The sequence below is a fragment of the Streptomyces sp. NPDC002265 genome, from assembly GCF_040296125.1.
Lineage (GTDB): Bacteria > Actinomycetota > Actinomycetes > Streptomycetales > Streptomycetaceae > Streptomyces.
Genome location: NZ_JBEOWS010000020.1, coordinates 1 through 53,139, shown reverse-complemented (window position 1 = coordinate 53,139; position 53,139 = coordinate 1). Strand labels below are relative to the sequence as shown.

Here is a 53,139-nt window from a genome sequence, read left to right as displayed (position 1 = left end):
GCCTTCGCCTTGTCTACCGATTCCTGCAAGGCGGCCATCAAGCCGAGTGAACCGTTCAGTGCACGCGGTGTGCCGGGCCGTTACCGGTCCGGCACGGTCAGGCCGTACGGTCGCGGACGAGGGCGGCGAGGCGCGCGAGACCCTCCTCGATCCGTTCGGGGGTGAGCACGCTGAAGGAGAGGCGGATCTGGTGCGTGCCTCCCCCGTCGGGATAGAAGTAGCGCATCGGGGTCCACAGCACCCCGAACCGGCTTGCCGAGTACTCCAGCATCTCGGCGTCGGCCTCGAAGGGCAGGGTGACCACCGCGAACATGCCGCCGCCCGGGATGTTCCAGGTCGTCCGGGGAGCCGAGCCGTCCGCCGGGGCGGGGAAGTGCCTGTCCAGGCCGTCCAGGACCGCGGCGAGGTTGCGGCGGTAGATCTCCGTCTCGCGCTGGGTGGCGCGGGTCATGCTGCAGTCGTTCGCCAGCAGCTTCCCGCCGATGACGGCCTGGGAGATGGTGGACGTGTTCAGCGTCAGCATGCTCTTGAGCTTGGCGAGCTGGTCGGCCAGCAGCGGTCCCTCGCCGGGGCCGGCGCCCTCGACCGCCTGGTCGGCGACCACGTAGCCCACGCGGGCGCCCGGGAAGGCCGTCTTGGCGAAGGAGCCCACGTACACGACGCGTTGTGCGGTGTCGAGGGACTTCAGCGAGGGCAGGCGTCGGCCGTCGGCGTTGAACAGGGAGTACGGGTTGTCCTCGATGACGAGGATGTCCTCCCGTTCCGCCACCTCCAGGAGCCGCCGGCGATCGGCGAGGCTCATGCTGAGCCCGCTGGGGTTGGCGAAGTCCGGCACCACGTAGCAGGCGCGCGGCCGCAGTCCCCGCTGCCGGGCCCGGCCTATCTGAACCACCAGGTCCTCGACGTCGATGCCGCCGGTGCCCTCCGCGACGGGGAGCACCGGCATGTCCATCAGACGGGCCGCCCCGAGGAAGCCCACATAGGTCGGTGCCGGAGCCAGGATCACGTCCTCGCCGCCCGTGCGCAGGGCGCGCAGCAGCAGGATCATCGCCTCCTGGCAGCCGGTGGTGACCACGACGGACTCGGGGACCGCGCTCACCCCCTCGTCGACGGCGAGGTGGCGCACCAGGAGGTCCGTGAGCAGTCCCTTGGTGTGCCCGTACTGGAAGAGCACCGTCCGTACCTGGTCGGGGTCGAGGCCGCGCTCGACTTCGAGGTACTTGCGGAACCGCTCCAGGTAGTCGTGGATCTGCAACGGGTCGTAGAACTCCTCGTAGGGCCGTCCGGCCGAGAAGGACACGGCCTGCGGGAACCGCCCGGCGGTTTCGTTGAGGAGTGTCATGGAACTCATCACCGGGTCGGACAGGGAGCCGTGCAGATCATCCAGTTGCAGCGTTGCGCCACCGGCGCTGCCTGTGATCATGGATACGCCTTTCCGTGTGGTGCGGGTCAGATGTGCGAGGTCCGCCGGGGGACGGTCTCCAGGGCGTACGAGGCGGCGAGGCGCCGGATGTCCCGCTCGACCTCCGCCGTGCTCGCGCCGGAGAACGCGAACTTGCCTGCGGTGGGGAAGACGGAGATGTCGCCGTTGAGCGGCTGGCCGATGCCGGGGATGTCGGAGAGCACCACCGAGTCGGGGCAGGTGTCGAGGCCCCGGATCCGCCTGACCACGCAGGGTTCGCTCTCCGGCAGTGCGGAGTAGAGCCAGCCGGAGGCGCCGACGCCCTCGTGGTCGAGGATGCTGCCGACGGCCCCGACCTCGGAGGGCAGGCCCATGCAGGCGAGGACGGACTCGCGGACCAGGTCCACGCCGTAGACCGCGCGGATGGAGTCGCTGATGTAGGCGCCGCCGAAGCGGTTGCCGACCTCGAGGAAGACAAGCTCGTCGTCGGTGGTGAGGAACAGTTCCAGATGGAAGGTGCTGGTGTGCAGCCGCAGCGACTTCAGCACGAGTGCGGTGAAGTCGGTGATCCGTGCGAGCGTGGAGGCGTCGTCGAAGGTGACGCCCGACAGATGCTGTCCGTCGTTCTGGAAGTTGAGGCAGTCGCCGATGTACCGGGAGGCGCTGATGAAACGGATCTCGCCGTCCCGTACCACGCCGTCGACATGGCACACCTGGCCGTCGACGAACTCCTCCACCTCGTGGTCGTCGGGGATGCCGTGGGCCCGGGCGTGGGCGAGGAACTCCGCTCCGTCCTGGAACACCGAGATGCCGAAACTGCCCGCCTGGCGCTGGGGCTTGAGGACGAGCCGGCCCGGCACCGCGTCCGCGATCTTCTCCAGGTCGGCGTACGGCGTGCTCGCGTCCACCGCCCAGAACGCGGGCACGCGGATGCCGCCGCCGCGCATGGCCTCCTTCATGCGGACCTTGTCACGGCAGAGCAGCGCCGTCTCGGTGTCGACCCCGGGCACCCCGAAGTGGTCGCGCAGCCGCGCCGCGGGCAGCGTGACGTGTTCGTACATGGCGACGACGGCGGTCGGCGGGCCCAGTTCCGCGGCGAACTCGTCGACCAGGCGGATCATCTGGTCGAGGACCTGGTCGTAGGTGTCGAACTCCAGGGTGTGGGGCACGTCGAGGACGCCGATGCGGGCGAACCGCTGCCGCGCGGCGTGCGACATGCGCTCGGCGACATGCCGGTGCACCAGCAGGGACACCTGGTGTCCGCCGAACTCGATCGAGTCGATGTGCTGTTCGGCGAAGCCGATATGGACTACGTGGCTGCGCGTGGTGTCCACGGCGCTCGCCTCCTTAGCGGGATCCGGGTGTCACGAATGGGAGCTGATCAGGTCGGTGCGGCCGCGGTCGAGGGCGGTACGGACCGTCCGCACCACCCGCTCCGCGGTGAGGCCGTAGTGCTCGACGAGGTGTTCCTGGTTGCCGACCGTGTCGACGAACCGGTCCGGCATGCCGAGTCGCAGCACCGTCCTGGGCACCGACTCCGCCAGTGCCTCGGCCACCGCGCCGCCGAGACCGCCGCCGCGCCAGTGCTCCTCCAGCGTCACCACGAGCGAGGCCGGCCGGGCCGCGGCCACCAGCGTCCGGGTGTCGAGCGGCCGCAGGGTGTGCATGTTCAGCACGGTCGCCTCGACGCCCTGTCCGGCCAGCAGGTCCGCGGCGGCGAGGCAGGCGAGCACGGGGTAGGGACCGCAGCTCGCGAGCACCACGTCGCCGCCCTGCCGCAGCGTCTGCGCCGTCCCGATGACCGGTGGCGGGGCCGCGGGCAGCTCCGGCGTCGGCTTGCGGCCGAGCCGGACGTAGAGCGGTCCCGGCAGGTCCAGGCTCTGCTCGACGAACGCCTCCGTGGCGGCGGCGTCGGCGGGCACCACCACGGTCATTCCGGGCAGGACCCGCATCACGGCGAGATCCTCCAGGGCCTGGTGCGTCGGGCCGAGGTGGCCCGCGGCGAGACCGCCGTGGGTGGCCATGATGCGGACCGGCAGCCGGTTGTAGGCGATGTCGATCTTGATCGCTTCCAGGGCCCGGGACGTGGCGAAGGCGGCCATCGTGTTGACGAACGGGATCCGCCCGCACGCCGCCATCCCGGCGGCGATGCCCATCAGGTTGTGCTCGGCGATACCGAGGTTGAGGTACTGCTCGCCGGCCGCCTCAGCGTACTCGGCGCCGAACAGGCCGGTGTCGGAGTCCAGGCACATCAGCTCGGGGTGCCGCCGCAGCAGCGGCAGCAGACGGTCCCGGTACGCCTCCCGGGTCGCGCGGCTCATCGGGCCACCTCGCCGTCCCGCAGGGCGCGCACCGCCCGCGCGTGGTTGCGCGGTGACAGGGTCACGTAGTGGCTGGCGCTGCGGCCGGCCAGGAACGGCAGGCCGTGGCCCTTGACCGTGCGGGCGATCAGCACGCTCGGCCTGCCCGGTTCCCACGGCGCGGCGCCCAGTTGCTCCGCCAGCAGGTCCGGGTCGTGGCCGTCCACCTCACGGACCGCCCAGCCGAAACTGCGCCAGCGGTCGGCCAGCGGCTCCATCGGCGCGATGCCGTCGGTGGGGCCGGTCAGCTGGAGTCCGTTGCGGTCCACCACCGCGACCAGCCGGTCGAGGCGCTGCGACGCGGCCGCGATGGCCGCCTCCCACACCGAGCCCTCCTGGAGTTCGCCGTCGCCGAGCAGCACGAAGGTGCGTGCGTCCCGCCCGGCGTACCGGGCGGCCAGCGCGAACCCGCAGCCCAGCGCGAGTCCGTGGCCGAGCGATCCGGTCGGCAGCTCCACACCGGGCACCGCACGCACCGGATGGCCCATCAGTCTGCTGCCGGGGCGGCCGTATCCGGCGAGTTCCCCGACCGGGAAGAAGCCCCGTTCGGCCAGCGTCGCGTAGAGACCGACGGCGGCGTGGCCCTTGCTGAGCAGGAAGCGGTCGCGATCCGGGTCGTCCGGCCGCAGCGGGTCCACGTTCAGCACCGAGAAGTACAGCGCGGCGAGCACGTCGGCGCAGGAGAAGGCACCGCCGAGGTGGCCGCCCTCGGGCCCCGCGCACATGTCGACGACATGGGCGCGGATCCGGGCGGCGACCGTGTCCAGGGCGTCCCGTTCCAGGACGGGGGTGACGGTCATGAGGCCGCCTTCGCCAGGGTGGCCACCATGTCCCTGTCCGCCCACACCTTCTCGAAGGCGTCCGCGTACATGCCGAGCAGTTCGCCCGCCCCCGGGTGGAGGTGACGCTTCTGGATGGTCAGGGAGTCGGCGATGACCGCGCGGGTCACCGGGTAGCCGGCGCCCGCGACCGTGCCGCGGGCGCCGGTCACGGACCACGGGTAGCCCGAACCGAAGCCGACGCGGTCCACGAACACCTTCTGGTCGGGCAGCGGCATGAGCTGGTACTGCGACATCGGCACGCCCTCGGCGCGCAGCAGCCGCCGCAGGGCCCCGCGCAGCGCCTCCGGCCGCACCCCGTCCAGGCCGAACGCGGCCGGGTCGAACCGGAACCGCAGGATGTGCCAGGCGTGGGTGGTGTCCGGCAGCGCGGTCGGCACCTGGAGGCCGGGCAGCTGCGCGAGCCGTGCGAGGAACTCGGTGACGTTGTGCTGCCGGGCGCGCTCGTAGCCGTCGTACCGGGCGAGCTGCGCGTTGGTGAACGCGGCCTGGAGGGCGTTCATCTTGTAGTTCCAGCCCAGGCCGTAGGACACGTAGTCGCGCTCGCGGCCGGCCTCGATCACCTCGCCGAACTGCCTGCCGCAGCGCATCGCCTCGGCCAGTTCGGCGTCGCGGGTCACCAGCAGGCCGCCCTCGCCGCAGGTCGGTATGTTCTTGCTGACCTGGAGGCTGAAGGCACCCGCGTCGCCGATCCCGCCGACCGGGCGGCCACGGTGGGTGGCCCCGGGCGCCTGGGCGGCGTCCTCGATCACCGCGAGGCCGTACTTGCGGGCGATCGCGGTGATCCGGTCCATGTCGGCGGGCGCGCCGTGCAGGTGCACGGGGATGATCGCCTTGGTCCGGGGGGTGATCCGGCGCTCCACGTCGTCCGGGTCGATGTTGAAGGTGACCGGGTCGATGTCGGCGAAGACCGGGACGGCCATCTGGTGCACCGGTGCGAGGCCGGTCGCGATGAAGCTGAGGGCGGGCACGATCACCTCGTCCCCCGGTCCGACGTCGAGCGCGGCCAGGGCCAGGGCCAGGGCCGCGGTGCCGTTGGACACCGCGACGCAGTGCTCGAAACCGAACCGGCGGGCCCAGTTCTGTTCCAGGTCGGACACCGGATTGACGCCGTCGGTGTCGGACACCAGCCGTGCGCCGTCGAGCGCGTCGAGGACGGCCTTGCGGTCCTCCTCCTCGACCAACGGCCACTGCACTCGGCGCCGGTCCCTCGGCACGGCCGCCGTGCCGCCGAACGCTGCCAGCTTGCTCATCACTCTCCACTCCACAGGGCCACAGTGGTCGGTATGTGCGCGGTCACAGCCGGGCCGCCGCCGCGCCGACGGCGGCGACCGCGCGCACGTACGCGCCGCGCAGGGTCGTCGCGTGGTGCGCGATGTCGGACGCGGCCGCGCCCGGGTCCTCCAGTCCGTGCGCACCGGTGAACCGCAGTCCGGTCCACGCGTGTGCGACGGCCTCGACCGCGCGTCCGGCTCCGGCGAGCGCCGGGTCGTCCCATTCGCGGCCGCAGCGGCGCAGCAGCTCACCGTGGAGCGAGGCCTGCGCCTGCATGGCCCAGCCGAACGGGTAGAGCTCGCGCAGCACGTCGGCGTCCCCGGCCCGGCACCGCTCCAGCAGTTCCGCGGCGAACGCGTCGTATCCGGCGAGCCCGGTCCGGGCGGGGCCGGCCGTGGTGAAGCCGTCGACGTCGATGCGCAGGTAACCGCCGAGCAGTTCGGGCGTCAGTGGCGCCGCCGGGGCGTCGAGGCGGACGTCGAGGCAGCGCCGGCCGATCCGCGAGTCGCTGAAGAACGCGTCCTGGACGTCGGTCGGGTTGGCCGAACCCCAGCTCAGCAGGAACTTCTCGATCGGGACGGCGCCGCGGAACGCGGGCGGCATCGCGTCGGAGACGTGGACCACCCCGCGGGTCTCGTCGAGGCCGTAGATCACCACCAGATGGGCGGCGTGCACGTCTCCGTACGCGGGCCGGAACGGCAGGTGGTAGTTGTCCACGGCCGCGATGACCAGACGGTCGTCGGCCAGCGCCTCCCGCACCTCCCGCCAGACGTCGTTCTCGTCGGCGGGCTGCCACCAGCGCGCGTGCAGTTCGTGGTGGGGTGCCAGCGCGGCACCGAGGTCGGTGCCGCCGGATGCGTCGGCGGGGCACGGGTAGTAGAACTCCTCGGACCTGACGTCGCCCGGCAGGTGCAGGAACCGCCACCCCGCGCCGAGCACGGCCAGCGGGTCGGCCCCCTCCCGGAGCAGGACCGAACCGAACGTGGACTGCAGGCAGCTGACGAGGTCGCGGTACCACCACTCGGGTTCGGGTCCGGTGATCATGTAGGTACGTGTCGTCGTGTCGACGGTCATGTCAGGTCTCCGTCCGCTGGAGGGTGACGGCGAAGACATGCACCGCGACATTGCGGGGCAGCAGGATGCCGGTGAGGCCGGCCCGCCGGGTGACCGGCACGCGCTGCGCCCACATCACCGCCGGAACACCGCGTTGCACATGGTGCGGGTAGTGCATGACGAGGCTCTCGAACGCCTTGACCTCGCCGAACCACGCGGGTGCCGCCCAGAAGTCGGAGACCCGCAGCGGTTCCGTGTCGACGGAGCCGTCGGCGAAGCTCAGCTCCACGGTGTCCTCGCAGCGCCGTTCGGACGCCGCCAGGACGTGGATCCAGTCGTAGCGGCCCTCGGGGACCCGGATGAACTGTCCGGAGCAGCGGATGTTGTCCGGTCCGTCGCAGACCGGAGGGAACTCGAAGGGGACGCCGTCCACGTGGACGAGGCTCCCGCCCGCGGGCAGGTATTCGGCCGCGAAAGAGTTTCTCCATACATTGAACGCGCCCGCCCTGGTCTCCGTCGCCGCGGAGATGGCCGTGTTGTTGCGATGACCGGAAACGTCGACCGGTTCGTAAACTGCTGTTCTGACACTCACTGAAACACCGCCTTACATTCCGTACGTAGCCCGGTCGTTCACAGTTTTCGTCCGCACCGTAACCACCCTGAATACCCGGATCGCCGTCATGTGCACTCGCCGGGTAAGCATGGTGACTATTCCGCTCCGAGCGGTCACGGCCGGAGCGCGACGGCGCGCAGCTTCTCGTAGTACGGCTGGTGGTGGTCGCGGTGGGCGCGCAGCACCGGGTCCGCCATGACCGCCTCGGCCTTTCCGCCGCCGCTCCGGGTGAAGCCGGCGGTCTCGCTGGTCGACCTGTGCCATCTGCCGGTCGACCGCCACTCCGAGCGCATGCCCGGCTGCCAGCTCAGCGCGTCCGGCAGGAACGGGATGCCGACGGCCGCGCAGTACGCCCGTACGGTGTCGGACGGCCGGTCCAGCAGGTCGTCGGAGTCGATCACGACCGGCGTGGTGCCGGTGGCGGCCTGCACGGCGGCGAAGATCTCGTACAGCCGGGCGAAGCCGATCTCGTCGCGGCCGAGGTCCGGGTTGAGCGCATGGTGCGAGGCGATGGCCTCGGCCGGGTCGCGGATGATGAAGGTGTGTGTCGCGACCGAGAGGAAGTCCTCGTCGGCCAGGAGCTCCGGGTAGTGGAAGTCCGTGGTGTCCTTGAAGAACACCGGCCCCTGCGTCGCGATGGCACGCAGCGCCGCGAGCACGTCCTGCTCGTCGCGCGCGACCCGGTCGCCGACCTCCACCTCACCGAAGTCGACCACTCGGGAGAACGGTTCGTGCACGACGGCGCGGTCGCCCCGCTCCGTCATCATCCGTGCGAACGCGGTGGAGCGGCAGCGCGGCGCACTCCACAGGGCGAGCACCGGGATCCGCTCCGATTCGTGTCCCACAATTCCCCCTCTTCTCTGACGGCGGTGAACTATTGCGGAAGGTATTCGAATCCGTTCAAGAGTGGCACGGCGACCGCCGCCGACAGGTAATCAGAATTCGCAGCCCCGGCGGGAGGAGCCAACACGGCGAGCACCCGTGAATAAACTTCCCGCGGACGTCCGCGAGCTCGCTCCGCCCATAGTTTCCTTTCTGTACGGAAGGCCGGTCATGCCGTCCTACCAACCACTGGTTCTCATACGGAGGTCACGTGTCAGCGACACCGGAGCGCCCAGGTGACCGCAGGATGGCGGTGCTCGCCAGCAGGGTCGGCGCGGACGAGAAAAGGCTGTTCGACGCGTTCGACCGGCGAGGTGTCCCCTTCGACCATGTCGACACGCGCCGGCAGTGGTTCCTGGCCGGCCGGCCCGAGCGGCCCTGGAGTCTCGCGCTGAACCGGGAGATCGGCCAGGTCCGCGCCGCGTACGCGGCACGCTGCCTCGCCGCCGCGGGGGTCGACGTGGTCAACAGCGCGCACGCGACCGAGGTGTGCGGCGACAAATGGCTCACCACCACGGCCCTGGAGGCCGCCGGGATACCGACCCCCCGCACCGCTCTCGCCCTCACCGCGCAGGCCGCGCTGGCCGCCCTGGACTCCATCGGCTACCCGGCGGTGATCAAACCGCTGGTCGGCTCATGGGGCCGGCTGGTGGTCCGGCTGCCCGACCGCGCCGGTGCGGAAGGGGTGCTGGAGTACGCCGCCGCGCTGCCCGGCCCGCAGTCGCACCTCGTGTACGTGCAGGAGCTGATCGAGAAACCCGACCGGGACATCAGGGTGATCGTGGTCGGCGGTCAGGTGCTGGGCGCCGTCTACCGGACCGGCGAGACCCTGCGCACCAATGTGGCCCTCGGCGGGCAGACCCGGCCGTGCGAGGTGACCCCGGAGATCGACAAGCTCTCCCTGGCCGCGGCCGCCGCCGTCGGCGCCGACATCGCCGGTGTCGATCTGATCGAGGACCGCGACGGCCGGCTGCTGGTCCTGGAGGTCAATCACCGGGTCGAGTTCTCCGGCTTCCAGTCCGCGCTCGCCGACCGGGTCGACGTCGCGGACCACATCGTCGACCACCTACTGGAACGAGCGCAACGATGAACTGGGCGTTCACTTCTTCCGGCACCGTCACCGAGACGTACGCCGCCGGACTGCTGCGCGAGATGCTGGAGATCCCCTCCTCCTCCTACCAGGAACACCAGCTGGCCGACTACCTGGCCGAGGCGATGACCGACCTCGGCTTCCGGGCGCACATCGACGGCGTCGGCAACGTGATCGGCGTGATCGAACGCGGTCCCGGTCCGACCCTGATGCTCCTCGGGCACATGGACACCGTCTCGGGCCAGTTCCCGGTCCGCTCCGAGGACGGCAGGCTCTACGGCCGCGGCGCGGTGGACGCCAAGGGACCGCTCGCGGCGATGATCTGTGCCGCGGCCGGCGCGGTGGACTTCCCCGGCCGGATCGTGGTGGTCGGCGTCGTCGAGGAGGAGACCCCGCGCTCGCGTGGCGCGATGGCGATCCGCGCCACCCACGCCCGGCCGGACGCGCTGATCATCGGCGAACCCAGCGGCTGGTCGAGCGTGGTGCTCGGCTACAAGGGCAAGCTGGACCTGCGCTACACCGTCAAGTGTCCCGCAACCCACCCGAGCAACCCGGTGCCCAAGGCGTCCGAACTGGCCGTCGCCTGCTGGGACGCGCTGGTCGAACTGCTCGGGCCGGACGCGAGCCACGGTGTGTTCGACCGGCCCGGTGCGACCCTGTGCCGGCTCAACGGCGACCTGACCAGCGCGACGGCGGACCTCAGCATCCGCATCCCCCCGGGATTCGACGTCGACGAGCTGGTGAACGGGCTGCGTGACCGGCTCCCGGCCGGCCACCTCGACGTGCTGAACTCGGTGGCGGCCTGCCGGGTCGGCCGGGCCGACCCGGTGGTGCGCGCGCTGGTGTCCGGCATCCGGCAACTGCACGCCAGGCCGCGCCTCGTGGTGAAGACGGCCACCTCGGACATGAACACCCTCGCCGAGGTCTGGGACATCCCGATGGCGACCTACGGGCCGGGCGACAGCAGCCTCGACCACGCCGACGACGAGCACATCGTGCTCTCCGACTACCTGCGCGGCATCGACGTACTGGCCACTGCCATCTCCGAGTTGGCCCACCTGCCCGTGCGCTCGGACGCCCGTACCGGCGACGCGCCGCAGCCCGTGAGGAGCATCAGGTGACCGACATGACCCGGCGCCTCGCCGCGCTGCCCGCACCGCGCCGCGAGCGGTTCCTCGCCCGGCTGCGGGAACACGCTCAGGCCGTGGCGAGGCGCGGCCCCACGGCACGCGGCACCACCGGACCTGCGCCGCTGACGCCCGCCCAGCAGACCCTGCGGTTCCTCGACCGGGCGGCGCCGGACAGCCCCGACTCCGGTACGCCGCTGTGCCTGCGGCTGCGGGGCGCACTGGACCCGGACGCGCTGCGCTCGGCGCTGGCCGCGGTCGTGGCCAGGCACGAGGCGCTGCGGACCGCGGTCGTGCCGCGCGAGGGCACCGTGCTGCAGGTCGTCGCCACCGAGGTCCCGGTCGAACTGCCGGTGGTCGAGGTGGCGGGCGGCGACCACGAGCAGCGGCTGGCCGCCGCGCGGGCCCTGATCGCGGGCCGGGCCGCCGAACCGCTCGACCCGGCCCGCACGCCGATGTGGCGCGCGCTGCTGGTCGAGGTGGCGCCGGACGACCACCTGTTCCTGTTCCACGTACCCGCCGTCGTCTGCGACGCCCGCTCGCGCGAGGTGCTGCTGCGTGACCTCGCCGAGTTCTACCGGTCCTCGCACGACGGCGACGCACCCCGGCTGCCCGCCCTCGCGGTGCAGTACCCGGACCACGCGGTGTGGCAGCGCGACCGGCTCGGCGGCGCCGAGCTGGACGAACTCGCCGCGTACTGGCGGGAGAAGCTGGCCGGGGCCGAGGTGCTGGAGTTCCCGACCGACCGGCCGCGGGGCGAGACACGGACCTTCGCGGGCGACACGGTCTGTGCCACCGTCGGGCACGAGGCCCTGGAGCGGGCGGGGGAACTGGCCCGGCAGGAGGGCGTGAGCCCGTCCGACGTCCTCGTCGCCGCCTTCTTCACGCTGCTGCACCGCTACTCGGGCCTGGACGACCTGGTGATCGGCTCACCCGACGCGAACCGGCGGCACGACGCCGTGAACTCGGTGGTCGGCCTCTTCGCCGACCTGCGGGTGCTGCGCGCGGACGTCTCCGGCGACCCGACCTTCCGCGAGCTGGTCCGGCGGGTCGGGCGGGTCGCGGCCGAGGCGTCCGAGCGGGGCGGTCTGCCCTTCGACCAGCTGATCGACGCGGTGGATCCGGTCCTCGACCCCTCGCGCTCACCGCTCTTCCAGATCGTGTTCGGGGTCGAGAGCCCCGGTGCGCAGAGCCCGGGCACCACGACCGGCCTGCCCGGTGTCACCCTCTCGCACGAGGACGTCCCGACCGGCACCTCCCGGTTCGACATGAGCTGGAACCTGGTGGAGCCGGCGGCTCCCGGAGCCGACGCCCCCCTCGCCGTCGAGTTCGACACCGACCTGTTCGACGCCGGGAGCATCGCCCGGTTCGCCCGGCACTACGACGGGCTGCTGCACACCCTGACCGCCGCACCGGACGCCCCGCTGTCCACCGCCGAGGTACTGAGCGCGGCGGACCTGGAGTTCCTGGACGGGGCCGGCCAGGGCCCGGTGCGGCCGGTCCGCGAGTCGACGGTCGTGGCGGAGTTCGAGGCACGCGTCGCGGAGGCCCCCGACAGCGTGGCGGTCGTCGTCTCCGGCGTCGAGACCGGCTACGCCGAGCTCAACGCCCGGGCGAACCGGCTCGCCGCCCTGATGCGCGGACGCGGCGTCGGACCGGGCGACCGGGTCGGCCTGTGTCTGCGCAGGAACGTGGACGTGCCGACCGCGATCCTCGCGGTGCTCAAGACCGGCGCGGCCTATGTGCCGCTCGACCCGGCGCATCCCTCGGGGCGGGTCGCGGAGATCGCCGCCGACGCGGACGTACGGACGGTGATCGCGCACGCCGGGACCGGCCGGGCCCTGAGCGAGGTCGACGCGCCCGTCGTGACGCTGGACGACGTCCGCGAGGAACTGGCGGCGCTGCCCGGCCACAACCCCCCGCTCGCGGCGCGGCCCGACGACGTCGCGTACGTCATCTACACCTCCGGCAGCACCGGCAAGCCGAAGGGGGTGCTGCTGGAGCACCGGGGTGTGGTCAACTTCATCGACTCCACACGAGAGTTGTTCGACCTGACCGCGGCCGACCGGGTGCTCGGGTTCGCCTCGACGACCTTCGACGTCTCGGTGTTCGAGACGTTCTCGGCGCTGCTGACCGGCGCCCGGCTGTGCGTGGCGACCGACGACGAACGGCTGTCCGTCGAGCGGCTCCAGTCGCTGATGGAACAGGCCGGCGTCACCGTCATCGACCTGCCCCCTACCGTGATGCCGCTGCTGGCACCCGAGCGGTTCACCGAACTGCGGATCGCGTTCGTCGGCGGCGAGGCGTTCAGCGGCGAGCTGGTGAACCGGTGGAATCCGGGCAGGCGGCTGTTCAACGGCTACGGGCCGACCGAGTGCACGGTGACGATGATCGTGGAGGAGTGTCCGGGCAGCTGGGACGCCTCACCGCCGATCGGCCTGCCCATGGCCAACCATGTGGCGCACGTGCTCGACCGCGACCTGCGCCGGGTGCCCGTCGGGGTGCCGGGTGAACTGGTCATAGGCGGCGCCGGGCTGGCGCGCGGCTATCTCGACCGGGACGGTCTGACCGCGGAGAAGTTCATCGCCGACCCGTTCGGCACCGCGCCCGGCGGACGGCTGTACCGGACCGGGGACCTGGTGAAACGGCTGGCGGACGGACGGCTCGTCTTCCTCGGCCGGATCGACCAGCAGGTCAAGATCCGCGGACTGCGGATCGAACTGGGCGAGGTGGAGTCGGCGTTGACCGGCTTCGACGGCATCGGGCCGGTCAGCGTTCGCGCGTGGACCGACGACAACGGGGACAAGCACCTGGTCGGCCATCTGACCGGAGTCACCGAGCAGCAGGTGCCCGCGGTGCGTGCGCATCTGGGCACGCTCCTGCCGTCGTACATGATCCCGTCGTACTTCGTGGTCCTCGACGAGCTTCCGCTCACCAGCAGCGGCAAGGTCGACTGGCGCAGGCTGCCCGCACCGGACCTGAGCCGTACGGGCGAGGAGGCCGGCGACGAGACGCTCACCGCGACGGAACGCGCGCTGCTGCGCGATGTGCTCGCTCCTCTGCTGCACGACGACCGGATCGGTGTGCGCGACGACTTCTTCCTGGCCGGCGGCAACAGCCTCCAGGCCGTGCAGCTGATGTCGGCGATCAACCGCAGGTTCGGGGTGGAGATCGCACTCGGCGACTTCTTCGCCTCGCCCACCGTCGCCCATCTGGCCGCCACCGTCGACACCGTCCGCGCCGCACGCGGCGACGAGGCGGGCGATCCGCTCGGCGCGCTGGAGGGCCCGTCCGGGCGGAGGACCGCGCCGGACGGTGACCGGGCGCCGGTGGTGATGCGTGCGTCGGGTCCGGCCCAGGCGGTCCTGCTGCATCCCTCGGGCGGTGAGCTGTTCTGCTACATGCCGCTGGCCAGGGCGCTGCGCGAGGACGTCGGGGTGAGCGGTTTCGCCGCCGATCCGCGCGACGCCCTCGTCGCTCCGCAGGACGCGCTGGCGGCGACCGCCACCAGGATCGCGCACGCGCTGCTCGAAGCCGGACCGCCCTCGTCGTACTGCCTGGCCGGCTGGTCCTACGGCGGTGTGCTCGCCTTCGAGGTCGCCCGGCAGATCGAGCACAAGACCGGGCAGCAGCCGCCGTTGGTCCTGCTGGACGCCGCCTACGACGAGGACCGTGTCCCCCTCGACGAGGCGACGGTACGGCAGCGGTTCGTGCACGACGTCGCCAGGCTGACGGGACGCGACGGTCCCCGGGTGCGCGCGGTCCTCGACGACCCGGCCGTCGGTGCGGCCGACGTCAAGGAGTCACTGACCCGCCTCGGCGTCGAAACGGGGCTCACCGGGCAGGAGTTGGCCTCCCGCTTCGAGACCTTCCGGTCCTGCGCCCTGTCCATGCAGGCGTACCGCCCGCCGGGGCCGTACGGCGGACCGGTCACCCTGCTCACCGCCACGCCCCACCTCGCCATGGAGGAGCAGTGGCGGACGGTGTGCACGGGCCCGTTCCGGGCCGAGAACGTACCCGGCGACCACTACACCCTGTTCACGGAACCGGCGTTGAGCCGGGTCGTCGCGGCGATCGAAGAGTCGCTCGCCTCTTGAGGAGACGTCCATGCGGTTCGGATTCACCGAGGATCAACAACGGTTCCGGGCACAGGTGCGCGCGGCCCTGCGCTCCGCCGAGGTGCGTGCCGCGGCGGCGGAGGCCACCGGCGCCGACGGTGTCGAGCCGGACGCCCGTCCGCTCTACCGGCTGCTCGGCGGGCTGGGCCTGCTGGCCGTGCACTGGCCCGTCGAGTTCGGCGGACAGGGCCGCCCGCTGACCGACGCGGCGATCGTCGCCGAGGAGCTGGTGCGCGCGGGAGTGCCGGACACCTTCCACGTCAACACCATCCAGATCGTCGGCCAGTTCCTGCTGATGGCGGGCAGCCACGAGCAGAAGCGCCGGTATCTGCCCGCGCTGGCGCGCGGCGAGAGTTTCGCCTCGGTGCTCTACACCGAGCCGGACGCGGCCTCGGACCTCGGTGCGCTGCGGGCCGTGGCCGAACCCGACGGCGACGGCTACCGGATCACCGGCACGAAGGTGTTCAGTCTCAAGACGCGCTTCGTCGACCTGGGACTGTGCGCGGCCCGTACGACGCCCGGTGCCGGGAAGTACCAGGGAATCAGCCTGTTCCTGGTCGACATGGGCGCCCCCGGTGTGACGGTGTCGGTGATACCCGGCGTCGGCGACGAGCACTTCCACCGGGTGGACCTCGACTCGGTCCCGGTACCGGGCGAGGACCTCATCGGTCCGCGTGACGAGGGATGGCCGCTGCTCAACGAGGCACTGGCCATCGAACGCACCGGTCTCGACTACCACCTCAAGGCGGAGCACTGGCTCCGGGCCGCGCTGGACGCGCTGGCCGACGGCGACCCGGGCTCCGCGCACGACGACCGGCTGGAGCAGCTCGGCCGCTGGTACGGCGCGCTGACGGCCGACCACGTCCTGGCCTGGGAGGTCCTCACCGGCCTCGCGGCGGACCGGATCGACCAGGTCTCGACGGCCGTCGCCAAGTACCACAGCAGCGAACTCGCCCAGAGCATCGCGGTGTGGGCCACCGGCATCCCCAGCCCCGGGCAGCGGGCGAACCGCAGCAGGGCCGCTCTGACTCTGGACTCCGCCTACCGGGAGGCGCCGGGGCTGACCCTGTCGGCAGGTACCTCCGAGGTGATGCTCCAGATCACGGCCGCCGCGTTCGACTCCATCGAACAGGAGGAGCACTGACATGGACCTCACCCCCGATCCGCTCGTCGTCCGGCTGCGCCAGGCCCTGCGTACGGGACTGGCCGGCGTCCCCGCCCGGATGGAGCTGCACGGCGCACCGGTGACCGACGGGGCTCTCGGGCCCACCGGGCCGGTGCTCGACGAACTGGGCGTGTCCGACTTCGAACGGCCGGCCGCCGCGGGCGGCCTCGGCCTCGGCCTGACGGCCGGGGTACTGGTCAGCGAGGAGCTCGGCCGCGCGGCCCGCGGGAACTCCTACCGGGCCGACGCGACGGCGGCCGACCTGGGCGGCCCGGCCGGTGCGGCCCTGGCTGGCTGGGAGGCGCTGCCGGCCGGCAGCGGGGTCACCGCCGTCCCGCGAGCCGGTGGCTGGGAGCTGACCGGCACGGTCACGGTCGACGACGTGAGCGCGGGGACACTTCTGGTGGCGGCCAGGACGGGCGGCGAGCCGGTGGTCGTCGCGGTGGAGCGCACGGCGCCCGGCTGCACCGTCGAGAGCGGGTGCTGGCCGCCGGTCGTCCGGTTCGACGCCACACCGGTCGGCACGGCGGACGTGCTCGGGCCGCTGGACGGCTCGCCCGCCGGCCCGCTCGGCCGGGCGCGTCTGCGGCAGGCCGCCTACCTGCTGGGCATCGCCGACGGCGCGCATCGGACCGCGGTGGAATACACCGGCTTCCGGCGGCAGTTCGGCACCCGGCTGCGTGATCTGCCCGCGGTCTCGTTCCCGTTGGCGCGGGCCCTGGTGACGCTGCGCGCGACCAGGGCGGCGGTGTACCGGGGGGCCTGGTCGGTCGACTCGGAGCCGGACGCCGTGGGCACCGCGCCCCTCGCGGCGCTGGCGATGGCCGCCGAGACCGCGCGCGACGTGGTGCGGCTGAGCATGCAGAGCTGCGGGGTCCGCGCGATGACGGCGGAGCTGGACCTGCACCGGTACTTCCGGCTGGCCGCGGCCGAGTCCGTCCGGTACGGCGATCCCGCCGCGCTGTGGCGGACGGTCGGCGCCGGCCTCGTACGGACGGCGCGGCGCGCTGCGGCCGGCCCGGAACTTCCGGTCGCGGCGGCCGTCCGGCCCTGGGGGATCAACGGCCGCAGGGGATGAGCGGGCGTCGGGGACGAGCCTGCCGCAGGGGATGAGCGGGCGTCGGGGATGAGCCTGCCGCAGGGGATGAGCGGGCCGCAGGGGATGAGCGGGCCGTAGGGGATCAGCTGGCGCGCAGGCTCCCCGCCGACAGCATTCTCTCGTCGCCGAGGGGCCGGCCGGCCGAGTGTGTCAGGCCGGTCCGGTAGGCCAGGGACACGAGCTCGGCGCGGTCGCGGACGCCGAGCTTGGTGCGCACGCGGTAGAGGTGGGTACGGACCGTGGCCTCGCCGATGATCAGCTCGCGGGCCACCTCCTCGGTGGACATGCCGAGCGCGACCATTCTGGTCACTTCCCGCTCCCGCGGGGTCAGCTCGGTCATCTCCGGGCAGGTCGCGGCCTCCTGGGGCTCCGGCTGCGCGCGGAACCAGGTGACCAGGCGCTCCGCGATGCTGGGCGCGAGCATGGTCTGCCCGGCGGCTGCCGCCTGGATGGCCGTGATCAGCTCCTGCGGGCTCGCCTCCTTGCCGAGCAGACAGCTCGCGCCGGCGTGCAGCACGTCGCTCACCGTCTTGTCGGCGTCGGAGGCGGTGAACACGACGACGCTGGGCGGCTCGTCCTCCTTGCCGAGTCTGCGGATCAGCTCCAGACCGGAGATGGTCTGGAGGTCCAGATCCGTGACCACGACATCGGGCCGCATGGTGCGGACGAGGACGATGGCTTGCATGCCGTTGTGGGTGGTGCCGATCACTTCTATGTCCGGCACCGCGTCGAGGAGGGTCTTGAGACCGTCCGCGATCACGGGCAGCTGATCACAGATGAGCACCCGAATAGTCATGATTTCCCCCTGATGAGGATTAGGTAGAAGCCTCGCTGTCACGAACGGGATCGCGGCGCCCCGTTATCGCGAGGCTCGCCCCGGAGCAGTGACTCTTCCGGGTGGCTGGACCGGGGGCCGCAACCGGTGGCTGCGGCCCGCCCGGTCAGCCGTTGCCGTTGTTGTCCGTCCCGGACAGGGGCAGGTCCGCCGAGGAGACGAGGGCGAAGGCGACGGTGCGCTGCTGGGCCGGCGCCGGCGCGGCGGTGTCGGAGGAGGTCGCGAAACCCCCCACGAGCGCTCCGAGAGCGATGACGGAGGCGGCGGCGACAGGGGCGAAGCGCATGGGAGAACTCCTTTGGAGAGGAAGGCCGTTTCGACTCCACTGATGTTCGCGATCTGCCTTCCCGGCGCGTTCCCCTCCGGACACCCGCCCGATCCCCCTGCCCGCGAGCCGGGGGATCCGCGGGGTTCAGCGTGCGTTCTCCGGGACTTTCATGAGGGAGAAGAGGTTGTCCGCCGCGGAGCGGTGCTGCTGCGCCAGCCGCGCGTCCCCCTGGGCCTCGGCGGTACGGCCGAGGCCCCACAGCGCGCAGGCCTCCTCGTAGCGCAGCTCCATCCGGCAGGCGATCTCGTGGGCCAGCAACTGCTGCGCCTGCGCGGTCTCCAGGTCCCCCTGCGCGTAGCGCACCCGCCCCACCGAGAGGTGCACGGTGGCCCGGTGGATGTCGTCCGTGCTGCTGGTGGCCTTGGCGAGGGCGTGGTCGGCGCTGTCCGCCGCCTCGTCCAGCTCCCCCATCCGCGCCAGCACGTCGGCCCTGCGGGCGAGCACCAGCGGCAGCACCGAGGGCATGCTCATGCGCTGACATCGCTCCAGCGCCGCGTCGGCCCAGGCGAGCGCCTCCTCGAAGCGGCCGAGGCGCTCGATCGCCTGGGAGAGATTGCTCAGCGCGTCCACGGAGAGCTGGATCTCCTTGATCGAGTCGAAGATGGCCACCGCCCGCTCCGCCGACGCCGCCGCCTCGTCGAACAGCCCGAGCCGCACCTGGACCAGGCTGAGCGTGCTCAGCGAGGAGCCGTCCAGCCGGGTGAAGCCGAGCTCCTGGGCCCGTACGTTGGCCTCCTGGCACAGGTGCAGCGCGCGTTCCAGCTCCCCCATGCTGTTGCAGGCCTGTCCCAGCCGGGCCCGGCACTCCGCCTCGCTGTGCACGTCGTCCATCTGCCGGGACAGGTCCACGGCCTCCTCCAGCCGGACGACGGCCTCGCTCAACTGCCCCAGCCGCCACTTGCCCATGGCCAGATTCATCAGGTTCAGCCGGGTCAGCGAGCGGTCCCCGAGCTGCCGCGACGCGCTGACCCCCGTCTCCAGTGCCGCGTTCGCGCTGGCGTCGTAGGCGCGGATGCTGGAGTGGAAGCCCAGCTCGCGCGGCAGCCGCGCGGCATGCCACAGCAGCCCCTCGTGGTACGCGGCGTCCACCGCCGCCAGCAGGCTCTCGCGGTGCTGGTCGAGCCACTGGAGCGCCTTGTCCTTGTGATCGAACTGGGCGTGCCCGTGGCCCTGTTCGCCGGCGTCCTTGAAGGTCCGCCGCCCGGGGAACAGGGTGTCGCAGGCGTGTTCCGCCGCGATCAGGTAGTGGTCCATCAGCCGCCGTACCGCCTGCGCGTCCTCCGGCGCCTTCTGGCTCTGCGCGACCCGCTGGACGAAACTGCGCACCAGGTCGTGCAGCGCGTACACACCCGGCTCCCTGGCCTCCAGCAGCCGTACGTCCACCAGTTCTTCGAGCACGTCCTCGGCCGTCAGCACATCGGTGTCCAGCAGTGCGGCGGCCTCCTCGGCGTCCAGATAGCGTCCGGGGTGGCGCCCCAGCAGCCGGAAGGCCGTGCGCTGTTCGTGCGGCATGGACTGGTACGACAGCAGCAGGGCACCCGCAACTCCCCGCCCCTCGCTGGTGAGTTCGTCCAGGCGCCGGTCGTGGTCCCGCAGGCGCTCGACGAGCCGCTGGACCGTCCACTGCGGGCGGTTCGCCAGCCGGGCCGCGGCGATGCGGACCGCCAACGGCAGCCCGCCGCACAGGCGCAGCAGTTCACGGGCGGCGACCGGCTCTCTCTCGACGCGTTCGGCACCGAGGGTGTTGCGCAGGATCTGGTGGCTCTCCGGCTCCGGAAGGGCGCCCAGGGAGATCCATTCGGCTCCGTCCAGTCCGGTCAGCCGCGGGCGGCTGGTGATCAGGACCAGGCTGTCGGACGAGGCGGGGATCAGCTCCCGCACCTGCTCCGACGCGGCGGCGTTGTCCAGCACCAGAAGCATGCGACGGCCCCGCATGTACGACTGCCACCGCGCGGCGCGTCCCGCCGGCACCGTGGGCAGCTCCTCGCTGGGGACACCGGCGGCGGCGAGCAGGTCCCCCTGTGCCTGGAACGCGCTGAGCGGCGTCTGCCCCGGTGTGAAGCCGTGCAGGTCGATGAAGAGACTGCCGTCCGGATACTGCTCGGCCAGCTGGTGGGCGGCGCGGATGGCCAGTGCCGTCTTGCCGCCGCCGCCCATGCCGTCCAGGGCCAGGACCGTCGGCGCCCCCTCCTGGGCCTTCCCGGCCGCGTCGCAGACCCACTCCAGCTCCGCGCTGCGGCCGGAGAAGTCCGGCACGTCGAACGGCAGCGCGTGCGGAACCTCCGCCGTCCGACGCGGGGCACGGGACACCACCGCGCGTTCCGGGCGGGCGAGGGACGGGTCCTGGCGCAGGATGCGCTCGTGCAGTCCGGTCAGCTCCGCGCCGGGGTCGATGCCCAGTTCGTCCGCAAGGTGTTCCCGGGTACGGGCGAACTCGTCCAGTGCGGCCGCCTGTTGGCCGGAGTGGTAGAGGGCGAGCATCAGCCGGGCGCGCAGCGTCTCGCGCAGCGGATGCTCGTCGACGAGGACCCGCAGCTCACCCGTGATCTCGGCGGCCTCGCCCGCGTCGATGGACAGGTCGTAGAGCTGCTCGGCGGCGGTCAGCCGCTGCTCCTCCAGAGCCGTCGAGGCGGCGTCGACCACCCGGCCGCCGGAACCGGACAGCACCGGCCCGCGCCACAGGGCCAGCGCCTCCCGCAGCCGGGCCGCGGCCCGATCGGGCTCCGCCGCCTCCAGCGCCACCCTGGCCTGCCGCAACAGCCCCTGGTAGCACAGCAGATCGAGTTGATCCGGTTCGACGTCCGCGCGATATCCGGGTCCGTCGGTGACGATGATGTCGGGGCCGTGGGGGATGCGGCTGCGCAGTTTGGCGACCGTCTTGCGCACCTGGTGCTCGGCGCTGTCCGGCGGTTCGTCGTTCCACGCGGCCGCCACCAGACGGGAGACGGGCACGACGCGCCCCGCCTCCAGGAGCAGCATCACGAGAACGCGCCGTTGCAGCGCCCCGTTGACCGAAATGAGTTCGCGGCCGCAACGGACTTCCAGAGATCCCAGAACGGCGAATTCCGGTCTGGGACCTGTGTCGCCTTCAATGTGATCCGATGTCGCGGCCCGCACCTTATCCTCCCCCGTCAGCGATGAGATGGGACACACGCCCCCAGAGGGTAGATCATCGCGCTGAGCACACGCACCAGGCATGTCGGCTCCGCGACCCCGTCCCTCCGTGCCTTCGCCTCGTGCAGAAGGAAAACACAACTACCCTGCGCACGTCACCGGGCAACCGGCCGGATATCGGCCACGAGATCCTGCCGTGCCTTGGCGACGCGTTCGCGGGTGACTTCCGGTGTACTGCCCTCCACGACCACATAGGCGCGCCGGGTGCGCGGATCGCCGACCGGCACTGTCCGGTCGCCGGCCGTGTAGGGGAAGCGGGCTCCGCGGACCCAGGGGGTCACGGCGATGTCCTCCGTGCCGGTGTACGTCTCCAGCCGCCCCTCGGGCAGCAGGAAGAAGCCGGTCTCCGCGTACTGGAAGGCTCTCGGCACGACCGGGGGGCTGCCCAGCAGACCCGTGAAGACCGCCGCCTCCAGGTCGAATCCCCGCGCGATCTCGACGAGCAGGGGGATGCGGTCGCCGCCCAGGTGCGCGCGGCAGGACACGATCCGCGGCCCGTAGGGCAGCAGCGCCACCTCCGTGTGGGCCGGGCCGAAGCGGTATCCGCTCGCCGTCAGCCTCTCCTCGACCACCTCCGAGATGAACTTCTGTTCGTCGTCGGTCAGGGGCGCCGGGTGGAGCCAGCCGGTCACGAGGAAGTCCGGTGGGCCCGTGGTGCGTTGGGCCGTCATTCCCACGACGTGATGGATCCCGTCGACGGTCAGCGTCTCGACGCCGACCCGGGGAGCCCCGGCGGGGACCTGTCCTTCCCCGTCGCCGGACCGGAGCCGTTCGTACACCGCCGGGGGGTTCATGGACAGCCCCAGCCGCCATGCCTCCCGGACCACCGGCAGGACGGAACTGCCGTGTCCGCAGTGCAGCACGGCGTCGATGCGGTTGCGCCGCGCGGTCCGCGCGATGGTCTCGCGCAGCGCGGTCTCGTCGGAGAAGTCGGTGAGCAGCAGTTCCTCGGAGGCCTCTTCGAGGCGCGGCGCGAAGTCGGCCTCCAACTGCGACGGATCCCATACCGACCAGATACGGAACCCCCGCTCGGCTCCCTTTCTCACGAGTTGGTGACTGGGCATCACCATGAGCAGTCTGGACTGCGAGCTCCTAGGGGCGTATGCGCACATACACGTCACTGTGCAGTGCGGTCTTCCCTCCCCGGTCCCCTTCTCTTCCCCCCGGTGGGCGGCCTCCGCCGTCAGCGGCGGCCCGGCGCCCCGGCCGCGGGTAAGCGGGATGCGCAGCCGCGCGGCCCGGAGGTCGACGCCGTGCGTACCGCCGGCTGATCCCTGCGCGGACGCGCGGAGGGCGGGGCTGTCCGTAGCTTCGTCGTACCCACCGGTGCGGCCGGCGCAATTCGCCCCGATATCACCGGTGATGACACACCGGCCGATATACAGAACCTGGCGGTGAGATGTCCGAAAAACAGTGGAGCAGTGTAGTCGTGAATCACTACCATGCTGGCGAACCCAGCCGTCTAGTCAGGGACATGCCGTTGTACACCTCGTGAGACCTCCCAAGCGCTAATTCGTCGCGCGTCACGCATTTGTGCCGCGCTGCTTTTTGCTGCGAGCTTCTCACTGAAATCAGGTGTACTTCTGTGCTCGAAAACTGGGTAGTCGAACCTGTCCGCCTGCCGCTCATTCGCCGTCGCTGCCATGTGTGCGCGTCCGACAGTTTCCGCACGAGCGGCAAATTCCGCGTCAACGCGAACCATAAACTCATAGACGTCTGGCTCCTCGCGCTGTGCACCGGATGCGGGGAGACCACGAAGCTCACGGTCATGGAGCGGATGAACGTGCGCTCCGTACGACCCGAGCTGCTGGACCGGCTGCACGACAACGACCCCTCCCTGGCGGCGGAACTGCTCCAGGACCCGGTCGTGCGGCGCCGCAACCACGTCTCCCTCGACTGGGACGACGCCTGGCGCCTGGACACCGGCGGATCGGATCACCTGGACCGCGAGGTGATCGACGTCTCGGTCCGCTTCGCGGCGCGGATACCCGTCCGGCCGGTGCGGCTGATCGCCGAGGGCTGCGGTCTGTCACGGGCCGAGGTCGAGAGACTGATCACGGACGGCAGACTCGTCTCGGCGGTCCGGCTGAGCGGCAGGCTCTCCGGCGACTTCACCTTCACGCTCAAGCGCTGAGACCTTGCCGGAACCAGGGTCTGTGCGGCGGGATCCGCCGGACGGACCCTGGGGGCCGGTGAACGAACTCTTGTCGTGCCGGGCCCCGTTGAGGGAGCCCGGCGGTCAGGACCGGGCGCAGTCCTGACCGTTGAGGGTGAAGCCGTACGGCGCCGAGTTGGTGCCCTGCCAGGTGCCGAGGAAGCCGAAGGCGAGGGTGCCGTTCGCGGCGACGGACTTGTTGTAGTCGGCCGCGGTCGCGGTGACGCGGGAGCCGCTCTGGGCGACGCTCGCGTCCCACATCTGGCCGACCCGCTGGCCGTCGCGGAAGGACCAGGCGACCTGCCAGGTGTCGAGGGCCCGCACGGTGGTGACGGTGACCCTGGCCTGGAAGCCGTCGCTCCATTCGCTGTCGAGGTCGTACTTGACGTGGCAGACGGGCGCGCCGGTCTGCGCGGAGGCCGACGGGTGATCCGCGGCGGCCGCGGTGGTGGAGGCGGTGCCCTGGGGTTCGGGGTCGGGGTCGTCGTGGCTGGGTGTGGCCGACGCGCTGTCGGCGGTGGGCCGCGGGGCCTCGTGGGTGACCGGCGCGGACCGGGTGGCGGTGCCGGACGGCACGGGAGGGTGAAGGTCGGCCACCGGCTGGCGGTCGTCGCCGACGGCGGCGGTGTCGGCGCCGTCGTCACCGAAGGGCATCATCGACACGGCGAGGGCGAGCATCGAGACCAGGACCGCGGTGACGAGGAGTCCGTTGCGCACGGCGCGCGCCTTGTGGGTGCCGCCCTGGGTCTGGTCGCCGTCCGCGTCCTTGTCCTCGGGCGGGGGCGTGCCGAGCCGCACCTCGACGGCGCGGCGGCGGCGCTCCAGGTAGGCGAGGCCGCCCCAGCCGATCACGCCGCCGGCGAGGGCGGCGGGCAGTCCGCCGCCCTGGAGTCGCAGACAGGCCGCGGCCTCGGCGCACTCCACGCAGGTCGCGAGATGCCGGGACAGGTCCTCGGGGGTGTCGGCGACGGGCGAGCGGGTGACCGCGTCCAGCAGCCGGCGATAGCTGCGGCACTCCCCGTCGAGCGGTGTGTCGAGGTGGTTGCGGTGGCAGCGGTCCCGGAACAGGCCGCGCACCTGGTCGAGTTCCTCGCCGGCGGCGGCCGGGTCGAGGCCGAGCCTGCGGGCCACCGCCCGCAGCGGCATCGCCTCGACCTCGGCGAGCCACAGCAGTGCCGCGTCCGGTTCCTGCATGTCGCGCAGGCCGCGCAGCGCGATGGGTCGGTGCAGGGGCGGGCCGGTGTAGCGGGCGGCCTTGTCCGAGTTGAGCCACAGGCGCAGGTCGGGGTCGAGCCGGTGTCCCTGGCCCGCGGCCTCCCAGGCGGCCGCCGTGGTGCGTACGGCGGTCAGCAGCAGGGGGATCCTGGGCAGCCCGGAGGGGCGCCGGCCGGCGCCGCGCCGACCGTTCGTCTCGGCCTCGCGGGCCTCGCGTATGCCGAGTGCGAAGGCGTCCCTGGCCAGTTGCTGGGCGGCCGCGGAACCGGCCGTGCACAGATCGGCGTAGGAAAGCACCGCGTCCCAGCATTCCGAGAACAGTGCGGCCTCGGCGGCGTCCCGAGGGGTCGGCAGGTCGGGCATGGTTCTCCTGCATCCAGGATCGAGGTCAACTCGCCGTATCCGGCGAAGGAGTTGGGGGGTACCTCGCGGCAGGGCCCGACCCTTTCACGTCTCTGTCACAACTGACAAGCGCCGTTTTCAGATGTCATGGCGTGACGGTCGCGCGGGCGGCAGGCCTGACACGAAAGCCCCCTCGGCTCCGCCCTACTGTACGGACTGCGACGGCACTTGTACTCACCGCGTGCATCACGCGTCACACCGCCGCGGTCCCGTCCGCCCCGTCCGCCTGGTTCGCGGCCCCGCTCACACCTCGTTCACGGTCCCGCTCACGCCTTGTCCAGGGTCTCCTTCGCCGTGTCGTTCGCCGGGAGGCTGTCCATGAAGGAGCTCACGGAGAAGACGGCGTTGCCGGGGCCGGGCGGGCCGTATCCGGGCGGGGAGGAGAGGCCGAAGTCGTCCATCGTGGCCCGGTAGGCCTCCAGGAGCCGGATGTGGTACTCCAGCGGGGCGCCCTGCGGGTTGGCCTTGCCGAGCGGGGTCGTGGGCTCGGGGCACCAGGTGGTGAAGCGGGGCGTGATGCCGTGCGACATGAAGAAGCGCAGGCCCTCGGTGGTGGAGGCGATGGCCTCGTCGACGGTCTTGAACCCGAACGGCTCGGCCATCTCCACACCGGCCACGAAGTTGGGGATCACGTTGCGGGCGCCGAAGATCTCGGCCGAGTCCAGGATCCGCTTGTGCCACTCGTCCCGGCCGACGTACCGCTCCTTGCCCGGGCAGTACATCTTGAACAGGTACTCGTCCCACACCTCGTAGTTGGGGTGGTAGATCTGCACGCCGTAGTCCTTGAACCGCTGGACGTCGTCCTTGGGCAGGGCCTGGGCGACGACCTTGCCGATCCAGCGGCCGGGGAAGCGCTCCTCGATGGCCTTGGCGTAGTGGCCGTAGAAGTCGGCCTCGTCGCGGCCGGAGACCGTCTTGGTGATCGCTCCGCCGGTCAGCGTGTAGGCGGTGGAGGTCTTCGCGGTGTCGTACCGGTCGATGATCTCCAGCGCCTCCAGCACCTCCTCCACGTCCTTGACGCCCGTGTACGGCCGCCCGGCGGCCTTGTGCTGGCGCCAGTTGTGGTTGATGTCGCAGTACTGGCACTCCTCCTTGGCGCCGAAGTACTGGCAGACCCGGAAGACGGTCAGGTAGATCAGGTAACCCCACTGGATGGTGGGGGCCACCTCCATGACGGACTTCCCGTTGGAGAGCGTGTGCCGGTAGTACTCGGGCATGGGCGGCACGCCGACGTCGGCGATCCGCCGGCCGTCGAGGTAGAGCCCGAGCAGGCCCTCCGCGTCGGCGGCGACACGGTAGGGCGAGGACGGGTTCACACGCACCGAGACGACCGTCCGGCGCAGGTCGTAGGGCCCTCCGGTGAGGATGATCTCCTCCGGCGGGCGCCTGAGCGCGGCCTCGCCGAGCTCGGGCAGGGTGCCGTGGTCGAAGGAGAAGATGAAGTACGACTTCGGCTTGACCTCACCGGCCTCGTTGTCGCTCAGGGCCGACGGGTCGAAGGCCACGCCGCCCCGGAGCAGGTCCTCCTTGAAGACCGCCTCCCGCGGCACATGCGGAAAGCGCTCCATCAGATCCTCGACCAGCGCGGTACGGCTGCCCATCCCGACTTCTCCTCCGCCTCGGGTGTACGACTCCTCACGGTATGCCCATGGTCCCGCGCGGGTGCGGGCGGGGCCTCCGCGTGGCGCAGGACGCGGACAAAACGCCCGGACCGGGATCCGTACGGCCGTCCGCCGGGACGAGGTAGGTTCGACGGGGATTCCCCGAACTCGATCTTCCCGGAGGGACGACCGCATGGCCGAGCTGGTGAGCAACTGGGCGGGCAATGTCACGTACGCCGCCAAGGAGGTGCACCGGCCGCGCTCGGCGGACGAGCTGCGCTCGGTCGTGGCGGGGAACGCGCGGGTACGGGCGCTGGGCAGCGGCCACTCGTTCAACGAGATCGCGGAGCCCGGCGGCGAGGGGGTGCTGGTCTCGCTCGACGCGCTGCCGGCCGAGATCGACGTCGACACGGACGCCCGTACGGTACGGGTCGGCGGCGGCGTCCGGTACGCGGAGCTCGCCCGGCAGGTGGACCGGCACGGGCTCGCGCTGCCCAACATGGCGTCCCTGCCGCACATCTCCGTGGCCGGGTCGGTGGCGACCGGCACCCACGGGTCGGGGGTCGGCAACGGGTCGCTCGCGGCGCCCGTGCGGGAGGTGGAGATCGTCACCGCCGACGGGTCGACGCTCGTCCTCGGGCGCGGGGACGACCGGTTCGGCGGCGCGGTCACCTCGCTCGGCGCGCTCGGTGCGGTCACCGCGCTCACCCTCGACCTGGAGCCCGCCTTCACCGTCGAGCAGCAGGTGTTCATCGAACTCCCGCTCGCGGGGCTGGACTTCGAGTCGGTGATGGCGGCCGCGTACAGCGTGAGCCTGTTCACCGACTGGCGCGCGCCCGGCTTCCGGCAGGTGTGGCTCAAGCGGCGCACCGACCAGCCGCCCGCCGGCCGTCCGCCGGCCACGCCCGCCACCGAGGCGCTGCACCCGGTGCCGGGGATGCCCGCGGTCAACTGCACCCAGCAGCTCGGGGTGCCGGGGCCCTGGCACGAGCGGCTGCCGCACTTCCGGGCGGAGTTCACGCCCAGCAGCGGTGCCGAGCTCCAGTCGGAGTACCTGATCGAGCGGTCCCGCGCCCTGGCTGCGCTGCACGCGATCGACGCGGTCCGGGCGGACGTCGCGCCCGTGCTCCAGATCTGCGAGGTGCGCACCGTGGCCGCGGACGAGCAGTGGCTGAGCCCGTCGTACGGGCGGGACACCGTGGCCCTGCACTTCACCTGGACCGACGACACGGACGCCGTCCTGCCGGTGGTGCGGCGGGTGGAGGAGGCGCTGGACGCCTTCGACCCGCGGCCGCACTGGGGCAAGGTGTTCACCGTGCCGTTCGAGCGGCTGCGCGGGCGCTACCCGCGGCTGGACGACTTCCGCGCGCTGGTCCAAGAGGTGGACCCGACCGGGAAGTTCACCAACGCGTTCGTCCGGGACCTGCTGGGCGGCTGACTTTGTACACCCCCTTTCCTAACCCCTTGTCGAAAGCCCCGGCCGCCCCATAGCCTGACGCCGCGCCGGTGCCGACGTGGCGCCGGCCGGGACCGGAAGGAACGAGGGCTTTCGGTGAAGCGCACCTCACGCGACATCCGCACCGCCAACCGCTACGAGGTGCTGCGCCAGATCATCGCCGCGTCGCCCACCTCCCGGCAGGAACTGGCGGTGACCACCGGCCTCAGTCTCGCCACGGTCGCCACGCTGGTCGGCGAGCTGCTCGACCTGCGCATGATCACGGAGGTCGGCTTCGAGGACTCGGCCGGCGGGCGCCCCCGCGGCCTGGTGGCCGTCGACTCCTCCGGCGGCGCGCTGATCGGTGTCGACATCGCGGAGACGTACGTCCATGTGGAGCTGTTCGACCTCGCGCTGAACGTGCTGGCCCGCGCGGAGGAGGACGTACGCCCCGGCGAGAGCCTGCCCGAGCAGGTGGTCGCCCATGTGGCGGCCGCCGTCGGCTCGGTGGTCGCGCAGGCCGGGGTCGAGGCGGCCCGGGTCCTCGGGGTCGGGGTGAGCGTGCCGGGACAGGTGGACCGCGACAGCGGGCTCTCGGAGTACGCGCCGAACTGGGACTGGCACGACGTGCCGCTGCTCGACCTGCTCGCCGAGCACATCGCCTATCCGCTGTATCTGGACAATCCGCTGCGCGCCTGCGCGGTCGCCGAGCTGTGGTTCGGGGCCGCGCGGGGCCGCGAGGACGCGGTGGTGGTCAATCTCGGCACCGGCGTGGGCGCCGGGCTCGTCCTGGGCGGCGGGCTGCACCGGGGGGTGAGCAACAGCGCCGGCGAGTGGGGCCACACCACGCTCGTGCTGGACGGACGGCTGTGCCACTGCGGCAACCACGGTTGCGTGGAGACGTACGTCGGTGCGCCCGGGATCATGCTGAACCTGCGGGAGCTGAGCCCGCGCAGCGCCCTGCTGCATCCGGGGGACCAGACGGCCACCATCGACGCGCTGGCGCGGGGCATGGCGGCCGGCGACCCGGTGGCGGTCGCGGTGGTCCGCGACACCGCCCGCTATCTCGGCGCCGCCGTCGCCGACCTGGTCAACCTCCTCAACCCCGAAGTGGTCGTGCTGAGCAGCTGGGTCGCCTCCCGGCTCGGCGAGCCGCTGGTCCTCGCGGTGCGCGAGGCCGTCGCCCGGCACGCGCTGCGGCGTCCGCTGGCCGCCACCGAGATCGTCCTGTCACCCATCCCCACCGACCCGGTGTGCCTGGGCGCGGCGACCTTCGCCCTGGAAGGCGCCCTCCAGTCGGTGGGGCAGCGCGGCCCCCGGCGGGCGACGCCCGCGCGCAGCCGTACCGCACCGGCTTCCTGACGTTCGCAGCTGCGGAGCGGGCCCGGACCGGGCCGTGACCGCCCCTGGACCGAGGACCGCCGGTTACCTGAGCCGGCGGTCCTCAACTCCCGTACGTCTGAGTCTTGTTCGTGATTCCGAACCGGAGGCAACGCTTCGGGCGGACTTCGTCCAACCCCTTGCCGAAGCCTTAGCCGAAGGTTAACGTCCCGCACCGCAACGCAAATGTCCGCCAGGCGGCGGCGCAGCAGTGGAGCCACAGCCGTACTCAAGACAAGGACGTCACCATGTCGGCATCGAGCAACAGCAACTGGTCCCGCCGATCGCTCTTCCGGGCCGCTGCGGGCATGGCGGCCGCGGGCACGCTGGCCGCCTGCGGCAGCAACAACGGCCGTGGCGGCGGCTCGGGTTCGGGCGAGCGTCTCGTGCAGTACTTCCACGCCTACGGCGAGGCGGGCACCGAGCAGGCCATCAAGAAGTACGCGAAGGCCTACCCGAAGGCCGACGTCAGCACGCAGTGGATCACCGGCTCCGACTTCGAGAGCAAGCTGTTCGCGACCCTGCTCACCGCGAACGCGCCCGACCTGTTCGAGTTCCACCCGCAGATCCAGCTCGTCAAGAGCGGCCAGGTCGCGGATCTGACCGACATCATCGAACCGGTCAAGGCCGACTTCAACCAGGCCGACATCGCCTCGCACACGGTCGACGGCAAGGTGTACGGCGTCCGGATGATCGACGACCCGCAGTTCTTCTTCTACCGCAAGTCGATGCTGGAGAAGGCGAAGGTCGCGGTGCCGCAGACCCTCGACGAGCTGATCGAGGCCGCCGCCAAGCTCACCACCGGCAAGGTCAAGGGCGCCTTCCTCGGCAACGACCTGCACGCGGTCATCAATCCGCTGATCTGGTCCTCCGGCGCCGACACCCTCGACTCCGGCAACAAGCCCGCCTTCAACACCGACGGGGTCGCCGAGGGCCTGACCAAGATGCGCAAGCTGTTCACCAGCGGCAGCCTGCTGCTGGGCGCCCCGGCCGACTACTGGGACCCTTCCGCCATCAACCAGGGCCTGTGCGCGATCCAGTTCTGCGGCATGTGGGCCATGCCGGCGATGCAGCAGGCCCTCGGCGACGACCTCGGCGTCTTCCCCTTCCCGAAGGCCACCGACGCGGGCAAGCCCTCGGTCTACAACGGCGGCTGGTCGATGTTCATCAACGCCAAGGGCAAGAACGTCGACGCGGCCAAGGAGTACGTGAAGTGGCTGTGGATCGAGCAGAAGAAGTACCAGGAGGACTGGGCCCTGTCCTACGGCTTCCACATCCCGCCGCGCTCCTCGATCGCCGCGTCCGCCACCAAGCTCAAGTCCGGTCTGCCCGCCGACGGCGTCAGACTCTTCGACGAGTACGGGCACTTCGACAACATCGGCTGGACCCAGGCCATGATCACCGCCACCGAGAACGTCTTCGCCGACTGCGTCCGCAAGAACGGCGACCCGAAGGCCTCCCTCGACACGGCCGAGAAGACGGTGTCCGCCGAGCTCGAGAAGCTCTTCGGATAGGCCGGCGGACCGACCCCGACATGTCGACGACGAGCAGGCTCGACCGCACCCGTCCCGCCCCGGCCGAGGCCGCCCCGCCCCGGCCGCGGCGGGGCCCGCGGTCCAGCCCCACCCTCAACTTCTGGCTCTTCACCGGCCCCTTCCTCATCGGCCTGGTGATCTTCGTCTACGTGCCCATCGGCTGGAGTGTCTGGCTCAGCTTCTTCGAGGCGCGTTTCACCGTCACCCCCGACAAGTTCACCGGGTTCGCCAACTACCGGCAGATGCTGGACAACGGCAACTTCACCGGCGCGCTGCTCACCTTCACCGTGTTCGCCGCGCTCATCGTCCCCACCACCTGGGCGCTCTCGCTGGGCCTGGCGCTGCTGGTGAACCGGATGCGCTTCATGCGGGCGTTCTTCCGCTCGGTGTTCTTCCTGCCGACCGCGTGCAGCTATGTCGCCGCCTCGCTGATCTGGAAGATGTCCCTCTTCAACGGCGTCCGCTTCGGCCTGGCCAACACCGTCATCGGCTGGTTCGGCGTGGACAACATCGCCTGGCTCGCCGACCCCGACCCGCCGTGGTACTGGCTGGTCGTCGTGACCGCCCGGCTGTGGCTCCAGTCCGGCTTCTACATGATCCTGTTCCTGGCCGCCCTCCAGAACATCCCGCAGGAGCTGTACGAGGCCGCCGCGATCGACGGCGCGAAGCGGGGCTGGCAGACCTTCCGGCACATCACGCTCCCGCAGCTGCGCGCGACCTCGACCGCCGTGGTCCTGCTGCTGCTGGTGGCCGCCTACCAGGCCTTCGACGAGTTCTTCAACCTGCTGTCGAAGACCACCTGGGGCCGGCCACCGCTCGTCGAGCTCTACTACATGGCCCTCGGCCAGAACCAGGACTACGGCGCGGGCAGCGCGGGCGCGGTCATGCTGACCCTGCTGATCTGCGTGGTCACCCTGTTCCAGGGCAGGCTCATGGGATTCGGCCGGGGAGAGGAGTCCAGGTGAGCACCACCGCACCCCGCACCGGCCGGGCCGCACCGCCGCCGGCCGGCCGCCCGCGCCGGGTCCGGCGCACCGGCCCGCTGGGCTCCACCGGTCTGTACCTCGCCATCGGCGTCGCCGCCGTGCTCTTCCTGATCCCGTTCTATCTGCTGGTGCGCAACGCGCTGTCAACGGACCCGGAGATCACCGGCGAGAACTGGAAGTTCTTCCCCTCCGACATCCAGTGGGGCAACATCACCGAACCCTTCCGCGACCCGACGGTCGACTTCGGCAGGTCGATGGTGAACTCGCTGGTCGTCGGCGTCCTGCACACGGCCGGCACCCTGCTGGTGTGCTCGCTCGCCGGCTACGGCCTGGCCCGCATCCCCTACCGGCACGCCAACAAGATCTTCTACGCCGTCCTGTTCACCCTGATGGTGCCGACCGCCGTCACCTTCGTCCCGAGCTTCGTGCTGGTCTCGTCGCTCGGCTGGGTGGACAGCTACCGCGGTCTGATCATCCCGGGGCTTTTCAGCGGTTTCACGTGCTTTCTGTTCCGGCAGTACTTCCTGGGGTTCCCCAAGGAGCTGGAGGAGGCGGCACGCGTGGACGGGCTCGGCTACTGGGGCGCGTACTGGCGGGTCGTCGTACCCAACTCGCTGAACTTCTTCGCGGCGCTGGCGACGATCACCTTCATCAACGGCTGGAACTCCTTCCTGTGGCCGCTGGTCATCGGCCAGGACCCGGGCGCCTGGACGGTCCAGGTCGCGCTGTCGTCGTACATGACCAACCAGACCGTCAACTACCACCTGATCTTCATGGCGACCGCCATCTCCCTGCTGCCGCTGCTCCTCGTGTTCCTCTTCCTCCAGCGCTGGCTGGTGCAGGGGATCGCGCAGACCGGCATCAAGGGCTGACGCCTTCCACCCAGGATCTGGAGACCGATGTCTGCTCGCACCCCCGTCACCGAAACCGACTACGTCGAGGACGTCTCCCCCGGCAGCGGAGCCCTGCCACCGCGCGCCTGGTACGCGTCCTCGGACGCCGCGTCCCTCTCCCTCAACGGCAGCTGGCGCTTCCGGCTGTCGCCCACCGCGGACGCGCAGGACGACTCCTTCGCCGGGGAGGGGTACGACGCCGGGGACTGGGCGCAGGTGACGGTCCCGGGGCACTGGGTGCTCCAGGGGCACGGTTCGCCCGTCTACACCAACCATCTCTACCCCTTCCCGGTCGACCCGCCGCACGTCCCGACGGACAACCCGACCGGCGACCACCTGCGCTCCTTCGACCTGCCCGGGGACTGGCCCGACCTCGCCGAGGGCGGCGCGGTGCTGCGCTTCGACGGTGTGGAGTCCTGCGCCCGCGTCTGGCTGAACGGCACGGACATCGGCGAGTTCAAGGGCTCCCGGCTGGCGCACGAGTTCGCGGTCGGGCACCTGCTGAGGCCCGCCGGGAACGTGCTCGCGGTCCGCGTCCACCAGTGGTCGGCCGGCTCCTACCTGGAGGACCAGGACCAGTGGTGGCTGCCGGGCGTCTTCCGTGACGTGACCCTGCTGCACCGCCCGGCGGGCAGCGCCCTCGACTTCTTCGTGCACGCCTCCTACGACCACACCACCGGTGAGGGCACCCTGCGCGTCGACTCCGACGTCGACGGCCGGGTGACGGTACCCGCCCTCGGCGTCGACGCCGCCACCGGCGAACCGGTCACCGTCCCCGTCGAGCCGTGGACCGCGGAGACCCCGCGCCTGTACGACGGGGTGCTCGCCACCGAGGGCGAGCGGATCCCGCTGCGGATCGGCTTCCGTACCGTGCGCCTCGCGGACGGGCTGATCCAGGTCAACGGCAGGCCGCTGCTGTTCAAGGGCGTCAACCGGCACGAGTGGCATCCGGAGCGGGGCCGCGCCCTCGACCCGGGGACCATGCTGGCGGACGTACTGCTGATGAAGCGGCACAACATCAACGCCGTGCGCACCTCGCACTACCCGCCCCACCCGGCCTTCCTCGACCTGTGCGACGAGTACGGCCTGTGGGTGATCGACGAATGCGACCTGGAGACCCACGGCTTCACCGAGCAGGGCTGGCGGGACAATCCCGTGGACGACGACCGCTGGACCCCCGCGCTGCTGGACCGGGCCGCCCGCATGGTCGAACGGGACAAGAACCACCCGTCCGTCGTCGTCTGGTCCCTCGGCAACGAGGCAGGCACCGGCCGCGGACTGACCGCGATGGCCGAGTGGATCCACGCCCGCGACAGCTCACGGCTCGTCCACTACGAGGGCGACCCCGACTGCCGTGACACCGACATGTACGCGCGGATGTACGCCTCCCACGCCGAGGTCGAGCGGATCGGACAGGGTCTGGACGGCGGCACCCGCAAGCGCCGCCGACTGCCCTTCATCCTCTGCGAGTACGCGCACGCGATGGGCAACGGACCCGGCGGACTCGCCGACTACCAGCGGATCTTCGAGGCCCACGACCGGCTCCAGGGCGGTTTCGTCTGGGAGTGGATCGACCACGGCATCCGGCACCCGGAGCTGGGCTACGCCTACGGCGGCGACTTCGGCGAGGAGCTGCACGACTCCAACTTCGTCTGTGACGGCCTGCTGTTCCCCGACCGGGAGCCGTCGCCCGGACTCGTCGAGTACAAGAAGGTGATCGAGCCGGTGCGCATCGAGGGCGGCCCGGACGGCACCGTCCGGGTGACCAACCGCTACGACTTCGCCGACCTCTCCGCCCTCGCCTTCACCTGGTCGTACGAACGCGACGGCGAGAGCGTCGAGTCGGGCACCCTGTCCGTCCCCGCGCTGGCGGCGGGCGAGTCGGCCGACGTGAAGCTGCCGCAGCCGCCCGAGGACCGGGGGGACGCGGAGACCCGGTGCACGGTACGGGCGCTGCTGGCGGCCGACACCGCGTGGGCGCCGCGCGGACATGTGGTCGGCTGGGGCCAGTTCCCCGTCACACCCCGCACCCCGGTGCCGGTGGCCCCGGCCGAGCGGCCCGTGCGCACCGACGGCCGGATCACCCTCGGGCCCGCCGTGTTCGACGCCCGCACCGGCCGGCTCACCTCGATCGGCGGGGTGCGGCTCACCGGACCGCGCCTGGACGTGTGGCGGGCGACCACCGACAACGACGACGGCGCCCCCTGGCAGTCGGACGCCCGCCACGGCGTGCTGTGGCGCCAGTTGGGGCTGCACCGGATGCAACACCGGCTGGACGCGGTGGAGACGGGCGACGACACGCTGACGGTACGCACCCGGGTGGCACCGGCCGCCCGCGAGGTGGGCCTGGACACGGTGTACCGCTGGACCTCGGACGGCCGCCGACTGCGGCTGACGGTGTCCGTGAACCCCGAGGGCGAGTGGCGGCTGCCGCTGCCCCGGCTCGGCGTCCGCCTCGGCCTGCCCGCCTCGGCCGACCGGGTGCGCTGGTACGGAGGCGGTCCGGGCGAGGCCTATCCGGACACCAAGTCGGCTTCACTGGTTGCCCGTTGGCAGTCCCGGGTGGACGGCATGCAGACGCCGTACGTCCGCCCGCAGGAGAACGGCGCCCGCGCCGACGTCCGCTGGGTGGAGCTCGGCGGCCTGCGGATCGAGGGAGAGCCGGAGTTCTGGTTCACCGCCCGGCGCTGGACCGCCGAACAGCTGGACACGGCCGCGCATCTGACGGACCTCACGCCCGGTGACACGGTGTGGGTCAACCTCGACCACGGCCAGCACGGTATCGGCTCGCAGTCCTGCGGCCCGGGCCCGCTCCCGCAGTACTTCCTGCGCGCCCGACCCGCGGAGTTCTCCTTCGTCTTCTCCGTGACGGACTGACCGGTCCGGAGTCCGTCACCGCGCGGACCGGTCGGCCGTGGACCGGTCCGCCGCAGGCTGGTCAGTCGCAGGCTGGTCAGTCGTGGACCGGTCCCCTGCGGGCCGGTCAGTCGTGGACCGGTCCGCCGTACGCCGCTCCGCCGCGGTCCGGTCCGCGCAGCGGTGTGAACAGCGCGGCGACCGCGACCAGGACACAGGCCGTGCCGGCCGCCAGCCCGACGGGCGCCGTCCCCCACCGCTGCGCCGCCCCGGTCAGGACGACCGCGCCGACCGGGGCGGCCGCGTACTGGAGGGTCCAGAAGGCGGAGGTGACCCGGCCCAGCAGATGTTCCGGGGTGACCTCCTGGCGCAGCGACATCGAGCAGGTGCCGGCCACGGCCACGCAGGCCATGAAGGCCGCGCCCAGGGCCGCGACGACGGGTACCTCCGCCGCCCGGCCCAGCCCGGTGAAGGCGAGCCCGGACAGCGCCACCGCGCCGGTCCAGGTGGGGCCGAAGCCGAACCTGCCGCGGACCCGGGCGACCAGCAGGGAACCGGCGATCGTGCCGAGCGCGCCGACGGCCAGCACGCTGCCGACGGTGCCGTCGTCGTGCCGCAGATCGTGCTTCACGTGGTAGATGACCAGGTCGTTCAGGCCCAGGGTGAGGAAGCTGAAGACGAACAGGAGGACGGTGAGCGCGCGCAGCACCGGGTGGCCGTACAGGAAGGAGACCCCGGTCCGCAGGTCGTGCCGGAGCCCGGCCCGCTCGTCCGGCCGGTCCGCGCCGCCCCCGGCCCGCCCCTGGAACCGTACGAGGACCATGCAGGCGGCCGACACCCCGAAGCTGGCCGCGTCCACGCCGACGGCCGCCGCCGGGCCCGTCCAGGCGGCCACCAGCCCGGCGCCCAGCGGGCCGAGCACACCGGCCGCCGCGGCGGTCGCGTTCAGCCGCCCGTTGGCCTCGGTCAGCCCGGCGCCCCGCACCAGACTCCGCACGACGGTGACATAGCCGACGGCGAACAGCATGCCGACGGCCTCGCACAGCGGCAGGATCGCGTACAGCAGCCAGACCTGCGGGCCGAACAGCCACACCACCGGGATCACCCCGTACAGCACCATCCGTACGAGGTCGCAGCCGATGAGCAGCCGGCGGCGGTCGACCCGGTCCACCACCGCCCCCGCGAACAGCGCCGCCACCACCGAGGCCGCGCCGCCCACCGCCGTCAGCAGCCCCATCCGCGCGAGGGATCCGGTGGCCTGGAGCACCAGCAGGGGCAGGGCGATCAGCGCGAAGGAGTCGCCGAGGACGGAGAGGGTCTGCGCGGCCCAGAAGATCCCGAAGTCCCGCTGCCGCCACAGCGGACGCCCGGCGGCGGGCGGCGGATCGTGCGGTCCGCCGTACGCGGGTCCGGGCGGCCCGCCGTGCGTGACCTCGGGCGGTCCGCCGGGTGCCGGCTCGTGCGGTGCGGCGCTGTCGTGCTTGCCGCCGTCGCGGTCCCGCTCGTATGCCATCCGGCCCCCTGTGCCTCGAAGTCGTCGACCACCGTACGTCCGCCGGCGGCCGGGTCCACGGGTCGCGCGGTGCGGCACGATGAGGCCATGAGCCCGATTCCGCCCCGCCGCCGTCCCGTTCCCGACTTCGACCCGCGCCCCGTGCCGCCCGGCACGTACCCGCTGTGGGAGGAGGCGCTGGCCCTGGTCAACCGGGACCTGGCCGCGACCCTGCCGGAGCAGGGGGAACTGCGGCTGATGGCGCTGCCCCATGGGGAGGAGGGCGAACCGGAGCAGGTGTACGTGGCGGTGGCCGACGGCAGCTGGCACGGCAACCCGCTGGAGCGTGACCGCGACCGGGACGACCCGGCCGACGCGCTCGCGGACGTCGTCGACGCGGCCCAGGAGTCGGTCGTCGAGCGCCTGTGGCAGGCCTGGCCGCTGTGCGCCGAGCACGGCCTCGGCATGCACCCGCGGGACGTGGACGACCGGATCGTGTGGTGGTGCGCGGGCGGCGACCGGACCGGGGATCAGGCGCACCTGCGCGCGGCGGTGGGGGAACTGGGGACGAGGTGACGTCCGCGCCGGCGGCATGCCCCGCCGTGTCCGGCACCAGGTGACGTCCGCGCCGGCGGCATACCCCGCCGTGCCCGGCACGACGTTCACAGTTTCCCCAACTACCCTTGTTCGTCACACTGGTTGACCGCACGCTGAGAACCGTCGCGCCACGCACCGCTCTCCCCGGGTGCGTCCCCCCTCTTTCCGGGTGCACCCTCCCCCACCCCGACCGGAGACACCCCACCATGAGACGACTCATCGGCACCCTCGCGGCCGCCGCGCTCGCCCTCACCGGCCTGGTCACCGCCGGCTCGGCGCCCGCGGCGGCGGCCGGCACCGGCACCTTCAACGTCCTCACCTACAACGTCGCGGGCCTTCCGGAAGGGCTGAGCTCCGGCCACCCGGCGACCAACACCCCGCTGATCTCACCGCGGCTGGGCGCGTACGACATCGTGAACGTCCAGGAGGACTTCAACTACCACGCGGCGCTGTACGCGGGCGACAACCACGCCTACCGCACCGCGACCAGCGGCGGGGCCGGCATAGGCGACGGCCTCAACACCCTCTCGGACTACCCGTTCGAGGACTTCCAGCGGGTCGGGTGGAACGACTGCACCGGCACCAACTGCCTGACCCCGAAGGGCTTCACGCTCGCCCGGGTCCGGCTCGCCGAGGGCGTCTTCGTGGACCTCTACAACGTCCACACCAACGCGGACGACACCGACGACGCGCTGGCCGCCCGCCGCGCCAACATCACCCAGCTCTCCGCCTTCATCCAGGCGAACTCCGCGGGCAACGCGGTGATCGTGATGGGCGACACGAACACCCGGTACACCCGCAGCGGCGACAACATCCGCACGCTGGCCGACGCCAACGGCCTGACGGATGCGTGGGTGAAGCTGGTCAAGGGCGGCACCCGGCCGACCCAGGGCGCGGGCGCGCTGCTGTGCCCGACCACGGCGCCGGCCGACGACTGCGAGGTGGTGGACAAGATCTTCTACCGGGGCAGCAGGCTGGTGACCCTCGACGCGACCCGCTACCACGACGAGTGGGCGTCGTTCCTCGACTCGGCGGGCGGCAACCTCTCCGACCACTTCCCGCACACGGTCGACTTCTCGTACACCCTGAACTCCGCGCTGAGGGCCAGTGACTTCTTCGGCGGCACGGGCGGCACGGCCTTCAACGACGCCGACGACCTGCCCGCCGCCCTCGCCCCGCGCACGCTGACCCTGCGCGGCGCCGCCCGGCTGGACGCGGTGTCGCTGACGCACGACGGCGGTACGACGCCGGCCCACGGCGGCACCGGCGGCACGGCGGCCGCCCTGACCCTGGCGTCCGGCGAGCACCTCACCTCCGTGACACTGGCAGAGGGTCAGAAGAGCGGCCAGACACGGATCTTCTCGGCCGCCTTCGGCACGGACAAGGGCCGCACTCTGGCGGCCGGCACGGCCACGTCCGACACGAAGACGTTCACCGCGCCGTCCGGCTGGCAGATCGTCGGCTTCACCGGCCGCTCGGGCGACGAGATCGACAAGCTGGGCCTGGTGTACGCACCGATCGGCTGACGGGCGGCGGCGCGCGGACTGCCTACACTGGGCTGCACCCTGGAGGCTCCGGGTTGCAGCCCAGTGATACGGAGGCAGTACCGCATGGCCCGTGCCGGCCTCACGACCGAACGGGTCGTCGCAGCCGCCGCCGACCTCGCCGACGAGGCCGGTTTCGAGAACGTGACCGTGTCCGCGCTGGCCCGGCACTTCGGGGTGAAGGACGCGAGTCTGTACTCGCACATCAAGAGCCTCCAGGACCTGCGGACCCGGCTCGCGCTGGCCGCGGGCGGCGAACTGATCGACCGGATCGCGGCGGCCGTCGCCGGGCGCGCGGGCAAGGACGCCCTGACCGCCTTCGCGAACGCCTACCGGGAGTACGCGCTGACCCACCCGGGCCGGTACGCCGCCACCCAGAGCCGCGTCGACCAGACCACCGTCGCCGGCTCCCCGGCGCTGCTGCGCACCGCCGAGATCACCTACGGCATGCTCCGCGCCTACGGCCTCGACGAACCCGACCTCACCGACGCCGTACGACTGCTGCGCAGCACCTTCCACGGCTACTGCGCCCTGGAGGCCGGCGGCGGCTTCGGCGCCCCTCGCGACGTACAGAAGTCCTGGGACCGCGCGATCGACGCCCTGCATGTGGCGCTGGAGCACTGGCCGCACGAGGCGGGCACCCGTCCGACGGGGACCCCGCGCTCCGAGGCCTAGCGCGGCTCCGGGGTGCCGAGACGTACGGCACCCCGGGCGCGGACCCGTCCCGGCCTCTCAGGCCGCGCGTTCCGCCGCGCTGCGCTCCACGCAGAACTCGTTGCCCTCCGGGTCGGCCAGCACCGCCCATCCCGTGCCGTCCTCGTTGCGCCGGTCGTCGACCAGCCGGGCGCCCAGCGCGAGCAGCCGCTCGACCTCCTCGTCACGGGTGCGGTCCTGCGGCTGGAGGTCGAAGTGGACGCGGTTCTTGACCGCCTTGGCCTCCGGCACGGTGACGAACAGCAGACCCGCGCCCTCGATCAGCGCCTCCGGGTCGCCGGGGTGGTCGTCGTCGTGCAGGGGCCGGCCGAGAACCTGGGACCAGAAGCCGCCGAGGGCGTAGGCGTCGGCACAGTCGACGGTCGTATGACGGATCGAGGAAGACATACGGGGATTCTCGTGCCCGCCCGGGGACGGGGCAACGGAGTTACAGGGCACCGTAGTTCACTCCCGCACCCGGACCTCCGCCCCGCGCCCGTCGAGCCGCACCCGCAGCCGGGGTCCCGTACGCCAGTCGACCTCCAACTCCCCTGCCGCGTCGACCCGTACGGACACCAGCCGATCCAGTGGTCCCGGGTCCGGCACTCCGGTCAGCCTGGCCAGCGCCACGAAGAGCGTGTCCCCGTCGCCGGTGACCCCCACGAGCCCGGCGCTGGCCGGCCCCCCGGAACCCGCCGGGTCCACGAGGCCCACGGCGGGCAGCAGCTCGGCGCTGATCCCGGCCGGCGCCGCCCATCCGGTCACCCGTACCGGGGTGCCGGGGGCCGCGCCCGTCACCAGATGGGCCCGCACCTCCGCGGCTCCATGGGCGAGCACCAGGCTCGTCACCCGGGCGCCGGAGGCGGTGGTGTGCCGCGAGGCGGCCCAGCCGTCGCCCACGCCCAGCGGTTCGATCCCGGTACGGCCCGCATCGCCGCCGACGCTCACGCTGTTGTCGTACGACGCGGAGGGCGCCGTCACCGTCGAGTAGGCGAGGCGGGTGTAGTACGGGTCGTAGCGCACATCCTCGCTGCCGTGGTTGTGCAGCCGTACCAGTCCGTCCGAACGGGTCGACTGGAGCAGCCAGTTGGGGGCCCGCACCGGGGTGAGCGCGTCGGCGCGCTCGGCCGGGCCGGGTTCCTCGGGCGCCGTCCACACCGGGTGCTCCGGCGGGAGCAGCAGGCCGAGGAAGCCCTTGCTCGCCCAGTACGGGGACGCCGGTCCCGAGTAGCCCTGGAGGACGGACTCGTCGGGGCCGTGCCAGCCGAGCGTGAGCAGCCCGCGCTCGTCGACCGCGCCCCGGTCGAGGAAGTACGTCAGCGCCCCGGAGCCCAGCCTGCGGGTCTCGCCCGGGGTCAGCGGGGTGCGTCCGGTGAGGGCGCCCAGCCACAGGGGCGCGGCGGTCGCGAAGCGGTACGTCAGCGACCGGCCCTGGCGCAGCGGCGCGCCGTCGGCGCCGAACAGGCGGGCGTAGTCGGCGAGATGACGTTCGAGCCGGCCTCCGTACAGGTCGAGCAGGCGGGGGTCGTCCGCCAGCCAGGCGTGCAGCACCGGGTAGAGGTGCATGGCCCAGCCGTTGTAGTAGTCGAACTTGCGCCCGTCGCCGTCGGTGTACCAGCCGCCGCCCAGGTACCACTTCTCGATGCGCTCCAGCCCGTGGTCGACCGCCGTGCGGGCGGCGTCCGGCTCATGGCCGATCTCCTGGAGGAAGCCGCCGACCGTCACCGGGAACAACTCCCAGTTGCAGGGCCAGGGTTCGGCGGCCAGCGCGTCGGCCAGCCACTCGGCGGCCCGCCCGCGCACGGTGTCGTCGAGGCGGTCCCACAGCAGTGGCCGGGTCAGCCGCAGGGCGAGCGCGATCGACGCGGCCTCGACGAGCGGCTGGCCGCGGTCCTCGATCCGGGGCCAGACCCCCGCGACCCCGGCGGCCAGGCCCTCGGCGTAGCGTCCGAGGACGGTCTCGTCCCGGCGGAAGGCGGCCAGCAGCAGCGTACGGGCGTACCCCTCCAGGCCGTCGGAGAGGCGGCCGGACCAGCTCTGGTGGGTGCCGGGCAGGTGGTAGAGGGCGCGGTCCCCGGTGGCGTACGGCTCGACCGCGGCGAGCAGGGCGTCGGCGGCCCCTTCCCAGTGGGCGCGGGTGCAGCCGGTGGCGGGGCTGAGGGTGCGGTCGGGCGGAGGCAGGTGCATCAGGGGTCGGTCTCCTTCCGGCAAGGTCCTGGGGCGCCCCGGTTCCGGTCGGGACGCCCCAGGAGTCAGAGCTCCGGAGCTCTTAGGGGCGGGTCGGCGGATCTCATCCCACCCGCACTCCGCCCTGCGGCACCAGATGCTGTGCGCGCAGTTCGTCGCGGACCAGGCCCGCGTACACCGTGGCGCCGTAGGCCGAGGTGTGGGTGTTGTCGCGTTTCTCGTCGTAGAGGTACAGCGCCTTGGAGCCCTCGACGCCCAGGGACTCCACCAGTGCCTTCGTCTTCGCCGTCAGGTCGATCAGCGGCACCCCCTCGGCGGCGGCGACCTCGCGGATCACCGCGGGGTGGTTCACGCCGAGGCCGTTGACCAGAAGGGCGATGTCGTTGTCGAGGGTGCCGTCGGAGTTGAACCAGCGCCGGACGATCGGCGTGACGAGGACGGGCCGCCCGCCCTTCTCCCGGACGCCCGCGACCAGGGTCTCCAGGTTGGCCCGGTAGGTCGCCTCGCCGGTGGTCTTGTCGTTGTGGGCGAGCTGGACCAGGACCAGGTCGCCGGGGCGGATCAGCGGCTGGGCGGTGGCCCACAGCCGCGGGTTCTCGAGATAGGTGACCGTGCTCTCCCCGGAGTCCGCGTAGTCGGCGACGGAGAGGCCCGTGCGCAGGTACTGCGGGAGCTGCTGGCCCCAGCCGGTGTAGGGCTCGGCCGGCTGGTCGCAGACGGTGGAGTCGCCGACCAGGAGGATCTGGCGGGGGTGGCGGGCCGGAACGACCCGGATGCCGGCCAGGGCGGGCGCCGTGCCGCCGATCGACAGGTCGAGCCCCGCGGTGCCGTCGGGGCCGGTCGGTTCGCCCTCGGGGGTACGGACGTCCACCGTGAAGCCGCGGACGGTCCGGGCGCCGGGCGCCGCCGCCGTCTCCGGGAGGAGGGCGCGCCGGGTCTCGCCGCCGACGCTCGTGCTCGACGCGCTGTCGCCGCCGAGCAGCACCGTCACGTCGTACGTGCCGGGCGGGACGTCGAAGTGACAGGCGGTGGCGGTGCAGTGGCCGAGATCGAACGGCCGTGGCCCGGCCTGCGCCTGGGCCGGTACGGCGGGCAGGGCGGCGGCCAGCGTCATCGCCGCCGGCACGACGAGCTTGAGACGTCTCACTTGCGGCTCCTCCGTCTGGGGACAAGGCCTGGCGGCTGGGGACAAGGCCCGGCGCTGGACGGTACCGCTACCGGCAAGCGCTTTCTAGTCCATGGCCAGATTTCGCGCGACCACCAACTCGGGCCCAGTGAAAGCCCTTTCGCGAAGTCGATTCAACTGTCACTCTGCCAACCGCACCCGCATCCTCACACCTCCCGGAGGAGGCACCCTCATGTCCGGATCACCGAACGGATCCGTAGGACGCCGTACCTTCGTGCTCGGCACCGCGGCCGCCGCCGGCTCGGCCGCCCTCGCCGGACCGCTCGCCGGAACCGCCTCGGCGGCGGGCTTCGGCTGGAGCGACAACGGCTCCGAGTACGTCGTCGACACCGGTGCCAGTCTGGTCTTCAAGGTCAGCAAGACCAACGGCGACCTGACCTCGCTGGTCTACCGCGGCACCGAGTACCAAGGCTACGGCGGCAAGAACTCGCACGTGGAATCCGGCCTCGGCACCTCCACGGTCGGCATCGCCCAGTCCGGCACCACGATCCTGATCTCGGTCACGTACGGCACGCTGAAGCACTACTACGCGGCCCGCAGCGGCGAGAACAACGTCTACGTGTGGACCGACAAGGCCGACACCTCGGTCTCCGCGACCCGGTACATCGTCCGTGTCAGGGCCGGCCTGTTCCTCAACGACGAGCCGGACTCCTACACCTACGCACCCACCGTCATCGAGTCCGCGGACGTCTTCGCGAAGTCCGACGGCCAGACCCGCGCCAAGCACTACTCCAGGCTGCGGGTGATGGACTACGACTGCATCGGCTGGACCACCGGCGGCGTGGGGCTGTGGATCGTGCGCAGCAACCACGAGAAGGCCTCCGGCGGACCCTTCTACCGCTCGCTGCTGCGCCACCAGAGCGCGGACGGCGGCGGCCTGTACGAGATCCTGTACTACGGCGAGAACCAGACCGAGTCCGAGCGCTTCGGCCTCCAGGGCCCGTACGTCATCGCCTTCACGGACGGCGGGGCCCCCTCCTCGTCGCTCTACCCCGGCACCCTGACCACCTCGTGGGCGGACTCGCTGGGCATCTCCGGATACGTCTCCGCGAGCGGCCGGGGCCGCGTCGCGGGCGTCGGCATCACCGGCCGGAACACCGCGTACGCGTACACCGTGGGCCTGGCCAACTCAGCTGCCCAGTACTGGGGTTCGGCGCGTTCGTCGGACGGCTGGTTCTCGATCGCGGGGGTGCTGCCGGGGTCGTACACCCTGACCGTGTTCAAGGGCGAACTCGCCGTGTACACCACGTCGGTGACGGTGACGGCGGGCGGCACGACCACCCTGAACACGATCGCGATCCCGTCCTCCAACGATCCGTCCAACGCGAGCGCGATCTGGCGGATCGGCGACTGGACCGGCTCACCGAGCGGCTTCAAGAACGCGGACCTGATGACGTACGCGCATCCGTCCGACGTCCGGGCCGCCGCCTGGACCGGGAACGTGGTGATCGGCAGCGGCACGGAGACCTCGGCCTTCCCCTGCTATCTGTGGAAGGACGTCAACAGCGGGATCATCGTGTACTTCAAGCTGACCGCCGCCCAGGCCGCCGCCGCGCACACCCTGCGCATCGGCGTGACGACGGCCTACGCCAACGGCCGGCCCCAGGTCGTCGTCAACGACACCTGGACCTCGGCCGTTCCCTCGCCGCCCACCCAGCCGAGCACCCGTTCGCTGACCGTGGGCTCGTACCGGGGCAACAACCACACGTTCACCTACAGCGTCCCGGCGTCCGCCTGGCTGACGGACACCGGCGCCTACAACACGCTGAAGATCTACGTGGCGAGCGGCTCGGGGACGACGTCCTATCTCAGCGCGGGCACCTCGGTCGACGCCATCGACCTGCTCGTCTGACGCGGCCTCAGGTCGCGCGCGTCCACTGCTGGTTGACCGCCCCGTTGCAGGTGTACGTGATGACGGCGGCGGAGTTGGCGGTGGACGCGCCGGACACGTCGAGGCACTCGCCGCTGGCGCGGGCCTTGACCAGGACGTAGCTGCCGGAGGCGGTCACCGACCACTGCTGGGTGGTCGCGCCGGTGCAGTTCTCCTGGGTGACCGTGGTGGCGTTCTCCGTCAGGCACAGGGAACTGCCGCGCCCCACCAGCGCGTAGTAGCCGCCGCCCAGGTCCTTGAACCACCACTTCTGGTTGGTGCCGCCGTTGCAGGTGTACTGGCTGATCGCGACACCCTGCCAGAGCGACTGGTTCGGCACGTCGGCGCACTTGGCGCTGTGCCGGGCGACCAGGGTGCTGTACGTGGCGCCGGTGCCGGTCACCGTCCCGGCGGCCGTGTCGACCGTCACCTCCGGGTACCAGGTCAGGGACAGCGAGGTCGAGGCCGGGAAGGCCAGCGGCAGCCAGACGTAGCGGGAGTCGTCGACGGTGCCGCCGAAGGAGTCGCCCCAGCGGTCGCCCAGGTAGAGGTAGGCGGTGCCCGAAGTCCCCTGGACGGAAAGGACATAGGCGGTCTGCGAGCCGAACGCCGTGGAGTCGCCGACGTTCGTCATGGCCGTCCAGGGGCCGGACAGCGAGGTCGCGGTGGCGTACTGCTGCTGGTTGGGGCTCCAGCCGGTCGCGCCCGAGGTCAGCATGAAGTAGACGCTGCCCCGCTTGAACAGGGCCGGGGCCTCCCGGTGGCCGCCCGCCCAGGGGTTGGCGACCAGGGCGGCGATGCCGGTGTAGTCGGCGGTCAGCCGGTAGATGTGCAGGTCGTAGTTCTCGTTGGCGGCCGAGACCAGGTAGGCGGTGCCGTCGGTGTCGACGAAGGTGGTGAGATCACGGGACATGTACGAGCCGAGCGGCCGGAAGCTGCCCTGGTAGGTGTAGCTGCCGTCGACGGTGCTGGAGACGGCGACCGCGGCACGGGCCTGGCTGTAGTCGGTGCCGTTCTCCTTGTGCATCCACATCACGAACTTGCCGGTGGACGCGTTGTAGATCACCTTGGGCCGTTCGATGTAGGCGGTGGCCAGTTCGGCGGCGCTGGACCGGGTGAGGACATGACCGCGGAATTCCCAGTTCTTCAGGTCGGTGGAGCGGTAGGCGTCCACGTACCTGAAGGTGTTGTCGGCGTTGCGGTCCTCGCCGAACCAGTAGTAGAAGGAGCCGACCTTGACGACCCCGCCGCCGTGGGCGTGCACGGCGGCGCCCGAAGTGTCCGTGAACTGGGTGCCGTTGGCGATCGTCTGGGCCGCGGCCCGGGCGTTCGCGGCGACTCCGAGGACACCGGCGAGGGCACAGCACAGGGCGAGCAGGACAGCGTGGACGCGTCTCATGGGGACTGCCTCTCGGTGGGGGGAACACACGAGACCGTTCGAGATGACGAACGGCATGTGGCATGACGAACGCCGAAAAGGTAAGGGTGGGCTCCGGGGAGGTCAACGGGTCACGCGGGGCGAAAAACGTCGGGGGGAATCGGTCGGGGGAATCGGTCGGGGTATCGGTCGGCGGCCCGGTCCGGGGTGTGCGGCCGGGCACGTGGGCTAGCGTCGTCCCATGAGCAGCGACCTTCCTGCCCGGACCCTCGCCGAGGCCCTCGCCGCGGGCGGGGTCGTCCTCGACGGTGGGATGTCCAACCAGCTGAGGTCCGCGGGGCACGACCTCGGCGGCGCGCTGTGGTCGGCCCGGCTGCTCGCCGAACGGCCCGAGGCGCTCACCGAGGCCCATCTCGCCTACTTCGAGGCGGGTGCCGACGTGGCGATCACGGGCAGCTACCAGGCCACCTTCGAGGGCTTCGCGCGGCACGGCATCAGCCACGAGGAGACCGTCCGGCTGCTCGGACTGAGCGTGGAGCTGGCCCGCGAGGCGGCCCGGCAGGCCCGCGCCCGGGGCGTCGGGCGCCCGCTGTGGGTGGCCGCGTCGGCCGGTCCGTACGGGGCGATGCTCGCGGACGGCTCCGAGTACCGGGGCCGCTACGGCCTGAGCGTCGGCGCACTGGAACGCTTCCACCGGCCCCGGCTGGAGGCGCTGGCCGCCGCCCGCCCCGACGTCCTGGCCCTGGAGACCGTCCCCGACACCGACGAGGCAACGGCACTGCTGCGGGCGGTGCGCGGGCTCGGGGTGCCGGCCTGGCTGTCGTACTCCGTCGCGGGCGGCCGCACCCGGGCCGGTCAGCCGCTCGCGGAGGCGTTCGCCCTGGCCGCGGAGGCGGACGAGGTGATCGCCGTCGGCGTGAACTGCTGTGCGCCGCAGGATGCGGACGCCGCCGTCGTCACCGCGGCGCGCGTCACCGGCAAGCCGGTGGTCGTCTACCCCAACAGCGGCGAGACCTGGGACGCCGAGGCCCGCGACTGGACGGGCCGCCCCTCCTTCACCGCCGAACAGGTCCATGGGTGGCGGGAGTCGGGGGCCCGACTGATCGGCGGCTGCTGCCGGGTCGGCCCCGGGCAGATCGCCGCGATCGCGCGCACCCTGCGGCCCGCGGCCTGGTAGAACAAGGCGTCGAGCGGGGGCAGGGCACGGCTGGTCAGTGCCGGCGGACTCCGACCGAGCGGCGCAACCTCCTTACGGCCGAACGCAGTTCCGTTCCGCGCGTGAACCGGCCGGACGGCGGGTCCGCCTCGGGCGCGGATTCCGGAGCGCCGGAATCGGCGGCCCACAGGGCCAGTTCGGCGTCCCGCGGACCGTGGACGACACGGGGGTCGCCGTCGCCGAACAGCTGCACCGGGTGCGTGGCGTCCCAGGCCTGCCACCCCGGATCGCCCTCGACGGTGAACCGCACCCACGCCCGGTGCATCGCGTCGGCCAGTTCCCGCGGCGCGCCCTCGCCCGCGAGCTTGCGTGCCTCCGGGACCTCGCCGGTGTCGAACACGAAGCCGAGCTCCAGGGCGTGACAGGCGCCGAGGCCGGTGCGTCCCGACGGCCACGCGAACTCGTATACGTACGACGATCCGGGCCGGGCGTCGGCCAGCCGGTGCAGCGGGATCCGCAGCAGGTGGTCGGTGACGAGCTGGCCGACGATCTCGGCGGTGCCCGCTTCGGGGCGCAGGGCGCGGTAGCCGCGCACCACCTCGCCGCCGCAGTGGCAGCGGGCCATGGCCCCGGCCAGGGCGACCGGGCCGAGCCGGTCGACGCGTTCCAGCAGACCGCCCGGCACCAGCCACAGCCGGTACTCGTCCCGGGTCCAGCCCACCAGCAGGTCGGTGTCCCGGGCGACGGTGCCCTCGACCAGGGCCTCCAGGGGATCGCGGGGCACGAGATCGCCGTCGACGACGATGCCGAAGGCGGGCCCGCCGAGCACCGGGCTGCTGAGGCGCCCGGTCTCGGCCTGGGCCCTGAGCAGCACCGCCGGGTCGACGGCGGCGAAGGCCTCGGCGGTCGCGGGGATCTTCAGCCGGGTCGCCATCCGGCGCACCATGCGCCGCACCTTGTCCCGGTCGAGGGCCTCCGGGGGCCCGCTCTGGAGCACGGCCCGCCGGAACAGCCCCTGCGCCTGCGGGGCCGCGATCAGCGCGCCGACGCTGATCGCGCCCGCCGACTGCCCGCACAGGGTCACCCGCCCGGGGTCCCCGCCGAACGCCTCGATCGACTCGTGCACCCAGCGCAGGGCGGCCAGCTGGTCGTGCAGGCCCGGGTTGGCGGGGGCGTCCGGGAACAGTCCGTAGCCCTCGACGCCCAGTCGGTAGTTGACCGAGACGAACACGACCCCGTCCCGGGCGAAGGGCTGCCCGTCGTACACGGGCACGGCGGAGGAACCGCGGGTCAGCGCGCCGCCGTGCAGCCACACCAGGACCGGCAGCCGGGCGCCGGGGCCGGGCGCCGGGGTCCAGACGTTCAGGTTGAGCCAGCCATCGCCCGCCACCACCGGGTCGGACAGGTACTGCGCGAAGGCCTCGGAGTACGGGGGTTTCGGCGCCGTCGGCCCGAAGGCTCCCGCGTCCCGTACGCCGTCCCAGGGCTCGGGCGGCACGGGCGGCCGGAAACGGAGGGGGCCGACCGGCGGGGCCGCGTACGGAATGCCCCGGAACACCGCGACACCCCGCTCGCACCTGCCGCGTATCGCCCCGTACGGGGTTCTGACCACGGGGTTCGTCCGGTCTGCCGTCATCTGCCCACCAGCCCTTCGCCGCGCTCAGCTCTGTGGAAAGAGCATCGCACCGGCGTGCGGTATTCCGCCGCACGAGCCTGTCACTGGGCCGTACGGCGTACGTCCTCCCGGGCGGGCCCCACCCGGCACACCGGCCACCCGCCGCAGCCGCGGACCCGCGCGGGACCGGACCCCGGGGCGCGGTCCCGCCGATTGACCCGCCTGCCGCCTGGATCTACGTTGGAGGGCGCTTTTCGGAAAGCGTTTCCTACGAGCCCCAGGAGGGTCATGCCCAGCGCCCAGCCGCCCCTGGCCGTGTTCGCCATGGACCCGGTGCACCTCCCGCAGCTCTTCCCGGCACCCCTGCTGGCCCGGCTGCGGCGGACGGCCGTGATCGACCCCGGGCTCGTGGTGCGCGACTTCGCCGATCCCGCCGCCGCGCGGGCCCTGGCGGGGGCCGACGTCCTGATCACGGGCTGGGGCTGCCCACGGCTGGACGGCGGCGCGCTGGCCGCCGCACCCTGGCTGCGCACGGTGCTGCACTGCGCGGGCTCGGTGCGCCCGGTGGCCGGGGAGGCCGTGTGGGAACGCGGGATCGCCGTCTCCAGCGCGGCCGGCGCCAACGCGCTGCCGGTCGCCGAGTACACCCTCGCCATGATCCTGCTGGCCGGGAAGGACGCCTTCGCCCGGCGCGAGCGCTACCGCGAGACCCACGCCAGGCCGACCCCCGCCGAGACCGCGGACACCGGCAACCTGGGCCGCCGGGTGGGGATCGTCGGCGCCTCGCGGGTCGGCCGCCGACTGCTGGAACTGCTGCGCCCGTTCGACTTCGAGGTCCTCCTCCACGATCCGTACGTCGACGCCGCCGAGGCCCGCGCGCTGGGCGCCCAGCCGCTGGGGCTGACGGAGCTGCTGCGCCGCAGCGACATCGTCAGCCTGCACGCCCCCGACCTGCCCGAGACCCGGCATCTGCTCGACCGCGAGCGGCTGGCCCTGATCCGCGACGGCGGCATGCTGATCAACACCTCCCGGGGCGCGCTGGTCGCCCCGGACGCCCTCGCCGACGAACTGGTCTCCGGCCGGCTGCACGCGGTCCTGGACGTCACCGACCCCGAGCCGCCGCCCGCCGACTCCCCTCTGTACCGGCTGCCCAACGTGTTCCTCACCCCGCACATCGCGGGCTCGCTCGGCAACGAGCTGGAGCGGCTCGGCCGGGTCGCCGTCGAGGAGCTGGAACGCCTGGCCGCGGGCCTGCCCCTGGCCCACGAGGTGCGCCGGGCGGACCTGACCAGGGCCGCCTGACGGCAGCCTCCGTACAGAAGTCGCACGGAAGCCGCACGGAAGTCGCACGGAGGCCGCGCGCGGCGCCGTGCCGGACGCCGCACGGAGGCCGCCGTCGGCTCCACGGCCCGGGCGGGCGATTTTCGGCGCAAGCCCTTGATCCCTGTCGAGACACACTTAGGATAGCAAGCGCTTTCTGCACACTGGTGTCCAGAGAGGTGGTTCCCGATGGTCCGTACGGGGTCTGCGAGTGCGACGGCCGGACCGACACTGGCGGTCGTGGCCCGTGAGGCAGGGGTGTCGGTGCCGACCGCGTCCAAGGTGGTCAACGGCCGGGACGACGTCGCCCCCGAGACGCGCCGCCGGGTCACGGAGGCGCTGGACCGGCTCGGCTACGTCCGCCGGCCCCGGTTCGACACCCTCAGGACGCCCCGGCTGGTCGATCTCGTCGTGCCCGCGCTGGACGGTCCACGGGCGGGCGCGGTGCTGCACGGAGTGGAGGAGGCGGCCCAGGACACCGGCCTGGACGTGGTCGTCTCGGCCGACACCCCCCGGCCGGGAGCCGCACGGGCGCGGCACGGCTGGCTGGACCGGCTCGCCGCGCGCGGCTCGGCCGGCGCGCTGCTCAATCTGGCCGAGCCGATGCCGTCCCAGTACGCCCGGCTCGACCAGCTCCGCATCCCGTACGTGTTGATCGACCCGGCGGCCGAACCGCCGCCCGGCGTGGTGTCGGTGGGGGCGGCGAACTGGCAGGGCGGGGTGACGGCGACCGAGCATCTGCTCGCGCTCGGGCACGAGCGGATCGCCGTCATCGCCGGTCCGCGGCGGGCACTGTGCGGCGGCGCCCGGATCGCCGGCTACCGCTCGGCCCTCGTCTCCGCCGGGGTGCGCCAACGGCCCGAGTACCTGCGCCACGGTCGCTCCGACGAGACCGGCGCCCGGATCCGGATGCGGGAGCTGCTGGAGCTGCCCGAGCCGCCCACGGCCGTCTTCGTCTGCTCGGACCGCATGGCACTCGGGGTCTACCAGGCGGTGGTCGAACGGGACTTGACGGTCCCGTACGACGTCAGCGTGGTCGGCTTCGACGACCTCCCGGAGGCCCGCTGGGCCAGCCCGTCCCTGACCACCGTCCGCCAGCCGCTGGCGGAGATGGCGGCGACGGCACTGCGCCTGCTGGTGCGGATGATGGACGGCCACCGCCCGGAGGGCACCCGCACGGAGCTGTCGACGCGCCTGGTGGAGCGGTCGAGCACGGCCCCGCCGCGGAGTTGAGGCCCCGGGTGCGCCGCAGCGGCCGAACAGGTCCGCACGGGTGGACTCCTGAGTGAGCGGCAGCCGAACGAGCGGCGATCCGGAGGGGCGCGACGGCTCCGTCACGTTCCGTGGCGCCCAGGGCGCGGCATCGCTCACCGGCCGCGGTGCGCCGCCCGGCTCCGGCCTCGCCTCCGGTCGACTCACGAATCCGCTCGGCATACGCTGGATCTGCCGAGGGCGGCCGTGCGGGCCGCCGAACCGACCTCTTTCGGTACCGACGGCCCCGGGCCGTCCTACGAGCCGGCCCCGCGGCCGCTTCCGACGCCCGTGGTCCCGTGCCGGCACATTCCAGCAGGCTCTTCGTCGCCCAAGGCGCCCGCGTCGCTCGGGCCGCTCGGGCTGCCCTGCACCCAGGGAGTCACCATGAAGAATTCCCGTACACACCGCCGTGCCACGGCCGCCTTCGCGGCGGCGCTGATGTGCGCGGGCACGGTCCTGGCCACGGGCGCCACCGCCCACGCCGCGGGGCTGCCCGCCGACATCAGTGGCGGCGACCAGAGCACCATCCTCTCGCAGACGAACACGGTCCGTCAGGGCGCCGGCCAGGGTGCCCTGTCCTGGGACGCCGGGCTCGCCCAGGGTGCCCAGGCCTGGGCCGACGACCCCGCGTCCCTGGCGGGCGGCCGCCTGCGGCACGACCTGTCCTTCAACAACGGCGCCGAGAACATTTCGGGTTCGGGTCCGGCCTCGGCCACGGGACAGTGGGCCAGCGAGAAGGCCGCCTACGACGCCACCACCGACCACGACCCCAACAGCGACGGATACAAGTTCCAGTGGGGGCACTACTACAACATGATCGTGCCGGGATACTCGAGAATCGGCTGCGGCGCGGCCAATGGCATCACGGTGTGCCGGTACGCCTGAACCGCCCGGCCGGACAGGCCGTCGGGCGCCATCGGGGAGGGGGGGGGCCCCCCCCCGGGGGGGGGGCCGCCCGGCCCCGCGGGGGGGCGCGGGGGGGGCCCGGGCCCCCGCGGGGGGGGGCCCCGCCGGGACCGGGGCCGGCGC

The 53,139-nt window shown here is 72.2% G+C and carries 40 protein-coding genes; 20 read left to right on the top strand and 20 right to left on the bottom strand.

What is annotated here, in order from left to right:
* Positions 1-97: 97 nt before the first annotated feature.
* From ABT085_RS06140 to ABT085_RS06105, 8 genes are all read right to left on the bottom strand, one after another.
* Positions 98-1,423: an aminotransferase-like domain-containing protein gene (locus ABT085_RS06140; RefSeq protein WP_351602672.1), complete on the bottom strand. Its 1,326-nt coding sequence runs from the start codon at positions 1,421-1,423 to the stop codon at positions 98-100.
* 26 nt (positions 1,424-1,449) lie between these two features.
* Positions 1,450-2,736, bottom strand: coding sequence for an ATP-grasp domain-containing protein (locus ABT085_RS06135; RefSeq protein ID WP_351602670.1), 1,287 nt, complete (start codon positions 2,734-2,736; stop codon positions 1,450-1,452).
* Between the two features lie 30 nt (positions 2,737-2,766).
* A complete protein-coding gene (locus tag ABT085_RS06130; protein ID WP_351602668.1) occupies positions 2,767-3,723 on the bottom strand; it encodes a transketolase family protein in 957 nt (318 codons plus the stop codon).
* The gene (locus ABT085_RS06125) at positions 3,720-4,562 is read right to left on the bottom strand and encodes a transketolase (RefSeq protein ID WP_351602666.1); all 843 of its coding nucleotides are present in this window, start codon (positions 4,560-4,562) and stop codon (positions 3,720-3,722) included. Before ABT085_RS06125 ends, ABT085_RS06130 begins: the two co-directional genes overlap by 4 nt.
* Positions 4,559-5,854, bottom strand: coding sequence for a DegT/DnrJ/EryC1/StrS family aminotransferase (locus ABT085_RS06120; protein ID WP_351602664.1), 1,296 nt, complete (start codon positions 5,852-5,854; stop codon positions 4,559-4,561). The genes ABT085_RS06125 and ABT085_RS06120 overlap by 4 nt, the downstream gene beginning before the upstream one ends.
* Positions 5,855-5,897: 43 nt before the next feature.
* A complete protein-coding gene (locus tag ABT085_RS06115) occupies positions 5,898-6,950 on the bottom strand; it encodes a BtrH N-terminal domain-containing protein (RefSeq protein WP_351602662.1) in 1,053 nt (350 codons plus the stop codon).
* A gap of 1 nt (position 6,951) precedes the next feature.
* On the bottom strand, positions 6,952-7,521 hold the full coding sequence (locus tag ABT085_RS06110) for a beta-sandwich domain-containing protein (RefSeq protein ID WP_351602660.1): 570 nt from the start codon (positions 7,519-7,521) through the stop codon (positions 6,952-6,954).
* A 134-nt stretch (positions 7,522-7,655) separates the two neighbouring features.
* The gene (locus ABT085_RS06105) at positions 7,656-8,387 is read right to left on the bottom strand and encodes a sulfotransferase-like domain-containing protein (protein WP_351602658.1); all 732 of its coding nucleotides are present in this window, start codon (positions 8,385-8,387) and stop codon (positions 7,656-7,658) included.
* A 248-nt stretch (positions 8,388-8,635) separates the two neighbouring features.
* On the opposite strand from ABT085_RS06105, the gene lysX reads away from it, so the two are divergent.
* Genes lysX through ABT085_RS06080 form a run of 5 tightly spaced genes read left to right on the top strand, consistent with a single transcriptional unit; the run spans position 8,636 to position 17,002 of the window.
* Positions 8,636-9,514, top strand: a complete 879-nt coding sequence (lysX, locus tag ABT085_RS06100) for a lysine biosynthesis protein LysX (protein ID WP_351602656.1) — start codon at positions 8,636-8,638, stop codon at positions 9,512-9,514.
* The gene (locus tag ABT085_RS06095) at positions 9,511-10,635 is read left to right on the top strand and encodes a M20/M25/M40 family metallo-hydrolase (protein WP_351602654.1); all 1,125 of its coding nucleotides are present in this window, start codon (positions 9,511-9,513) and stop codon (positions 10,633-10,635) included. The genes lysX and ABT085_RS06095 overlap by 4 nt, the downstream gene beginning before the upstream one ends.
* Before the next feature lie 5 nt (positions 10,636-10,640).
* A complete protein-coding gene (locus ABT085_RS06090; protein ID WP_351602674.1) occupies positions 10,641-14,738 on the top strand; it encodes a non-ribosomal peptide synthetase in 4,098 nt (1,365 codons plus the stop codon).
* Between the two features lie 10 nt (positions 14,739-14,748).
* A complete protein-coding gene (locus tag ABT085_RS06085) occupies positions 14,749-15,903 on the top strand; it encodes an acyl-CoA dehydrogenase family protein (protein WP_351602652.1) in 1,155 nt (384 codons plus the stop codon).
* Between the two features lies 1 nt (position 15,904).
* Positions 15,905-17,002 carry an acyl-CoA dehydrogenase family protein gene (locus ABT085_RS06080; protein WP_351602650.1) on the top strand — a complete coding sequence of 366 codons (1,098 nt, stop codon included), beginning with the start codon at positions 15,905-15,907 and terminating at the stop codon, positions 17,000-17,002.
* Between the two features lie 103 nt (positions 17,003-17,105).
* On the opposite strand, the gene ABT085_RS06075 is transcribed toward ABT085_RS06080, so the two are convergent.
* The 4 genes from ABT085_RS06075 to ABT085_RS06060 all read right to left on the bottom strand — a co-directional run bounded on the left by ABT085_RS06075 (position 17,106) and on the right by ABT085_RS06060 (position 22,406).
* Positions 17,106-17,819, bottom strand: coding sequence for a response regulator (locus tag ABT085_RS06075; protein ID WP_351602648.1), 714 nt, complete (start codon positions 17,817-17,819; stop codon positions 17,106-17,108).
* A 145-nt stretch (positions 17,820-17,964) separates the two neighbouring features.
* Positions 17,965-18,144 carry a hypothetical protein gene (locus tag ABT085_RS06070; RefSeq protein ID WP_351602646.1) on the bottom strand — a complete coding sequence of 60 codons (180 nt, stop codon included), beginning with the start codon at positions 18,142-18,144 and terminating at the stop codon, positions 17,965-17,967.
* A 126-nt stretch (positions 18,145-18,270) separates the two neighbouring features.
* Entirely contained in the window at positions 18,271-21,303 is a 3,033-nt protein-coding gene (locus ABT085_RS06065; RefSeq protein WP_351602644.1) for an AfsR/SARP family transcriptional regulator, read from the bottom strand.
* A gap of 152 nt (positions 21,304-21,455) precedes the next feature.
* A complete protein-coding gene (locus tag ABT085_RS06060) occupies positions 21,456-22,406 on the bottom strand; it encodes an ATP-grasp domain-containing protein (RefSeq protein ID WP_351602642.1) in 951 nt (316 codons plus the stop codon).
* Positions 22,407-22,945: 539 nt separating this feature from the next.
* On the opposite strand from ABT085_RS06060, the gene ABT085_RS06055 reads away from it, so the two are divergent.
* A complete protein-coding gene (locus ABT085_RS06055; protein WP_351602640.1) occupies positions 22,946-23,494 on the top strand; it encodes a DUF1062 domain-containing protein in 549 nt (182 codons plus the stop codon).
* Positions 23,495-23,599: 105 nt separating this feature from the next.
* Here ABT085_RS06055 and ABT085_RS06050 read toward each other — a convergent pair whose 3' ends face one another.
* Both ABT085_RS06050 and ABT085_RS06045 read right to left on the bottom strand, forming a co-directional pair.
* On the bottom strand, positions 23,600-25,093 hold the full coding sequence (locus ABT085_RS06050; RefSeq protein WP_351602638.1) for a cellulose binding domain-containing protein: 1,494 nt from the start codon (positions 25,091-25,093) through the stop codon (positions 23,600-23,602).
* Positions 25,094-25,398: 305 nt separating this feature from the next.
* Positions 25,399-26,733, bottom strand: a complete 1,335-nt coding sequence (locus ABT085_RS06045) for a radical SAM protein (RefSeq protein ID WP_351602636.1) — start codon at positions 26,731-26,733, stop codon at positions 25,399-25,401.
* Between the two features lie 193 nt (positions 26,734-26,926).
* On the opposite strand from ABT085_RS06045, the gene ABT085_RS06040 reads away from it, so the two are divergent.
* The 6 genes from ABT085_RS06040 to ABT085_RS06015 all read left to right on the top strand — a co-directional run bounded on the left by ABT085_RS06040 (position 26,927) and on the right by ABT085_RS06015 (position 35,839).
* Positions 26,927-28,171: an FAD-binding protein gene (locus ABT085_RS06040; protein WP_351602634.1), complete on the top strand. Its 1,245-nt coding sequence runs from the start codon at positions 26,927-26,929 to the stop codon at positions 28,169-28,171.
* A 114-nt stretch (positions 28,172-28,285) separates the two neighbouring features.
* Entirely contained in the window at positions 28,286-29,530 is a 1,245-nt protein-coding gene (locus ABT085_RS06035; protein ID WP_351602632.1) for an ROK family protein, read from the top strand.
* Positions 29,531-29,796: 266 nt separating this feature from the next.
* Complete coding sequence (locus ABT085_RS06030; protein ID WP_351602630.1) at positions 29,797-31,062, top strand: ABC transporter substrate-binding protein; 1,266 nt, start codon at positions 29,797-29,799, stop codon at positions 31,060-31,062.
* Positions 31,063-31,082: 20 nt separating this feature from the next.
* Positions 31,083-32,048 (top strand): carbohydrate ABC transporter permease, encoded by a 966-nt coding sequence (locus ABT085_RS06025; RefSeq protein ID WP_351602628.1) that lies wholly within the window; start codon positions 31,083-31,085, stop codon positions 32,046-32,048.
* Positions 32,045-32,941 (top strand): carbohydrate ABC transporter permease, encoded by an 897-nt coding sequence (locus ABT085_RS06020; protein ID WP_351602626.1) that lies wholly within the window; start codon positions 32,045-32,047, stop codon positions 32,939-32,941. The genes ABT085_RS06025 and ABT085_RS06020 overlap by 4 nt, the downstream gene beginning before the upstream one ends.
* Before the next feature lie 27 nt (positions 32,942-32,968).
* Positions 32,969-35,839, top strand: a complete 2,871-nt coding sequence (locus tag ABT085_RS06015) for a glycoside hydrolase family 2 TIM barrel-domain containing protein (protein WP_351602624.1) — start codon at positions 32,969-32,971, stop codon at positions 35,837-35,839.
* Positions 35,840-35,945: 106 nt separating this feature from the next.
* Here the strand turns inward: ABT085_RS06015 and ABT085_RS06010 are convergent, their stop codons facing one another.
* Positions 35,946-37,331: an MFS transporter gene (locus ABT085_RS06010; protein ID WP_351602622.1), complete on the bottom strand. Its 1,386-nt coding sequence runs from the start codon at positions 37,329-37,331 to the stop codon at positions 35,946-35,948.
* An 87-nt stretch (positions 37,332-37,418) separates the two neighbouring features.
* On the opposite strand from ABT085_RS06010, the gene ABT085_RS06005 reads away from it, so the two are divergent.
* From ABT085_RS06005 to ABT085_RS05995, 3 genes are all read left to right on the top strand, one after another.
* Positions 37,419-37,886, top strand: coding sequence for a hypothetical protein (locus ABT085_RS06005; protein ID WP_351602620.1), 468 nt, complete (start codon positions 37,419-37,421; stop codon positions 37,884-37,886).
* A gap of 227 nt (positions 37,887-38,113) precedes the next feature.
* Complete coding sequence (locus tag ABT085_RS06000) at positions 38,114-39,433, top strand: jacalin-like lectin (protein ID WP_351602619.1); 1,320 nt, start codon at positions 38,114-38,116, stop codon at positions 39,431-39,433.
* A gap of 84 nt (positions 39,434-39,517) precedes the next feature.
* Positions 39,518-40,126 carry a TetR/AcrR family transcriptional regulator gene (locus ABT085_RS05995; protein ID WP_351602618.1) on the top strand — a complete coding sequence of 203 codons (609 nt, stop codon included), beginning with the start codon at positions 39,518-39,520 and terminating at the stop codon, positions 40,124-40,126.
* Positions 40,127-40,183: 57 nt separating this feature from the next.
* Here ABT085_RS05995 and ABT085_RS05990 read toward each other — a convergent pair whose 3' ends face one another.
* From ABT085_RS05990 to ABT085_RS05980, 3 genes are all read right to left on the bottom strand, one after another.
* Positions 40,184-40,552 carry a VOC family protein gene (locus ABT085_RS05990; RefSeq protein WP_351602616.1) on the bottom strand — a complete coding sequence of 123 codons (369 nt, stop codon included), beginning with the start codon at positions 40,550-40,552 and terminating at the stop codon, positions 40,184-40,186.
* A 57-nt stretch (positions 40,553-40,609) separates the two neighbouring features.
* Positions 40,610-42,331 (bottom strand): DUF2264 domain-containing protein, encoded by a 1,722-nt coding sequence (locus ABT085_RS05985; protein ID WP_351602614.1) that lies wholly within the window; start codon positions 42,329-42,331, stop codon positions 40,610-40,612.
* Positions 42,332-42,434: 103 nt separating this feature from the next.
* A complete protein-coding gene (locus ABT085_RS05980; protein ID WP_351602612.1) occupies positions 42,435-43,478 on the bottom strand; it encodes a rhamnogalacturonan acetylesterase in 1,044 nt (347 codons plus the stop codon).
* A gap of 211 nt (positions 43,479-43,689) precedes the next feature.
* Between ABT085_RS05980 and ABT085_RS05975 the strand changes: the two genes are divergently transcribed.
* The gene (locus tag ABT085_RS05975) at positions 43,690-45,369 is read left to right on the top strand and encodes a rhamnogalacturonan lyase B N-terminal domain-containing protein (protein ID WP_351602610.1); all 1,680 of its coding nucleotides are present in this window, start codon (positions 43,690-43,692) and stop codon (positions 45,367-45,369) included.
* 7 nt (positions 45,370-45,376) lie between these two features.
* Here ABT085_RS05975 and ABT085_RS05970 read toward each other — a convergent pair whose 3' ends face one another.
* Positions 45,377-46,786 (bottom strand): RICIN domain-containing protein, encoded by a 1,410-nt coding sequence (locus tag ABT085_RS05970; RefSeq protein ID WP_351602608.1) that lies wholly within the window; start codon positions 46,784-46,786, stop codon positions 45,377-45,379.
* A 220-nt stretch (positions 46,787-47,006) separates the two neighbouring features.
* Between ABT085_RS05970 and mmuM the strand changes: the two genes are divergently transcribed.
* The gene (mmuM, locus tag ABT085_RS05965; RefSeq protein ID WP_351602606.1) at positions 47,007-47,942 is read left to right on the top strand and encodes a homocysteine S-methyltransferase; all 936 of its coding nucleotides are present in this window, start codon (positions 47,007-47,009) and stop codon (positions 47,940-47,942) included.
* 34 nt (positions 47,943-47,976) lie between these two features.
* Here the strand turns inward: mmuM and ABT085_RS05960 are convergent, their stop codons facing one another.
* A complete protein-coding gene (locus tag ABT085_RS05960) occupies positions 47,977-49,557 on the bottom strand; it encodes a carboxylesterase/lipase family protein (RefSeq protein WP_351602604.1) in 1,581 nt (526 codons plus the stop codon).
* Between the two features lie 267 nt (positions 49,558-49,824).
* Between ABT085_RS05960 and ABT085_RS05955 the strand changes: the two genes are divergently transcribed.
* The 3 genes from ABT085_RS05955 to ABT085_RS05945 all read left to right on the top strand — a co-directional run bounded on the left by ABT085_RS05955 (position 49,825) and on the right by ABT085_RS05945 (position 52,995).
* Entirely contained in the window at positions 49,825-50,838 is a 1,014-nt protein-coding gene (locus tag ABT085_RS05955; RefSeq protein ID WP_351602602.1) for a hydroxyacid dehydrogenase, read from the top strand.
* Positions 50,839-51,045: 207 nt separating this feature from the next.
* Complete coding sequence (locus ABT085_RS05950; RefSeq protein ID WP_351602599.1) at positions 51,046-52,089, top strand: LacI family DNA-binding transcriptional regulator; 1,044 nt, start codon at positions 51,046-51,048, stop codon at positions 52,087-52,089.
* 405 nt (positions 52,090-52,494) lie between these two features.
* Positions 52,495-52,995: a CAP domain-containing protein gene (locus ABT085_RS05945; RefSeq protein ID WP_351602593.1), complete on the top strand. Its 501-nt coding sequence runs from the start codon at positions 52,495-52,497 to the stop codon at positions 52,993-52,995.
* Positions 52,996-53,139: the final 144 nt, after the last annotated feature.

What these genes read in the sequence shown, in the direction of transcription:
- ABT085_RS06140 (WP_351602672.1), bottom strand. Translation starts at nt 1,423, where the DNA reads ATGATCACAGGCAGCGCCGGTGGCGCAACGCTGCAACTGGATGATCTG.
- ABT085_RS06130 (WP_351602668.1), bottom strand. Translation starts at nt 3,723, where the DNA reads ATGAGCCGCGCGACCCGGGAGGCGTACCGGGACCGTCTGCTGCCGCTG.
- ABT085_RS06125 (WP_351602666.1), bottom strand. Translation starts at nt 4,562, where the DNA reads ATGACCGTCACCCCCGTCCTGGAACGGGACGCCCTGGACACGGTCGCC.
- ABT085_RS06120 (WP_351602664.1), bottom strand. Translation starts at nt 5,854, where the DNA reads ATGAGCAAGCTGGCAGCGTTCGGCGGCACGGCGGCCGTGCCGAGGGAC.
- ABT085_RS06115 (WP_351602662.1), bottom strand. Translation starts at nt 6,950, where the DNA reads ATGACCGTCGACACGACGACACGTACCTACATGATCACCGGACCCGAA.
- ABT085_RS06095 (WP_351602654.1), top strand. Translation starts at nt 9,511, where the DNA reads ATGAACTGGGCGTTCACTTCTTCCGGCACCGTCACCGAGACGTACGCC.
- ABT085_RS06090 (WP_351602674.1), top strand. Translation starts at nt 10,641, where the DNA reads ATGACCCGGCGCCTCGCCGCGCTGCCCGCACCGCGCCGCGAGCGGTTC.
- ABT085_RS06085 (WP_351602652.1), top strand. Translation starts at nt 14,749, where the DNA reads ATGCGGTTCGGATTCACCGAGGATCAACAACGGTTCCGGGCACAGGTG.
- ABT085_RS06080 (WP_351602650.1), top strand. Translation starts at nt 15,905, where the DNA reads ATGGACCTCACCCCCGATCCGCTCGTCGTCCGGCTGCGCCAGGCCCTG.
- ABT085_RS06075 (WP_351602648.1), bottom strand. Translation starts at nt 17,819, where the DNA reads ATGACTATTCGGGTGCTCATCTGTGATCAGCTGCCCGTGATCGCGGAC.
- ABT085_RS06070 (WP_351602646.1), bottom strand. Translation starts at nt 18,144, where the DNA reads ATGCGCTTCGCCCCTGTCGCCGCCGCCTCCGTCATCGCTCTCGGAGCG.
- ABT085_RS06050 (WP_351602638.1), bottom strand. Translation starts at nt 25,093, where the DNA reads ATGCCCGACCTGCCGACCCCTCGGGACGCCGCCGAGGCCGCACTGTTC.
- ABT085_RS06045 (WP_351602636.1), bottom strand. Translation starts at nt 26,733, where the DNA reads ATGGGCAGCCGTACCGCGCTGGTCGAGGATCTGATGGAGCGCTTTCCG.
- ABT085_RS06040 (WP_351602634.1), top strand. Translation starts at nt 26,927, where the DNA reads ATGGCCGAGCTGGTGAGCAACTGGGCGGGCAATGTCACGTACGCCGCC.
- ABT085_RS06030 (WP_351602630.1), top strand. Translation starts at nt 29,797, where the DNA reads ATGTCGGCATCGAGCAACAGCAACTGGTCCCGCCGATCGCTCTTCCGG.
- ABT085_RS06025 (WP_351602628.1), top strand. Translation starts at nt 31,083, where the DNA reads ATGTCGACGACGAGCAGGCTCGACCGCACCCGTCCCGCCCCGGCCGAG.
- ABT085_RS06015 (WP_351602624.1), top strand. Translation starts at nt 32,969, where the DNA reads ATGTCTGCTCGCACCCCCGTCACCGAAACCGACTACGTCGAGGACGTC.
- ABT085_RS06010 (WP_351602622.1), bottom strand. Translation starts at nt 37,331, where the DNA reads ATGGCATACGAGCGGGACCGCGACGGCGGCAAGCACGACAGCGCCGCA.
- ABT085_RS06005 (WP_351602620.1), top strand. Translation starts at nt 37,419, where the DNA reads ATGAGCCCGATTCCGCCCCGCCGCCGTCCCGTTCCCGACTTCGACCCG.
- ABT085_RS06000 (WP_351602619.1), top strand. Translation starts at nt 38,114, where the DNA reads ATGAGACGACTCATCGGCACCCTCGCGGCCGCCGCGCTCGCCCTCACC.
- ABT085_RS05995 (WP_351602618.1), top strand. Translation starts at nt 39,518, where the DNA reads ATGGCCCGTGCCGGCCTCACGACCGAACGGGTCGTCGCAGCCGCCGCC.
- ABT085_RS05990 (WP_351602616.1), bottom strand. Translation starts at nt 40,552, where the DNA reads ATGTCTTCCTCGATCCGTCATACGACCGTCGACTGTGCCGACGCCTAC.
- ABT085_RS05985 (WP_351602614.1), bottom strand. Translation starts at nt 42,331, where the DNA reads ATGCACCTGCCTCCGCCCGACCGCACCCTCAGCCCCGCCACCGGCTGC.
- ABT085_RS05975 (WP_351602610.1), top strand. Translation starts at nt 43,690, where the DNA reads ATGTCCGGATCACCGAACGGATCCGTAGGACGCCGTACCTTCGTGCTC.
- ABT085_RS05970 (WP_351602608.1), bottom strand. Translation starts at nt 46,786, where the DNA reads ATGAGACGCGTCCACGCTGTCCTGCTCGCCCTGTGCTGTGCCCTCGCC.
- mmuM (WP_351602606.1), top strand. Translation starts at nt 47,007, where the DNA reads ATGAGCAGCGACCTTCCTGCCCGGACCCTCGCCGAGGCCCTCGCCGCG.
- ABT085_RS05960 (WP_351602604.1), bottom strand. Translation starts at nt 49,557, where the DNA reads ATGACGGCAGACCGGACGAACCCCGTGGTCAGAACCCCGTACGGGGCG.
- ABT085_RS05955 (WP_351602602.1), top strand. Translation starts at nt 49,825, where the DNA reads ATGCCCAGCGCCCAGCCGCCCCTGGCCGTGTTCGCCATGGACCCGGTG.
- ABT085_RS05950 (WP_351602599.1), top strand. Translation starts at nt 51,046, where the DNA reads ATGGTCCGTACGGGGTCTGCGAGTGCGACGGCCGGACCGACACTGGCG.
- ABT085_RS05945 (WP_351602593.1), top strand. Translation starts at nt 52,495, where the DNA reads ATGAAGAATTCCCGTACACACCGCCGTGCCACGGCCGCCTTCGCGGCG.